The organism is Neorhizobium sp. 05N33, assembly GCF_056397445.1.
Genome location: NZ_JBFTNK010000007.1, coordinates 1 through 55029 on the forward strand (window position 1 = coordinate 1; position 55029 = coordinate 55029).

The window sequence follows — 55029 nt, forward strand, 5'->3', positions numbered from 1 at the left end:
CTCGTCGCCGCCGGCGGCAAACCCAGGATCGTCGCCATCGTCGCCACCATGCGAAAGCTCCTCACAATCCTCAACGCCATCATCCGGGACAATAAACCATGGCAAAGCGCTTGACGCACAAGACAGTCGCTCTGCCCTGCCGGGCATCTCCCACAAGGGGGGAGATCGACTCGTGGCGACGTTTCGCCCTTCTCGGTCGTTGAGGAGGAGGGAAGCCGGCGCGCCCAGCCAATCTCCCCACCTGTGGGGGAGATGTCCGGCAGGACAGAGGGGGCGAGCTTGCTCAGTGCCGGATGTCGGCCACACAATTCGGCCGACGGCCTCATGCCCCGTCAGCCGACGCTCACCTCACCCGTTGCTGGCCAGAACCGAAACCTTGCGGCCCATCGTCTCGCCGTCCTTGTCGAGCAGGCGGGTGGGATAGTCGCCGGTGAAATAGTGATCGGTGAATTGCGGGCGGGCGTTGTTGCGGTCTTCGCCGCCGACGGCGCGGTAGAGGCCGTTGATCGACAGGAACTCCAGCGAGTCCGCGCCGATATACCGGCACATGGCTTCCAGGCTGTCGTACTGGTTGGCGAGCAGCTTGTCGCGGTCCGGCGTGTCGATGCCGTAGAAGTCCGGATAATAGATCATCGGGCTGGCGACGCGCAGATGCACTTCCTTGGCGCCGGCATCGCGGATCATCCGGACGATCTTCAGCGACGTCGTGCCGCGCACCACCGAATCGTCGACCAGCACGACACGCTTGCCCTCGATCATCGCCCGGTTGGCGGAATGCTTGAGCTTGACGCCGAAAGCGCGGATCTGCTGGGTCGGCTCGATGAAGGTGCGGCCGACATAGTGGTTGCGGATGATCCCGTATTCGAAGGGGATGCCGCTTTCCTGGGCGTAACCGAGAGCAGCCGGCGTGCCACCATCCGGCACAGGCACGACGACATCGGCCTCGACCGGGGCTTCTTTCGCGAGGTTGATGCCCATGTTCTTGCGGGCGACATAGACGCTGCGGCCGCCAACGACGGAATCGGGGCGGGCGAAATAGACGTATTCGAACAGGCAGAGCCGCTCCGGCTGGCCGTTGCCGGCCTTGCGGGCGTCGATCGAGATCGAACCGTCCGGCTGAATCTCGCAGATGATGACTTCGCCATTCTCCACGTCGCGGACGAACTTGGCGCCGATGATGTCGAGCGCGCAGGTCTCTGACGCGAAGATTGGCTTGCCGTCGAGTTCGCCCATGACCAGCGGGCGAATGCCGGTGGGATCGCGCGCGGCGATCAGCTTGGTGCGGGTGACGGCGAGCATCGAATAGCCGCCTTCCATCTGCCGGATCGCATCAATGAACCGGTCGGCGGTCGACGAATAGCGGGAGCGGGCGATGAGATGCAGGACGACTTCGGTATCGGAGGTCGACTGACAGATGGCGCCGCCGGCGATCAATTGCCGGCGCAGCGTCAGGCCGTTGGTGAAATTGCCGTTATGGGCAACCGCGATGCCGCCGACTTCGAGTTCGGCAAACAGCGGCTGGACATTGCGCAGCGCCACCTCGCCGGTGGTCGAATAACGGTTGTGGCCGATGGCAATATTGCCGGGGAGACGGGCAAGTGTCACAGGGTCGGTATAATGGTCGCCGACGAGGCCCATGCGGCGTTCCGAATGGAAGCGCAACCCGTCGAAGGAGACGATGCCGGCTGCTTCCTGGCCACGGTGTTGCAGGGCGTGCAGCCCGAGCGCCGTCAGCGTCGCGGCCTCGGGATGGCCGAGAATGCCGAACACGCCGCATTCCTCATGCAGCGTATCGCCATCCCATTCGTTGACGCTGTCCTCGGCGAATGTCTCGGAAACCGGCTGTGTCATCTTGGCCCCTTATCCCTGTGGACAACCTGTCCCTGTCGGAAAAATGGAAAGGCCGGCCGGGGGAGAAGCTCCCCGGAAACCAGCCTGTTTTTCACTTAGATGCGAATGATACCACAAATGGTGACGTTTTGCGCTGCATCAAGCGCAAGATCACGTCAATTATTTGTCGCAGGCGCGTCATCTGCCGCCGGCTGATCCTGAGCCGGAGCGCCATCGGCAGGCGCTGCTTCCTTGCCGAGGATGCGCGCGCGGATCTGCGGCTCAATATCGGCGGGCAGTACGGCTTCGAGGCGGGCGACCAGCGTATCGAGGAATGGCTTCGATTTCGCCTGCGTCACCCAGGTCGGCTGGGCATTGGCGGCTACCAGCCAGTTCCAGAATGCGACAGCGACGACGAGCAGCAGGATGCCGCGAGCGGCGCCGAACAGGAAACCAAGCGTCCGGTCGAGCGCGCCGATGCGGCTGTCGATGATGAAATCGGCGATCCGCGTGGTGATGAACGAGATGACGATCAGCGCGATCAGGAAGATGGCGCCCGCGGACGCGGCGATCGCGATGCGCTCGTCACTCAGGTGAGGTTTCACATAGGGCAGAACCAGGGGATAGAGGTAATAAGCGGCGGCGATTGAGCCGGCCCAGCTTGCTATCGACAGCACCTCTCGCGAAAAGCCGCGAACCATGGCGAGAACGGCGGAAAACAGCGTCACAGCGATGACGATACCATCGAAAATCGTGATGGGCATATATGATCTACTCCAGACTTGCCGACTTCAAGACTTGCCGGCTTTTAGCCCGGCGCCCCGCCTTACCGCAGCCGTCATACATCAGCGGGCTTGTTAACGGAAGATCAATCATCTTCCGGCGTTTGTCTCAGCTTGGCGGCGGAACCGGCAATGCGCGATACCAGATCCGGCAGGTCCTCGATCGTCACCCAGCGTCCGTTGGCACCCTTCGGCACCTCGGCGGAGGTGGCCGGCAGCATCGCCCCTGAAAAACCAAGTTTCTCAGCTTCCTTAATGCGTTGAGCGGTCTGAGACACAGGTCGCACAGCGCCCGAGAGGCTGATTTCGCCGAAATAGACGCAATCGGCCGGCAGGGCAAGGCCGGCAAGCGACGAGACCAGTGCGGAAGCGACCGCAAGATCGGCCGCCGGTTCGGTGATGCGGTAGCCGCCCGCGACGTTCAGATAGACGTCGTGCTGGCCGAGCTTGACGCCGCAATGGGCCTCCAGCACCGCGAGAATCATCGACAGGCGTGACGAATCCCAGCCGACCACGGCACGCCTGGGCGTGCCGAGCGAGGTGGGCGCCACCAGCGCCTGCACCTCGACCAGGACCGGCCGCGTGCCCTCCATGCCGGCGAAGACCGCAGCACCTGGTGATTTCGAGTTGCGCTCGCCGAGGAAAAGTTCGGACGGGTTGGTGACCTCGCGCAGGCCCTTGTCGGACATTTCGAAGACGCCGATCTCGTCGGTCGGCCCGAATCGGTTCTTGACGGTGCGCAGGATGCGGTAGTGGTGACCGCGATCGCCCTCGAAATAGAGGACCGCATCGACCATGTGCTCGACGACGCGCGGGCCGGCGATCTGGCCTTCCTTGGTGACGTGGCCGACGAGAACCATGGCCGCACCCGTCTGCTTGGCAAACCGGATCATCGCCTGCACGCCGGTGCGCACCTGGGTGACGGTGCCCGGCGCCGAATCGGCGGTGTCGCTCCACAGCGTCTGGATCGAATCGATGATGACGAGGTCGGGACGCTTACCCTCGCCGATGGTGGCGAGGATGTCTTCGACATTGGTTTCGGCGGCCAGCAGCACCTCGGTATCGGCGGCATCCAGGCGCTGGGCGCGCAGGCGCACCTGCGCCACCGCCTCTTCGCCCGAGACATAGATGATCCGGTGGCCGCGGCGGGAGAGGGCGGCGGCGGCCTGCATCAGAAGCGTCGATTTGCCGATGCCCGGATCGCCGCCGACCAGCACCGCCGAGCCGCGCACGAAGCCACCGCCGGTCGCCCGGTCGAGCTCGGAAATGCCCGTGAAGATGCGCGGCGCTTCCTCGGTCTCGCCCGACAGGGTGGTGAGCGCCACCGCGCGGCCCTTCTTCGGCACCTTGCCTGGACCGGAGCCGATGCCGCCCATCATGTCGTCTTCGATAATCGTGTTCCACTCGCCGCAGCCGTCACACTTGCCGGCCCAGCGGTTATGCACCGTGCCGCAGTTCTGGCACACGAATTGGTTTTTGGATTTTGCCATGGGATCAGTTGCCGCCTTCGATATTCACAAAATTCCACCGTGAACAAAAGCGGAACTTTTCTTGTCTAATCCGAAAATGCAGGTGATGGCAAGGAGGAAGGGAGTTATTCGGCCTCGATGTACCGCCGCTCATAGCGCAGGCCGAGGCTGGTGAGCAGCTCGTAGCCGATCGTGCCGGCGGCGCGGGCGGCGTCGTCGAGAGCGACGTTCGGGCCGAACAGTTCGACATAGTCGCCGGCCTGGATGTCTGATGCCGGGATGTCGGTGACGTCAAAGATCGTCAGGTCCATGGTGATGCGGCCGATGACCGGAACCTTGCGTCCGGCGACGAAGCCGAAGCCGCCCTGACCTATGGTCTGGCGCAGCGGCACGCCGGAGCCGGAGAGTGCGCGTTTGTAGCCGTCCGCGTAACCCGCAGAGACGATCGCCAGCCGGCTGTCGCGGGAGAGCTGATAAGTGCCGCCGTAGCTCACCGTCTCGCCCTTTTTGCCGTCGCGGATCTGGATGATGCGGGCTTCCGCCTTGGCGACCGGCTTCATCGGGTTCGGCACTCCGACCACCGCTTCGCCGCCATAAAGCGCGATGCCGGGGCGGGTGAGATCGAAATGATAGTCCGGCCCCAGAAAGATCCCGGCGGAAGCCGAAAGACTCGTCTCGATGCCTTCGAAAGCCTCCGCGACCTTCTGGAAAGCCGAAAGCTGTTTCTGGTTGAGCGGGGAGGAGGGGGTATCGCCGCTATGGAGATGCGAGAGTACCAAGACCGGCGAGAAGCTGGCCGGACGCGACACGTCGTCGGCAAAGGCGACGGCGTCCTCGAGCGGCAGGCCGAGCCGATTGAAGCCGGTGTCCACCTGCAGCGCGCAGGGGTGGTCGCCGTATTCTGCCGTCACCGACATCCAGAAGGCCAGCTGTTCCTCAGAGGCCAGAACGGGCACCAGATCGTGTTCAAAGAACATCCGCTCCTGACCGGGCCAGATGCCGGAGAGTACGTAGATCCGGGCGTCGGGCGCATAGGTGCGCAGCGTCATGCCTTCCTGCACCACCGCCACGAAGAAATCCCGGGCGCCGGCCTCGTAAAGCGTGATGCCGCAATCCTCCAGCCCGAGCCCGTAGGCATCGGCCTTGACAACGGCCGCCGCCCGCGCCGTTCCCGAGCGCCGCGCCATCTCCCGCCAGTTGTCGCCAAGCGCACCCAGATCGACGGTCAGCCGGACCGGCGCGATATCGAAATCGTCGGGATAGGAAAGCTCGCTGTCGAAATCGGTCATGTCGGCTCGTAAGGCATGAGGATCGGGGGGATGAGAACGGTTGCAGCGATCCTACCGGTTTCGAAGGCAGGAAAAAGACCATGCCTGCAAAATCCTTCGCGCTGCACAATCTTTTGGGTCGTGGATGCCGCAGACCTGTCACAAGCGCTGGAATATGCCCGCCCCCCTCTGGCCTGCCGGCCATCTCCCCCTCAGGTGGGGAGATTACCCGCGGCACGACCTTCGCTTCCCAATAAACCTCAGGCGGGACAGCGCTCGGATCGGAGAAGCCTGACGTGAGACTGTGGGCAGGCGCCCAGCGGATCTCCCCACCTGAGGGGGAGATGGCCGGCAGGCCAGAGGGGGGCGGGCTGGCTCAAATATTGACGATGAAAACCCCAATCCCGCTGAGACGATCCGAAACTTGCCATCGGCCGAAAAATGATATCGGCGACCGCCCTGATCAATGCTCTTCGTATTGCGTGAAGCTCGGGTCGGCCAAATCGGCGAAGCGGGTGTATTCGGACTGGAAGGCGAGCTTGACGGTGCCGGTCGGTCCGTGGCGCTGCTTGGCGATGATCACGTCGGCGGTGCCCTTGACCTTGTCCATCAGCGTTTCCCATTCGGGATATTTCGGGTCGGCGATGTCGCGGGGTTCCATGTTCTTCACGTAATATTCCTCGCGGAACACGAACAGCACCACGTCGGCGTCCTGTTCGATTGAGCCTGATTCGCGAAGGTCGGAGAGCTGCGGGCGTTTGTCGTCGCGGCTTTCCACCTGGCGCGAGAGCTGCGAGAGCGCGATGATCGGCACGTTGAGTTCCTTGCCGAGCGCTTTCAGGCCGGTGGTGATCTGGGTGATTTCCTGAACGCGGTTCTCGCCGGATTTACCCGAGCCGGTCATCAGCTGGATATAGTCGACCACCAGGCAATCGAGGCCGCGCTGGCGCTTCAGGCGGCGGGCGCGAGCGGAAAGCTGGGCGATCGAGATACCGCCGGTCTGGTCGATGAACAGCGGCACCTTCTGCATCATTTGGCTGCAGGCGACGAGCTTTTCGAAATCCGCCTCGGTGATGTCGCCGCGGCGGATCTTTGACGAGGAGACTTCCGTTTGCTCGGAGATGATACGGGTGGCGAGCTGTTCGGCCGACATTTCGAGCGAATAGAAGCCGACGACGCCGCCGTTCTTGGCCTTGTACGAACCGTCCGGCTGGACTTCCGGCTCGTAGGAGGCGGCAATGTTATAGGCGATGTTGGTGGCAAGCGAGGTCTTGCCCATGCCGGGGCGTCCCGCAAGCACGATCAAGTCGGAGCGCTGAAGCCCGCCCATCTTGCTGTCGAGCGACATGATGCCGGTCGAGACACCGGAAAGATGGCCGTCTCGCTCGAAGGCCTGGCCGGCCATGTCGATCGCAAGCGCCACCGCATCGTTGAACGACTGGAAACCGCCGTCGTAACGGCCGTTTTCGGCGAGCTCGAACAGCCGGCGTTCGGTATCCTCGATCTGCGTCTGCGGCGGCATGTCGAGCGGCGCGTCGAAGGCGATGTTGACCATGTCCTCGCCGATGGTGATCAGCGCGCGGCGTAGCGCCAGGTCGTAGATCGCCCTTCCGTAGTCCTCCGCATTGATGATCGACACGGCTTCGGAGGCGAGGCGGGCGAGATATTGCGCCACCGTCAGGTCGCCGACCTTGTCGTCGGCGGGCAGGAAGGTCTTGATCGTCACCGGGTTGGCGGTCTTGCCCATCCGGATGATGTCGCCGGCGACCTCGAAGATCTTGCGGTGCAGGGGCTCGTAAAGATGGACGGGCTTCAGGAAATCGGAGACGCGGTAATAGGCGTCATTATTGACCAGGATCGCGCCGAGAAGCGCCTGTTCGGCCTCGATATTGTTCGGGGCTTCGCGGTAATGCGGCTCTGCCGGCTGGATGTTGGCGAGCTTGCGTACTGCGTCGTTCATGGTCTTCTGTCCGTTCTGTCCTGCTGCCAAGCCGTCGGTTCTAACGGGTTGCGAGGCGTCCTGAAATGATTCAGTTCGCTACACACAGTGATTCACAGGCCAACCATAAAATTGCGGAGGACGGCACGAATCCGGTTGACTGTGGCAATCGGCGAATCGCTGGTGCGACGCTTCATTCTACACGTTGAAAAGAGACAAAAAAACGCCCGGACCTTCCGGGCCGGGCGTTCTTTGAAATGCTTTGGAAAAGACGATTATTCGTCTTCGCCGGCGCCGTCGGCTTCCGGATCGAAGAAGTCTTCCGGACGCAGCGCATCTTCGTCGACGCCGTAGATGGCGTCGGCCGAGGTGAGGCTTTCGCCCTGGGACTGGCGTTCAGCTTCTTCCGTCGAGCGGGCGACGTTCAGCTGGACCGAAACTTCGACTTCCGCATGCAGGTGCAGGGAGACCTTGTGCAGGCCGATTTCCTTGATCGGCGTGTTGAGGTCGACCTGGTTGCGGCCGATGGTGAAGCCTTCGGCAGCGAGCGCTTCGACGATGTCGCGGGCAGCAACCGAGCCGTAGAGCTGGCCGGTTTCGCCGGCGGCGCGCACGACGACGAAGGACTTGCCATCGAGAACTTCGGCAACCTTCAGGGCTTCGCCCTTGCGCTCGAGGTTGCGGGCTTCGAGCGTGGCGCGCTCGGATTCGAAGCGCTTCTTGTTGGCTTCGTTGGAGCGGAGAGCCTTGCCGAGCGGCAGCAGGTAGTTACGGGCAAAGCCGTCGCGAACCTTGACGGTTTCGCCCATCTGGCCAAGCTTCGGTACGCGTTCAAGCAGAATGACTTGCATGGTTAGATTTCCTTTCGATCAGTCGGTTCTTGTTTTTCAGTTCTTGTTTTCGGTGGTCTTATTGTCGGGGCTCGCGCCGGTCTTGAGCGGAGTGAGCGCGATCGTTCGCCTCGTATCGGAAAGCCCCAGGATGAGGATCGCGATCGCCGGCAGGACGAGCATGGAAGAGAGGTAGCAGAGGACGAGGACCGGGATGCGCCAGTCCTTGCCGAGGCTGCGGAAATGCAGGGAAGCGAAACCGGCCATCAGGAAGCCGGCGCCAAACGTGCCGCAGATGGTCGCGCCGATCATCGCCGGGACGCCGCCGAGGAAGGAGAGTACGATGCCGCCGAGGAAGATGAAGATCGCATGCCGGTTCATCCGGAGCGCCGACGGCATGTCCTCGCGCGGACGCAAGGCCCGGCCGGAGCGCGACACGATGCGCACGGCGATGTAGAAGGCGGCGAACAGCAACGTCACCCAGACGCCGCCCTGAACGAGCGGCAACATCAACACCAGCAGCGACTTGGTCTGCGCCATGCCCGCCGGTTCCGGCGTAAAGGCCGGCTCCTGGGCCTTGAGGGCCGCGGTCATCGCATCGACCATCTGGCCGGTAAGTTCCGGGCCGTAGCCGATCGCAACGCCCAGCGCGATGACGGCGATTGTCACCAGGCCGCAGAGATGCAGGAGGATATCCGAGATCGGGTACCAGGCCATCAGGTTGTCCGGGCCGCCGAGTTCGGAGGCGGGACGCGCCAGATTGGCGAGATGCGACAGCCAGCCCGCCGGGATCAGCGTGAACACCGCCATGGCGACGGCAAACATCGGCGAGACGAGGATGGCGCCGAGGGTTCCGGCCGTCACGATGCCGATGACGGCGGCGCGATTGCCCCAGCCGAGGCCGGCGATGAAGATCGGAAGCGAGGAGGCGGCGTAAAGCAAGGACGCAAACGACAGTTGCGCATTCGCACCCAGCACGAGCAGGGTGGCGGCAATGCCGGCAAGAATGCCGGTGGGCAGCACTGTCTGTATCTTGTTCGTCACGGTCTCGCTGTCCTGCTTTTTGAAGCAGTTAGGGGATCACACCTGAATCACTGTCTCAGGTACTTCATCCCCAACATGGGATTTGGAAGGTTCCGATCCGCGCCCATCGCGGAAGGGATAGACCCGCTGACTCTTAATCAGCGGGTCCGGTATTCGTAATTACGCTACGACGTAGGGCAGCAGGCCGAGGAAGCGGGCGCGCTTGATCGCCTGGGCGAGTTCGCGCTGCTTCTTCTGGGAAACGGCCGTGATGCGCGACGGAACGATCTTGCCACGCTCGGAAATGTAGCGCTGCAGGAGGCGTACGTCCTTGTAGTCGATCTTCGGCGCATTGGCACCCGAGAACGGGCAGGTCTTGCGGCGGCGATGGAACGGACGGCGTGCCTGGGAGGAGGATGATGATACGTCAGCCATGGTCTTTTCTCCTTAGCCTCTATTACGCACGGTCTTCGCGCGGACGGCGCTCGAAGCCGCCTTCACGCGGACCACGGTCCGGACGGTCGCCGAAGCCGCCTTCGCGGCGCGGAGGACGGTCGCCGAATTCGCGGCGCGGGCCGCGGTCGTCGCCATCGCGGCGCGGACGGTCGTCACGGTCGCGCTTCTGCATCATCGCCGACGGACCTTCTTCATGCTTCTCGACGGCGATCGTCATGTAGCGAAGAACGTCTTCGTTGATGCGCATCTGGCGTTCCATCTCGTGCACGGCGGGAGCCGGTGCGTCGATGTCCATCAGGGCGTAATGAGCCTTGCGGTTCTTGTTGATGCGGTAGGTGAGGGACTTGAGGCCCCAGTTTTCAATGCGCCCGACTTTGCCGCCGTTAGCTTCGATGACGCCCTTGTACTGTTCGACGAGGGCATCAACCTGCTGAGCGGACATATCCTGCCGGGCAAGGAATACGTGTTCATAAAGAGCCATGTAAGCTTTGCCTTTTCTTGCGGTTGTCTACCCGGACCTCGGCGGCTAAGCCTCAACGACTGCTCCTGAACGGGAAAACCCCAGGCAAGAAAAGTGTTGTTATCGAGACGGTCGAGAGCGGAGACACGGGAGGCTTGGACCCTATGGTCCCTGCGGCTTGCCTTGCGGCGAACCTGCCCTCCGTTCAGCCACCAGCCAGAAGACCGGGTGTTGCGAACAGCGCGCTTATACGGATTTTTGGAGAGAAGGCAAGGGCGGTTCCTCAAACTTCCGTCCGTCATCTGCCTTGTACGCTTGCTGATCGATGTAGCGCCGCTCTCGCCCGGAGGCTTCGTTCGAAAATCACGCGTGCTCAGCCTGGCATGGTGGCAAGCGTCAGCACGAAGAATTCGCGGTAGCAGAAGCCGGGATCGTCAAGCAGCCTCTCAGGATTGGCGGCAACGCCCTGCCAGGCGGCGAAATCCTCGGACGGCAGCGGGTATTGCGGCGCGACCGTCGCGAAATAGGAAAGCAGGTTGCGGACATAGGCCTTGGTGTCCGCACCGCAATCGGCCCAGCGCTCCACCAGGAAGCCGCGCGCGGTGATGTCCGTCAGCCCGGTTGCGCGAAGGCGCGAGGCGATGCCGGTTCCCGAGCCGGTGCCGAGTACGCCTTTGGTGGCGAAGGTCGCCAGCCGGATATTCATGAAGCGCGAAAAGGCACCGCTATCCATCGGCAGGACCTGGAGGATATGCGAGTCGAATTCCTTGATCGCCAGCAGGCCGCCGGGTTTGAGGACGCGCCGCGCTTCGGCGACGGCGGTCTCGAATTCGGCCGGCGTCAGGTATTGCGCGACATTGGCGATCCAGACGCAGTCGAACGCCGCGTCCGGAAAGGGAAGATCAAGGAGGCTGCCGACCTTGGTGACGATACCGGAGGGGAGGCGGCCTTCCCGGGCAAGCGTTTCCACCCTGGCGATGTTTTCGGGTGCCAGGTCAAGGGCGGTGATCGCCCCCTCCGTTCCGACGAACTCGGCAAGCAGCGGAAGGAAGTCGCCCCCGCCGCAGCCGGCGTCGAGCACCGACCATCCGGTTTTTATTCCGACGCTCGAGAGCGCGTGCTCGTACTCCGCCCGCGACGAACGGTAATGAAGATCGAGCCAGGAAGCGTCGCTCGCCTCGTGGCCCGTCGATGTTGTCCTGGCTCGTGACATGGCTTTGCTCCCCCCGAATGCATGCCCTATCTTACAGCGGCATCGGATATTGGCGATGGACCTTGGCGATGTCCGCGAACACCTCGTCAGACAGTGTCACGTCGGCCGCCGCCATGTCATGTTTCAGCTGGGCCATCGACGTCGCGCCGATAATGGCCGACGTCATGAAGGGGCGCGACAGGCAGAAGGCGAGCGCCATCTGGGCGAGGTGGAGGCCGTGCTTTTCGGCGACCTCGATATAAGCCTTCACCGCCGGTTCCTGATAGGGCGTCAGGCGGCCGCCGAGATCCTTGTTGATCGTGGCGCGCGAGCTTTCCGGCCTTGCGCCGTTCTGATACTTGCCGGTGAGGATGCCGGCGGCGAGCGGCGAATAGGCCATCAGCCCGACGCCCTCGTGGTGCGCGACCTCGGCGAGGTCGAGATCGAAGTGCCGGTAGAGGAGATTGTATTCGTTCTGCAGCGAGGCGATGCGCGGCAGGGCCTTTTTCTCCGACAGCCGCAGGTATTTCATCGCGCCCCAGGCGCTTTCGTTGGAAAGGCCGACGGCACGCAGCTTGCCTTCCTTCACCAGGTCGCCGAGCGTTTCGAGAATCTCGGCGATTTCGGCCGCCGCCTTGTCGCGGTCCTGCTGCGCGACGTCGAAGGTCCAGGAGTTGCGGAAATGGAAAGTGCCGCGGTTCGGCCAGTGGATCTGGTAGAGGTCGAGATAATCGGTCTGCAGGCGGGTCAGGCTGGCATCGACCGCCTCGCGGATCGTGGCGGATTCGATGTCGCGTCCGTCGCGGATATGCGGACGGCCGCTGCCGGCGATCTTCGTGGCGAGGACGAGGTCCTTGCGCTTGCCGCTCTTTTTCAGCCAGGTACCGATATATTCTTCGGTGCGGCCATAGGTGGCGGCGCTGACCGGCGTGGTCGGATAGAGTTCGGCAGTATCGAAGAAGTTGACGCCGTTCTCGAAAGCGTGGTCCATCTGCTCATGGGCTTCGGCTTCCGAATTCTGGGTGCCCCAGGTCATGGTGCCAAGGCAGATTTCCGACACGGACAAGTCCGTGCGGCCGAGTTTTTTATACTTCATGGAAATGAGATCCCGTTCTCAAAAAGTCGGCGGCACTCTAAGCCGGATTTGATGAAGCGCAAGGGGACAACAGGTTGTAAAAGGGCTCGAAAACCGCGCTGCCCTTGACTCTCCGGGCCGGAATGTGAATGGAGAGGCAAAACATAAGGGAAGGAAATCATCCCCATGAGCACGATCGCATTCACGTTCCCCGGCCAGGGCAGCCAGGCTGTCGGCATGGGCAAGGATCTGGCGGAGGCTTTTCCCGAAGCCCGCGCCGTCTTCGATGAAGTCGACGAGGCGCTCGGCCAGAAGCTTTCCGACATCATGTGGAACGGTCCGGAAGAAACGCTGACGCTGACCGCCAATGCGCAGCCGGCGCTGATGGCGGTCTCTGTCGCAGCGATCCGGGTGATGGAAGTGCGCGGCCTGAAGCTCGCCGACAAGGTTGCCTTCGTCGCCGGCCATTCGCTCGGCGAATATTCGGCGCTGTGTGCCGCCGGCACCTTCTCGCTGGCTGACACGGCGCGGCTGCTGCGCATTCGCGGCGATGCCATGCAATCGGCGGTCCCGGTCGGGCAGGGTGCCATGGCGGCGATCATCGGCCTTGAACACAGCGACGTCGACGCGATCTGCGCTGCGGCCCGCGATGCCGGCGTCTGCCAGATTGCCAACGACAATGGTGGCGGCCAGCTCGTCATCTCCGGCTCCAAGGCGGCCGTCGAGAAGGCGGCCGGGCTTGCGACCGAAAAGGGCGCCAAGCGCGCCATCATGCTGCCGGTCTCCGCACCCTTCCACAGCGACCTGATGGCGCCGGCCGCCGACGCCATGCGTCACGCGCTCGACAAAGTGGAGAAGCATAATCCGGTCGTGCCGGTAATCGCCAACGTGCGCGCCGTGCCGGTCTACGATGCCGACGAGGTCGCCACGCTGCTGGTCACCCAGGTGACGGGCCAGGTCCGCTGGCGCGAGACCGTGGAATGGTTCGGCGCCAACGGCGTGACGACCCTATATGAGATCGGTTCGGGAAAAGTGCTGACCGGCCTTGCCCGCCGCATCGACAAGAATATCTCCGGCATTGCCGTCAACACGCCGGCCGATATCGAAGCCGCGCTCACAGCCATCATGGGCTGAAACCAGAGACACGCGAAGGAACACGATCATGTTTGATTTGACCGGCCGCAAGGCATTGGTGACGGGCGCAACCGGCGGGCTCGGCGAGGAGATCGCCCGGATGCTGCATAGCCGAGGCGCCACCGTCGGCCTGCATGGCACCCGCGTCGAAAAGCTCGAAGCTCTGGCCTCCGAACTCGGCGAGCGCGTCAAGATCTTCCCGGCAAATCTCTCCGACCGCGCCGAAGTGAAGGCGCTCGGTGAGAAGGCCGAGGCCGAGCTCGAAGGCGTCGACATCCTCGTCAACAATGCCGGCATCACCAAGGATGGCCTGTTCGTGCGCATGAGCGACGACGACTGGGACAAGGTCCTGGAAGTCAACCTGACGGCGGTCTTCCGCCTGACCCGCGAACTCACCCATCCGATGATGCGCCGCCGTTATGGCCGCATCATCAACATCACCTCCGTGGTCGGCGTCACCGGCAATCCGGGCCAGACCAATTACTGCGCCTCCAAGGCCGGCATGATCGGCTTCTCAAAGTCGCTCGCCCAGGAGATCGCCACCCGCAACGTGACGGTCAACTGCGTGGCGCCGGGCTTCATCGACAGCGCGATGACCGGAAAGCTCAACGACAAGCAGAAAGAGGCGATCCTCGGCGCCATTCCGATGAAGCGCATGGGCGCCGGTTCGGACATCGCGTCTGCGGTTCTTTATCTCGCCTCCAGCGAGGCGGGTTACGTCACCGGCCAGACCCTGCATGTCAACGGCGGCATGGCGATGATCTGATAGAGTGCCGCCTTCAAGAAAACACGTTGCAAACGGTTGTTGGCGGCTGTGCAATGGAACAAATTCTGGCTTTGCTGAACACGGAAACCATGTTAAGCGGGCCATGACTGTGAATGGTCACCCTGATATGCAGGCCGTCATATTGCGTGAGCGCGATAGGATTGGAACCTGAAAAGGGGAGAACGGGTTTGCCCGCATCGGCGCTGAACAAGCGGCGGTCGCAGGTTTTTAACAGGGTGCGGATGCCGATCGGGCATTCGATAAAGACAAAGGTCGAGGAAACCGACATGAGCGATATCGCAGAACGCGTGAAGAAAATTGTTATTGACCACCTCGGCGTCGACGCCGACAAAGTCGTCGAAGGCGCAAGCTTCATCGACGATCTCGGTGCGGACTCGCTCGACACCGTCGAACTGGTCATGGCTTTCGAGGAAGAATTCGGCGTTGAAATCCCCGACGATGCTGCCGATTCCATCCTGACCGTCGGCGACGCTGTGAAGTTCATCGAGAAGGCTCAGGCCTGATCGACCCGACATAGAGGGGATGACGCCGCAAGGCAGATCCCGAAAACGGCCCGCTTGTTCGGGCCGTTTCAGCAATTGGGGCTTGGGCCCTGAAAAATCGAGAAAAATTATAGGGTAGGGCACTGGCGATGAGACGGGTCGTTATCACCGGTACCGGCATGGTATCTCCTCTCGGATGCGGAACGGAAGTCAGCTGGTCGCGGCTGCTTGCCGGCGGCAATGCCGCCCGCGTCGTCACTGAATTCGAGGTCGAAGACCTTCCCGCAAAAATCGCCTGCCGCATTCCTGTCGGCGACGGCTCCGATGGCACGTTCAACGTCGACCAGTGGATGGAGCCGAAGGAACAGCGCAAGGTCGATCCCTTCATCATCTATGGCGTGGCCGCCGCCGAAATGGCGCTTGAAGATGCCGGCTGGCATCCGAAGACCGACGAGGACCAGATCGCCACCGGCGTGCTGATCGGCTCGGGCATCGGCGGCCTCGAAGGCATTGTCGAGGCAGGCTATACGTTGCGCGACAAAGGTCCGCGCCGCATCTCGCCGTTCTTCATTCCCGGCCGGCTGATCAATCTGGTCTCCGGCCAGGTGTCGATCCGCCACAAGCTGCGCGGTCCGAACCACGCCGTCGTCACTGCCTGTTCCACCGGCGCGCACGCCATCGGCGATGCGGCCCGGATGATCGCCTTCGGCGATGCCGAGGTGATGGTCGCCGGCGGTGCGGAATCGCCTATCTGCCGCATTTCGCTGGCCGGTTTTGCCGCCTGCAAGGCGCTTTCGACCCAACACAACGACGATCCGCAGAAGGCTTCGCGCCCCTATGACCGCGATCGCGATGGTTTCGTCATGGGCGAGGGTGCCGGCATCGTGGTTCTGGAAGAGCTGGAACATGCCAAGGCCCGCGGCGCCAAGATCTACGCGGAAGTGGTCGGCTACGGCATGTCCGGGGACGCCTTCCACATCACCGCGCCGTCGGAAGACGGCGACGGCGCGTTCCGCTGCATGACTGCGGCGCTGAAGCGTGCGGGTATTTCGGCGTCGGACGTTGACTACATCAACGCCCATGGCACCTCGACCATGGCCGACACGATCGAGCTTGGCGCGGTCGAGCGTCTGGTCGGCAATGCGGCCTCGAAGATCTCGATGTCGTCGACCAAGTCGGCGATCGGCCATCTTCTCGGTGCTGCCGGTGCGGTCGAGGCGATCTTCTCGGCGCTCGCCATCCGCGACAATATCGCGCCGCCGACGCTCAACCTCGACAATCCCGATGTCGAGACGGCGATCGACCTGGTGCCGCACAAGGCGCGCAAGCGCGAGATCAATGTGGCGCTGTCGAACTCCTTCGGTTTCGGCGGCACCAACGCATCTCTCGTGCTGCGCCGCTACGAGGCCTGATCTTTCGGGCCTGATCTCTGGCGCCTCGATCTTTGGGCCGAACTTTTCGGGCATGGATCGTTTCGGCCCCTGAAACATATGCCGGCTGGACTCGCGAGCCGGCTCGTATCATCTTCTGGACCTGTTTTTCGCCGCATTGGTTGGCCAAACAGCGGGTTGCAAGTCTTTGAGTCTGTAGGGGGCGTTAACCCCGGGGGGCGCGGTTGAACGATACGAATCATGTCAGTGAACTGCCGCCCGGCAATGGCAGGGGGCCGATTATTCCGAAATCGCCGAACGAGGCCCTGAAGCCCGAACGTGTTCCGGAACCGCCCCGCCGTTCCAAGAAGGCGCGCAGCCAGGTCGTCATCTTCCTGAATTTCGTGATGACCATGGTCGTCGTTCTCTGCGTGATCGGGATTGCCGGCTTCTACTACATGATCTCGGCGTTCCAGCAGCCGGGCCCGCTCGAAGCCAACACCCATTTCATGGTCCGCCCCGGCAACAGCAACTCTGAAATTGCCAGCAATCTGGAGCGCAACGGCATCATTTCCGATGCGCGCATCTTCCGCTACATGACTGCCACCTATCTCCGCAACGGCGAGACGCTGAAGGCCGGCGAATACGAGATCAAGGCACGCGCCTCCATGAAGGACGTCATGGGCGTGCTGGAAGGTGGCAAGTCGATCCTCTATTCCGTTGTTTTTCCTGAAGGCCTGACCGTCAGGCAGATGATGCTGCGGCTTGCCGAGGACCCGGCTCTCGAAGGCGACCTGCCGGCCGAACTGCCGCAGGAAGGCAGCCTGCGCCCCGACACGTACAAGTTCACGCGCGGCAATAAGCGGGCCGACATCATCCAGCAGATGCGCGTCGCACAGCAGAAGCTGGTCGATCAGATCTGGGAGCGCCGCGATCCCGGCCTGCCGATCAAGACCAAGGAAGAATTCGTCGTGCTCGCTTCGATCGTCGAGAAGGAGACCGGCAAGGAAGACGAGCGCGCCCATGTGGCCTCCGTCTTCATCAACCGTCTGCAGCGCGGCATGCGCCTGCAATCCGACCCGACGATCGTCTACGGCATCTTCGGCGGCGAGGGAAAACCTTCCGACCGGCCGATCTTCAAGTCGGACCTTGCCAGGCAGACGCCCTACAACACCTACCAGATCAAGGGCCTGCCGCCGACGCCGATCTCCAATCCCGGGCGCGCCGCGCTGCAGGCCGTGGCCAATCCCTGGCGGACCAAGGACCTCTATTTCGTGGCTGACGGCACCGGCGGACATGTGTTCGCCGCGACGCTCGAGGAACACAATGCCAACGTCCGCCGTTGGCGTAGAATGGAATCCGAGCGCGCCGCCAACCCGGAAGTGGTGGACGGCCAGCCGGATGGCGACGAAGCGGAAAAGCCGCCGAAGAGCAACTGACCGCTTCCTTTAAAGCATGATCTGGAGACACCGATGACATTGCAGTCCATGACCGGTTTTGCCCGCAGCGAAGGCACGAGCGGGCGCAACCGTTACGCATGGGAACTGCGCTCGGTGAACGGCAAGGGCCTCGATATAAGGCTGCGTCTGCCGCCCGGCCTCGAACGCCTGGAGCCGGACGTCCGCCGGCTGATCACGGAGAAATTTTCGCGCGGCAATCTGCAGGCGACCCTCACCCTCACCGTTGCCGAAACCAAGGTGGAGGCGGTGCTGAACCGCGATGCGCTGGCTGCCGTGCTGGCGCTGCGTGCCGAACTCGGAGATCTCGTCGATCCGTCGCCGCTCAGGCTCGACACGCTGATGGGCATTCGCGGCCTGGTCGACATCCGCGAGGCGGAAGAAGACGAGGAGACGGTCGCGGCCCGCGATGCTGCGATCCTCACGAGTCTCGACGAGGCGATCGGCCATCTGCAGCGGATGCGCGAAGGCGAGGGCACGGCGCTTGCGGCTGTGCTGAAGAGCCAGGTCGCCCGCATCGCCGAGCTCGCCCAAGTCGTCGAGGCAGATCCTTCCCGCACGCCGGAGGAGATCGCCCGCAAGCTCTCCTTCCAGCTCGCAGCGCTTCTCCAGGAGGCGCCGACCCTCGACCGCGACCGGCTGCATGCGGAGGCGGCGCTGCTTGCTACCAAGGCCGATCTGCGCGAAGAGATCGACCGGCTGAAGGCCCATGTGGCGGCTGCCAACGAACTTATAGACAAGGGCGGCCCGGTCGGCCGGCGGCTTGATTTCCTTGCACAGGAATTTAACCGGGAATCGAATACTATCTGTTCGAAGTCCAATTCGGCCGCGGTCACCTCCGCCGGAATCGAGTTGAAAGTCGTCATCGACCAGTTCCGCGAACAGGTCCAGAATCTGGAGTAAGACATGAGCCCGGCCCCATCGTCCCAGGGCAAGCCGTCCTCGCCCGTGAAGATCGCCCGGCGCGGGCTGATGCTGGTTCTTTCCTCGCCGTCGGGCGCCGGCAAGTCGACGATCGCCCGCAATCTCCTGGATGCGGATCGCAGCCTCGAAATCTCGATCAGCGTCACAACGCGGCCCAAGCGGCCGAGCGAGATCGCCGACAAGCACTATCATTTCATCACCGTGCAGCAATTCGAGAAGATGCGCGACGCCGGCGACCTGCTTGAATGGGCCGAGGTGCATGGCAATTTCTACGGCACCCCGCGTGAGCCGGTGGAACTGGCGATGAGCGAGGGCCGTGACATGCTGTTCGACATCGACTGGCAGGGCGCCCGCCAGCTGCAGGAAAAGATGGCGGCCGACGTCGTCTCCATCTTCGTGCTGCCGCCGACCATGACCGAACTGCAGTCGCGCCTGCACCGCCGCGCCGAGGACTCGGAAGAAGTGATCCGCACGCGGCTCCTGAATTCCCGCGCCGAGATCGAGCATTGGCGTGAATACGACTACGTCATCGTCAACGACGATCTCGACGAGGCTTTCGGGCATGTCAGCTGCATCGTCAACGCCGAACGCATTCGCCGCGACCGCCGCCATGGCCTGTTCGATTTCGTCAGCGAACTGCTGACGGAAGAGCCGAAGCTTTAAGTTATTCGAGGGTCACGTTGCAGAGGAGCTCTTAGTAGGACGGCTTCCAGCAAAGCGTGGACAATGTAACAAAGCAGACGGCCAGGAAGGCGATCACCGTGTTCGCCGCATGGGAGTATTCCCATTGCTGTCTCAGCGCTTGCCAATTTGCAGGAGCAACGGTCCAATTCTGTGTCGCCTGATTGGCCGGAAACGTCCAATGATAAAAGATGATAATCATCGCGGAAAAACAAGCGACGGCGGCCACGGAAAATCCGAGGGACCGCGCCTGCGAGCGGACAAGAAATGCGAGCGCCATGTTCAGGATCAACGCAAGTGCCCATAACGCCCCGAGAGCGGCCCACCCTCGGTAGATCCCCTGCACGGTGAAATACTCGGCCTGCGGCAAGTCAATCTTGTTGGGCAGAGCGGCAAGATGCGCTCCCGCCGGAATCAGCGTAAGCGCAGAGACGATGATTGTCAGAAACTGAACAGTTCTAATCACCATGCCAGGCGTCCTCAGCTCTTAAATTCGAACGAGACGGAACACCAAAGGTTCCCGGCAGGCTGAAACGCGGCTGCCCATTCTAGATCCAAAGCGGAGAAAGATGCGGTGGTGGCCAGCCCGGGGGACTTCAAAGATGGCCGTTGATGGAAGTGGTGGCAAAAAAGAGCCTTGTCGAATTTAGTCGTCGGGTGTAACTGGCAAATATCGCGAAAAGCGACTGCTTCCCTTGATCCGCTCAGTGGCGGAGTAAACAGGTGGACGAATTGTCGTCCAGGTGGTCAAGCACACGCCATCCATGCCCTTTCGAGCGTGGATCGGCCAGCGTTCCCCAGAAAAGAACGCCTGACGTCCGTCAGGCCTAATCGCGAGCGATGGCGCCTGGCGGCGCTTGTATGCTCGCGTCCACCGGAGCGTGCCATGAACAGATCCCTCATCGTTATTTTCACTGCCATCGTCCTTGATGCCGTTGGCATTGGCCTCATCTTTCCGATCCTGCCCTCGCTGCTGCAGGACGTCACCCACACCGAAAACGTGGCTCCCTATATCGGCATCATGACTGCCCTCTACGCGGTGATGCAGTTCATCTTCGCACCGGTGCTCGGTTCGCTGAGCGACCGGCTCGGGCGACGCCCGGTGCTTCTGATCTCGCTTGCCGGCGCGGCCATCAATTACCTGTTCCTCGCCTTTGCGCCCAGCCTCTGGATGTTGCTGCTCGGTCGCGCCATTGCCGGGTTGACCAGTGCCAACACCTCGGTGGCGGCCGCTTACATCACCGACATTTCTCCCGAGGATAAGCGCGCCCGCCGCTTTGGCCTGTTCAACGCCATGTTCGGCATCGGTTTCATCGTCGGCCCCATTCTTGGCGGCGCCCTTGGTGATTATTGGCTGCGGCTGCCCTTCATGGCGGCGGCCATGCTCAATGCCTGCAATCTTCTGCTGGCGTTCTTCATCCTGCCGGAGTCGCGCACACCCAAACGGGAGAAAATCGACCTCGGAGCACTCAACCCGCTGTCGCCGCTGCGCTGGGTGTTCTCGGTGAAGAGCCTGCTGCCGCTCATCTTCATCTTTTTCGTCTTCAGCGCCACCGGCGAGGCCTATGGCACCTCCTGGGCCCTCTGGGGGAGCGACGCTTTCCGGTGGAACGGGCTTTGGATCGGTCTTTCGCTCGGCACATTCGGTGTCTGCCAGACGCTCGCCCAGGCGTTCCTTCCGGGACCGGCGGTGAAGCTGCTCGGCGAGCGAACTGCCATTCTGACGGGTGTTGCCAGCGCCTGCATTGCATTGACCGTCATGGCCTTTGCGACCGAGAGCTGGATGATCTTCGCGATCATGCCGGTTTTCGCCCTCGGCGGCATCGGCGTTCCAGCACTGCAGTCTCTGGCGACCCGGCAGGTCGACGAGAGCCAGCAGGGCCAGTTCCAGGGCGTGCTGGCCTCGGCCGTGAGCCTGGCCTCGATCGTGGGACCGTTGGCTTTTTCCAGCTTCTATTTCGTCGTGCGGGAGCAATGGCCAGGTGCGATCTGGCTATCGGTGGTCGCTGTCTACGCCGCCAGCGTCCCGCTGGTTCTCGGTTTACGTCTCAAGAAACCGGCAACGGCCCTGGTGGCGTAGAGGACTGCTCAAAGACAGTTCGCCAGCCTAGCGAATTCTTCGACCCCGCTCGCATCAGGGCCATTCGCCGATTTCTTGGCTAGCTGACTGATGGGTTTGCCGGTCAGGCGGCACGCTCTAGTGCAGCCCGGATCTGGGCTTCGGTGGAGGCGATCGCAGCCTTGGCAGCGTCCGGGCTGACGAGTGTCCCTTCCACGCAGACCACTTCGATATCCGTCAGTCCTATAAAACCGAGAAGATGCACGAGATAGGTGGTCTGGAAGTCCAACGGGGCGTTCCTGCCTTCCGAAAAGACGCCGCCAGTTGCGGTCACGAGATAGACTTTCTTGGCGGGCAACAATCCCATCACACCGGTTGCGTCGTAGCGAAAGGTGACGCCAGGCCAAGTGATGTAGTCAAACCAAGCCTTGAGCTGCGTCGGCGGGCCGAAGTTGATCATGCCCGAGCCAACGACAATTACGTCGGCAGCCTGAACCTCATCAACGAGGCTTTGAGCGAGATCGACGGCTTCGACCTGTTCGGGTGTACGTGTCTCGGGCGGCGCAACGCGGCCGTCGATATAGGCTGCTGTGATATGCGGGAGCGGTGCCGCCCCGAGATCACGTTCGACAATTGTGCCGGCAGAACGGGCGCTGAGGCTTTCAGCGATGTCACGGGAAAATCGGGTGGAAAAGCTCTGAGGACCGCGTGGGCTGGAGGTAACGAGGAGGATGTTGGTCATTGGTGGCTCCTGGGAGAATAGAGTAGTATCAAATTGTGACCAACCCTATTAAGATAACTATTTGACCGTCCGCAAGAAGGCACATTGATGACACTCAGTGACATAGAGTTTCCTACCCCAAGCGAAGACGCCGACTGCCGTCCCGTTCGGGAGATCCTCGATCGCATTGCCGATAAGTGGAGTCTTTACATCTTCGTGGCTCTGAAGGATGGGCCGGTCCGCTTCAATGCATTGCGACGGCAGATCGACGGGATCTCGCAGCGGATGCTCACGATTACGCTTCGGCAATTGGAACGCGATGGGCTAATCAGTCGCACCCACTTTCCGACGATCCCTCCGCGCGTGGATTACGAACTGACTGCGGTCGGCAGGTCGCTTCTCGCCCCAGTCATGGCCTTGATGACCTGGGCAGATTCAAACCGGGATGTGATCGAGCAGGCGCGCTGGCAATATGACCAAACTAGATGAACCTGAGCGGAGCTGGCGCTTGTCGCTCATCTGTCGCTAAAAGACTGCGAATCCGCCGCAATGCGGAAGGGCAAAGCCGCTCGTCTACGCCAAGATCGCCAACTGCAGATTCGGGCCGAAAGCGGTCTTGGCCGGAGCTCAGAGACAGTTCGCCAACCGAACGAACTCTTCGACCGACAGCGTTTCCGCCCGCCGTGCTGGGTCGATGCCGGCTTTCACCAATAGCGCCTCGCCACCGAGTGATTTGACGCTCTGGCGCAGCATCTTGCGGCGCTGGCCGAAGGCGGCGTGGGTGACGCGTTCGAGTTTGGTGACGTCGCAGGGCAGGGGATTTGTCCGGGGCGTCAGGTGCACCACCGTTGAGGTGACCTTTGGCGGCGGCGTGAAGGCCTGCGGCGGCACGTCGAAGACCATGTGCGCATCGGTGCGCCAACCGGCGAGCACGCCGAGGCGGCCATAATGGTCATCGTCCTCGTCGGCGACGATCCGCTGGCCGACTTCCTTCTGAAACATCAGCGTCAGGCTTTCCCAGAAGGGCGGCCATCGGTCCGGCGCGGGCAGCAGCCAGTTGATGAGCAACTGGGTGCCGACATTGTAGGGCAGGTTGGCGATGATCTTCATCGGGCCTTCAGGCGCGAGTGCCGCGAAGTCGGTCTTCAGCGCGTCACCTTCGATCACCTCCAGCCGGCCGGGATAGTGGTCGCCGATTTCGGCGAGAGCAGGAAGACAGCGGCTGTCCCGTTCGATGGCGATCACCTTTTTGGCGCCGAGCGACAGGATGGCTCGGGTCAGGCCGCCGGGGCCGGGGCCGACCTCGAAGACGGTCGCATCCTGTAGCGGCCCGGCGCTGCGGGCGATCTTCTGTGTGAGGTTGAGGTCGAGAAGGAAATTCTGGCCGAGCGCCTTTTTGGCATCGAGCCCGTGACGCTGGATCACGTCCCGCAGCGGCGGCAAGCCGTCCAGAGTGGCCATCAGGCGGCTTTCGAAGTGAGAGCGAGATTGCCGGCCAGCTTGATCGCCTCGACGAGGCTGGTTTCGCGGGCCACACCCTGGCCTGCGATACCGAATGCCGTGCCATGGTCCGGCGAGGTGCGGATGAACGGCAGGCCGAGCGTGACGTTGACGGAGGTGTCGAAGCCGAGCGCCTTGGCGGGGATCAGCGCCTGGTCGTGATACATGCAGATCGCCACGTCGTAGCGAGCGCGCGCCTCGTCGTGGAACATCGTATCGGCCGGCAGTGGCCCGAAGACATGCAGGCCCTCGGCCCGCAGCTTGAAGATCGCCGGATGGATAATGTCCTGGTCCTCGCGGCCGATCGCGCCATCCTCACCCGCATGCGGGTTGAGGCCGGCAACCGCAAGCCGCGGCTTGTCGATGCCGAAACGGGTCTTGAGATCGTGATGGGCGATACGGCAGGTCTCGGCGATCAGGTCCGCATTGAGGGCCGCCGGGACTTGGCTGATCGGGATATGGATGGTGACGGGGATCGCCCTAAGCTTCGGCCCCGCCAGCATCATCACCGGCAGGATCTTCTTGCCCGTGGCGCGCTCGGCAAGGTCGGCGAGAAATTCCGTGTGGCCGGGGAAACCGAAGCCGGCCTGGTAGAGAATGGATTTGGCGATCGGATTGGTGACCGTGCCGGCGGCCTTGCCTTCGAGCGAGAGCGAAACGGCGGTCTGGATTGCCTGGATCGTCCCCTTGGCGGTTGCCACATGCGGTTCGCCGGCGGCGATTTCTGCGCCGGCGGCAATTGGCAGCACGGGCAGGGCATCCTGAAAGATCGACATCGCGCTGTCGCTATCCGCCTCCCGAATCGGCACGTCGAGGCCAAGCAGCACGGCGCGGGCCCTGAGCACGGCCGGATCGCCGAGGAAGAGGAAAGGCGGCAGGTCGTATTTCTGACGCGAGGCCCAGGCGACAAGCGTGATATCGGGGCCGATGCCGGCAGGATCGCCCTGGGTCAACGCAAGCGGACGGTCGAGAGGCATTACGGCTCCGGGAATGACTTAAGTGTCGAGGTCAGCGATATTCTTAGCGATACTCGATCTGTGCCTTGCTGCGCAGGTCATCGAGATATTTCTTGTCGTTGGGGTCGGGAGCGCCCTTCTTCTCCTTGCCGAGGTCCTCGGCGCGGAACACGACTTCCGCCGCAAGATCGTCCGATACCTGGCGCTGCTTGCAGATGGCCAGAAACTCGACGCCACGTTCGGTGACGCGGGTGCCCGTCGTGCCGCCATCGGCTGTCTTCTCGATCAGCGGCTTCCAGTCGGCCGGCAGTTCGGGGGCGAGAACGCGGCCGAGGTCGCGGATCGACACGTCCAGCATGGTCGCCGCGAAATCCTTCGACTGCTCGCAGCCCGGGAATTTGGAGCGTGCGGCGTTCGCTTCCTTCTGGCGTTTGGCGAGAATGGCATTGCGCTTGGCCGGGGGCACGACGAAGATTACCTGTTGCAGGAAATATTCGGTGGTGACCGGCTTTTCCTTGTTCTCCATCATGCGCTTGACGAGTTCCTGGCTCGACATACGGCCGCGCGAGCCGCCGTAACGGGCATTGACCAGCCGCGGCCAGCTCATCTGCACGGCGATGTAACTCTTGAAATGCTCGACGCCGACGCCGGCTTTCTCGAGGATCTGGCTCATCTGCGCCACGCTCAGCTTGTTGCCGGCGGCAAACCGCTCGAAGGCCTTGTCGACGTCCTCGGTGCTGACCGACATTTTCACGCGGGAGATTTCCTGGCGCTTCAGCGCCTCATCCACCAGTACCTCGCGCGCCGTCTTGGCATCGGCCTTCTGACGCTGAAGGCGCAGGAAGGCGACGCGCTTGGCGACATCGCTGCTGGTGATCGCCGTCCTGTTGACGACGGCTGAGACTTCGCTTGCGGCCTGCGCCTGCTGGACGCCGGGCTGGATGACGACCGAGGCGGCCAAAGCGGCCGCGGCCAGCATCAGCTTGCGCGTTGCGGTCATTGCGAACATGATACCAATCCCTTTTCCCGCCCCGGTGGGTACTTGAACCCGCCCAGCCTCGCCTTTCATACTCTATCCGCGACCGCTTGCACAATTCTTGCGGCGAAACGATGACGCTTCACCGAGCGGACGAACCGCCACATCAGTTGCGGTAGTCCTGGTCGAATCCTGTGGTAGAGCCGACGCTGATATCGCCAAGTGTGCGGAAACTCAAGCGTGCGCTGACGGTCCAGTCGTTGGCAGCCGTGTCCGACGGCTTGTCCGTGTAGGCAAGCGTAAAGATCGTGCACTCGTCCGCATAGCTGATGCCAATGCCGCGCCGGATCAATTGCTTGTCCACAAGGTCCCAGGTCGCGGTGCCGGCAAGCGCCCAGTTTTCGTTGATCCGGAAGCTCATCGAGTGCTTCAGCACGTCCCTCGCGTCGTCCGAACCGTATTCCGGCTGAGCATCGACCTGCGTGTAGACCAGCGTGCCGCTTACCCGCGGCGTCGTGTAGCCGAGCGAGGCATCGGTGCGCTTGATCGCAAACGTCTTTTCGTCGAAGCGGGCATTTGCCCCGATCGTGAAGCCCTGTGGCAGATCGATGGCTGCCATCGCGACATAATCGGACCGCCGCGTTTCGAGACCAGAATCGGCGCCTGCATGAACCAGGTCCTCGGTGGCGAACGAGTTCTGGCCGGCAATCTGATAGGACTGGCCGACAACGCTGCGCACGCCGATGCCGTTTGCGAACGTACCGGTATAACGAAGGCCGACATTGGCGCGCGTGCCGCCTTCGACACGGTCGAAGCCCGAAAACTTGTCACGCTCGAAAAGGCTGGTGGCGTCGAAGACGAAGCTCTGCGCATCCTCGTTCGGCAACCCGCCCGCCATCTGCTCGTCGGGACGCGCGAAAATCTGCGCAATCGGCTCGATGATATGGCTGCTGTTTTCGGTGGTCAGCAGGATCGGATAACGCGCTTCGAGACCGGCCGTGAGCATATAGCGGCCATTGCCGCCTTCCGGCTCCATATCGCCGAAATAGGCACCCGGAGTGCCGGAACCGGTATGGCGGATGCCGTCGCCGCGGGCGGCGAGGATCGGCGTCAGCAGCAGGCCGTCGAGCGTGTTGAAGGTGCGCTTCCATTCGGCTTCCACGGTCAAGCGGCTGTAGCTGCCTTCAAGACCCGGGAAACGATTAGTCGTGCCTTCCCTGTACCAGTCGTCTTCGCGACGGGACAGGTTGGTAATGTTGGAGGTGACCGAAAGCTCGCCGCCGAGGATCGGTTCCGGCGCATAGTAGGTGTAGTCGAGCGAAGGATAGACGATCGCCTGCTTCTGTTCGGCCGTGTTGCTATAGGTGTCGTCCTGGATGTTGAAATAATAGTTGTGCAGGTCGAAATAGTTCCGCGTCCCCAACCCGGTGAGATAGATGTCGTTGGTGAACGTGCTGCTCCCGACGCCGGTCAACTTGTAGGTCCGTGAAAAATTGTTGTCGCTCTGGGTCATGACATTCCAGCCGAACGTCCAGCGCGGATTGATCCTGAATTCACCCTTGGAGGCGGCCATGAAGCGGTTGTCCGCGGCACTGTCGCTGGTATTCGGTTTGAAGGCCCCCGGATCGTTCTGGTGGATGCCGGCGAAGCGGAACGTGTGCTCGCCTGTCTCGAACTTGTTGCGAATCTCGCCCTGGAGCAGCAGCCCCTGATTGGAAAAATAGGTGGGGCTGAGCGTCGCATCCATGCTCGGCGAGAACACGTGATAGTAGGGCACGGTCACGCCGAAGCCGAGATTGTCGCTCGCGCTGTATTGCGGGAAGAGAAGGCCTGACTTGCGCTCGACCGTTTCGTCCGGAACCTCGATCGCAAACGGCAGACGGCCGATCGGCAGGCCGAACAGTTCGAACTGGGCGTTTTCCAGGCGAATCGTATGGGTCTGGCCGTTGCGGACGATACGCTGCGCCTTGACCTGCCAGAGCGGAGCTTTGCCGGGCGTCTGGGTGCACGGAAGACAGGCGGTGTAGACGCTGTTGTTGAGCACCATCAGGTCGCCGGGCTGGCGCTCGGCGCTCTCGGCGGCAAGGCGGGTATTGTCGGTGGTCTCGACGCGAAGCGCGTTGATGAAACCTTCGCTGAAACTGTCGGTGACGTCGAGCTGCTCGGCGTAGACGCGGCTGCCGCCCGGCTCGATCAGCTCGATATTGCCGGTCGCCATGACGCGGCCGCTCTTCTGATCGTACTGAACGCGCTGCGCCACCATCTTGTAGCGATTGTAATAGATCTGCACGCCACCGGTTGCGGTGACCAGCTTGGCATCCTGATTATAGACGAGCTCATTGGCGCGCAGCAGCATCTTGGCGCCGTCCGCTGCCTGAGGCACCAGAGCTTGCGCCTGCACAACCGTTGCGGATACGCCGAATACGCATACAGACACACCTGTCAGCAGGGCGGCGGCGAGCCGTCTTATATGTTTGCGGTCACTTACCGCCACTAGCCATCCTCCTGATGAAGCAGAATTGTCGTCCCCAGCGCCGTCGCAACGATCACTGGAATCCAGACCGCCACGAAGGGAGGAATTGCCCCACTGCTCCCGAATGCTTTCACAAGCACAGTGACGACATAAAGCACGAAGCCAGAAACTATTCCACCCAGAATCACGGAGCGGGACTGGGCGAACCGACTGAATTTTAATGAAACTGTCGCTGCAATGAGAGTCATTGCCACGAGCAGGATCGGCAGGGAGAGCAGCGAGTGGTACTGCGTCTCGAGCGCCTTTGTGGGAATGCCGAACGATTTGCTGACCTCAATTTTTCTGGAAAGATCAAAAAACGCAACAGTATCAGGCTGCGCCAGACTCTCTTGAATGTATTCCTGCTTCAACTTGGTGCGAACCTGTGCTGTCTCGCGACGCACCGGAATTTCGCCCGGCCGGTTTTCCAGAACCTCTTTAAGCAGCCAGTAACCATTTTCCAATTTTGCGGTCTTGGCATCCTGCCGCAAGGCCACGCGGCCGTCCTTGTCGAACTGGAAAACCACCACGTCGACGAGCAGCGTTCCCTTCTCCTGATAGCTCTTGGCGCCGATGATCGTATCGTCGTCGCCGCTGATCTGGCGGATCCAGGGGATGAAGGCGGACGCTCGCGACCGGTTGCTCGCCTCGCGCCAGCTAGCCTCCATGGAAGCCGATTCGCGCTGGCCCCACGCGGCGAGCGGATTGACCACGAACAAGGTGGCGAGCCCGATCAGAAACGCTCCGATGACGAAGGGCGAGACGAACTGCCAGACCGAAATGCCGGCCGCACGCGTCACCACCAGTTCATAGCGGCGGTTCAGCGCGATCAGCACCGTCATGCCGATGAAGAGGCTGAGCGTCGGGATGATCTGCTGCAGGATGAGCGGCAAGCGCATGGAGGTCATCAGCAGCCCGGCCGAAACCGTATAGCCGGTAAAGCCCGACATCCGGCGGCTGGTTTCGCTGAAGTCGGCAAGGAAGATGATGGCGCTGACGCCGAGCAGGAACCACAGCGCGGTGACGATATAGCGGCGGAAGAAATACCGGCCGAGCGTCGTGAAGATCATGCAGCACCTCCGCCCGAAGTCCGCGAGGCGGGCATCCGGCGCTGCAGGCTGCTGGCCACGCGCGACATACCGCGGGTGATGAAGCGCGGCGCCGAGAACTGTCGGTTGGTGGCAAGCATGAAGATTGCGATCAGCGAGAAGACGACCGGCACGACGTAGGGAAGCGGAGTGTAGAGCGAATGGCGTTCGACCATGTTGGTGGCCGAGAAACCGAGCCAGCGCACGCCGAACGCAAGGAACAGCGCAAATACCATCGGATGGACCCGGGTCTGCCGGTGCGAACGAGTGCTGCCGGCGATGACCAGCGAGATCAGCGCGAAGCAGATCGGGAAAAGCCAGTCGGACAAGCGTCTGTGCAGTTCCGACCGATAGGCATTCGGCGACTTCTGATAGAGCGGATCGTTCGGATCCGGGTTCAGGAGAAAGGCCAGGCTGCGGTCGGACGAATATTGCGGCAGCCCGCCTTCCGCCTTCGCCATCGCCGACAGGTCGAAGGCGTAGGAGACGAACTTGATGATCGAGATGCGACCGTCGGCGGCTTTGCGATGGACCTCGCCGTCGCGCATGGTGAGCGAGGTGCCGCTTTCGTCGATCGATCCCTCACGGGCATAATAGATGAGGTCGAAATTCGGGTCGCGATAATCGACGACGAACAGGCCCTTGAGCACGCGGCCGGAATGACGCTCCGAGATCTGCACGTAGAGACCCGGCTCGATGCTGCGGAAGGTCTTCTCCTCGATGACCGAGGAGAGCAGGTCCGCATAGGCCGCGGCGACCATCTGGCGAGCTGCGACGCGCGAAGGCGGCTCGACGAAATTCGTCACCAGGAAGGAGAACATGCTGAGCGCGATCCCGAGTATCAGCACCGGCCGGTAGATGATGTTGCGCGATGCTCCGGCCGCGTCGATGACCGGCAACTCCGAATCGTTGTTCATCGCCGTCAGCGTCTGGGTGATGCCGATGACGAGCGCGAAAGGCAGCACGACGGGGATGATGGTGGGCAGGATGAAGGTAGCAAGAGTCGCGAACGAGCCCATCGACTGGCCGGTATCGGTGACCAGGTTGATGCGTCCCAGCACCTGGATGGTCCAGATGATGGTGAGCACCGGCAGGAGCGTCACCAGGAACATCTGAAAAATCCGGCGCAATATGTAGACTTCGAGAAGCTTCATTCCAGCCTGGATACCCTGCACAACGTCACCCGGGGAATGGTGACAGCTTGTTGCCCCGAGATGACGGTCGCGCCTATCTAAGCGATTGATATCAGCATTGCGACAGGGGTCGCGTCACAAATTTGTTTGCGAATTCCGTTTTCTTGCTCGCTGTGACATTTCGAAACACGCGGCCACCCCCGCATAGACCACCAGCGACGACAGCCAGCCGAGCGTCACGTCGGAAAAGTAGTGGCCCCCGAAGGAAGTCCTCAGCGCCGGCGAGATCAGCGAGATGGCGATCAGCGGCGGGCCGAGCACCGGACGCAGCGGTTTAGGCAGCAAAACGATGAGGCAGGCCAGCCACCCGGCGCCGGCCGCCTCGCCGGAAATGAAGGAACAGTTGCCGACGCAGGCGCCGCCGAAATCGCCGGCCGGCGTGAACACGTCCCTGCCGCCGAAAAAGTCGGTCTCGTAGGGGCGGGGACGGTTGGAGACCTGCTTCAGGATCAGGTTGACCAGCACGTAGGGGCCGATCAGGAAGGAAATCAGGGCAATGGAATAATTTCGCGTCTTGCGCGGGCTGTAGGTCGTGCCATGGTGCTGCAGGTTGGCGATCAGCCGGTAGAGGATCCAGATCGCGACCAGCGCCGGCAGGTAGAAGAGAATGCGCCGGATCAGTATGAAGAGCGTTTCGGCGCCATAGGGGAAACTGCCGCAGACGCGGCCACGTTCGATAGCCTCGCCGCAGGCGGCTTGTTCGAAGAAGGCGCGCGCCACCGCAAGATCGATCTGCGGCACCAGATAGAAGACCGCCAGCAGCACCCACCAGAGCGCCATCAGCACGATGAACAATCCCCTCGGCGTGGCAAGGAATCGCCGCATGGCGGCCAGCCATTCGGGGACGGTTTGGGAGGGCGAGGTCATGCGAACTTATCCATTGGTCGTCGGGCGGCGCGACCCTAGAGCAAGACGCGCCGGATTTGAACAGGGCCGGCGACCGATAGAAGGGCAGCGGACCGATAGAAGGGAATGCCCGCTCCCGAAATCGGGCTTTTTGACGCGTCGGAGAGCGAACCGGCCTGCGGGCTGAGACGGTAGCGACATCTCGCCCTTGCGCTCGCGGCCGAAACGGCGATGATCGCCGCTTTCTTTCGAAAGCCTCCTGGAGTCGCAATGTCCGTGAAATTCGATATCTCTTTCGCCAAGTCCGCCAAGATCGACGGCGGCCTTGCCATCCAGCTCAAGCTCGCCGGCGAAGGGCCAGCGGCGGGTGCCGCCGATGCCGATCCTGCCGGCATCGTGAGCCGAGCGGCCGAGATCGCGAAGTTTTCCGGCAAGCCGATGTCGACGCTGGACCTCATCGCGCCGCAAGGGTCGCCGGCTGATCGGCTGGTCGTATTGGGTCTCGGCAAGGCCGAGACGCTGACCGCCTACGACTGGCTGAAGGCGGGCGGCGTCGCGGCTTCGACGGTCAAGTCGATGACCAAGGTTGCGATCTTCGCCGACGCGCCGGGCATTGCCGTCGGTGCTGCCGAACTGGCCGGGTTCGCGCTCGGCATGCTGCTGCGCGCCTACAGCTTCGACACCTACAAGACCAAGAAGGGCGAGGACGACGACAAGGCGCCGAAGACCGTCAAAGTGACGATCGTCACCGCCGCGCATGCCGCCGCCAAGAAGGCCTTTTCCGATTCCGAAGCGATCGCCGGCGGCGTGCTTCTTGCCCGCGAACTCGTCAACCTGCCGCCGAACGTGCTCGGGCCGGTCGAATTCGCCGACAAGGCCAAGGAACTGGAGAGGCTCGGCGTCGAGGTGGAAATCCTCACCGAGAAGGAGATGAAGAAGCTAGGCATGGGTGCGCTGCTCGGCGTGGCGCAAGGTTCGGTCCGCCCGCCGCGGCTCGCCGTCATGCAATGGAAGGGCGGCAAGCCGAAGGAGGCGCCGGTCGCCTTCATCGGCAAGGGCGTCGTTTTCGATACCGGCGGCATTTCCATCAAGCCGGGTGCCGGCATGGAAGACATGAAGGGCGACATGGGCGGCGCCGCAGCGGTGATCGGCCTCATGCATACGCTTGGCGCCCGCAAGGCCAAGGTCAACGCGATCGGCATTCTTGGCCTCGTCGAGAACATGCCTGACGGCAACGCCCAGCGGCCGGGCGATATCGTCACCACCATGTCGGGCCAGACGATCGAGATCATCAATACCGATGCGGAAGGCCGGCTGGTGCTTGCCGATGCGCTTCACTATTGCAACGACCGTTTTAAACCGAGGTTCATGATCAATCTCGCCACCCTCACCGGCGCAATCCTGGTGGCACTTGGAAACCTGCAGGCGGGCCTCTTCTCCAACGACGACACGCTGGCCAGCCAGTTGACCGGTGTCGGCGATGTGACCGGGGAGCGCCTGTGGCGCATGCCGCTCGGCAAGGAATACGACAAGCTCATCGATTCGAAATTCGCAGACATGAAGAATACCGGCGGGCGCAACGCAGGGTCGATTACCGCGGCGCAACTCTTGAAGCGCTTCGTCGGCGAAACGCCCTGGGCACATCTCGACATCGCCGGCACCGCGATGAATTCACCGTCGAGCGAGATTAACCAGTCCTGGGGATCCGGCTACGGCGTCCGGCTGCTGGACGAACTCGTCCGGGCGCATTACGAGAGCTAATGACCGAAGTCCTGTTCTATCATCTGACCGAATCGAAGCTCGAGGATGCGCTGCCGGCGCTTCTCGAAAAGAGCGTCGAGCGCGGCTGGAAGGTGGCGGTGCAGACGAGCGGCGATGTGCGGCGGGATTTTCTCGACGCGCATCTCTGGACATTTCGCGAGGACAGTTTTCTGCCGCATGGCACCGACGCCTCGCCGATGGCCGAGACGCAGCCGGTGCTTCTGACATCCGCTGCCGAAAATGGCAATGGCGCGACGGTTCGCTTTCTGGTGGATGGTGCCGAGCCGCCGCCGATCGCAGACTACGACCGTATCGTCTTCATGTTCGACGGCTATGATGCCGTCCAGCTCGACAATGCCCGCGCCCAGTGGAAAAAGTTGAAGGGCGAGGGGCATGCGCTGACCTATTGGCAGCAATCGGAAGAGGGGCGCTGGGTCAAGAAGGCCTGACCCGAGGTCCTCGGGCGGATGCCTCTCAGTCGAAGAGCGAAGCCAGCATCATCGATGAGTTGCTGTGGCGCAGCCTGACCACTTTGTAGCCTTCCGCCTGCAACTGCGTCAGCAGCGCCGGCAGCATGGCGGCGGTGCGGGCATGGATGTCGTGCAGCAGGATGATGCCCTTGCCGTTTGCCCTCAGCGAATTCATCGTCCGGGTCGCGACGGCGGCGGGAGAGACGCCGAAATAATCCTTGGAGTCGATCTGCACGTCCAGCACGACCATGCCGTTCGAGGCCACCCATTGGCGCAGGCGCCTGGTATCTGCAAGGTAGGGGAAGCGGAAGAAGCCGGCATCCTCGTGGGTGACGCTGATCACCGCATCGCGCCCCTTTTCGATCTCGGCAATGGCCGCATCGAAGGAAAGGTGCTGCAGATCGGCATGGCGATAGGTATGGCTGCCAATCGCGTGCCCGGCATCGACGACCTTGCGGGCGATTTCCGGATGGGCCTTGGCCATCTGCCCGACCATCAGGAAAGTCGCCTTGACGTTGTATTCGTCGAGGATGGAGAGGATCTTCTCCGTCTTCTTCGGCATCGGACCATCGTCGAAAGTCAGAATGACCTCCTTGTTGGCGAGCTTGATGTCGGAAAGCGACGAGACGGTGAGGGTGCGGCCGGAAAGGCTGCCCGGATTGTTGAAACGCCCCCAGGCGACCGGCGTCAGCGCCACCGGCGAATCCGCTTCGGCCTTCCTGACCGGGCTGGTCGAGGAAATCGCCTTGGCGGGCGCAAACGAGGTGGCAAGCGAGCCGCCCTCGGTTTGGTTGCGACCGGCGCAGGAGGAAAGAAGGCACGCGGCGGCAGCGGCGACGCAAAGGACGCGGACAAACATGGGAGCGACTCGGCTAAAAAGTGACTAAGGAGTTGAAGTGAAGTCACATTCGCCGATTATGGTTAACGACTGGTTAGCTGTCTACGAACGCAGATCCCGAAAGCCGATCGTCTTCATGACCAGCCGATGTTGTTTGCAGAGCAGGGTGAAGGCGGGTGCTCAATACGACCACGGCTTCATAGATAACGCCGGGCCTAATTACCGCTGCGATGCAGCGTCGATCTGCCGAAGGAGATCGTCGCCAATTCCGCGTCGAGAATGATCTTAGCGACAGCCAAGCTCTCGGTGAACATCATTCTCTCCCCGCTTGTCGTCCAGGAGGTCTTTTCGTTCAAGGGAGGAAGGGACAAAGTCACCCCGCCATCGCCTCTTCGTATTCCGACGACAGCATCAGCCATTCCTCTTCGGCGGCCGAGAGTTTGGCGGCGGCTTCGCCGCGTTCCTTTGCCTTCTGGGCCGCCTTGGCGGGAGCTTTTTCGTAGAGCGCGGGATCCGCAAGCTCTTTATCAAGAACCTTGATCAGTTTCTCGAGCTTGGCTGTCACGGCCTCGATTTCATTGATCTTTTTCTTGAGCGGTGCCAGCGAGGCGCGTTTTTCTGCATTCGCCTTGCGCTGGTCCGCCTTCGAGGACAGATCTTCTGTCAGTTCAATTTTTTCTTCTTTTTTTTTACCGGAGCTGACGATCAGGTTGCGGTATTCCTCCATGTCGCCTTCGAAATTCGACACGGTGCCGTTGTTGACCAGCCACAGGCGGTCTACGGTGGCCTCGATCAGGTGGCGGTCGTGGCTGATCAGGATGACGGCGCCTTCATAGTCGTTGAGCGCCTCGATCAGCGCCCGGCGGCTGTCGATGTCGAGATGGTTGGTCGGTTCGTCGAGGATCAGCAGGTTCGGCGCATGGAAGGCGGCAAGGCCCATCAGCAGGCGCGCCTTTTCGCCGCCGGACAGGTCTTTGGCGGCCGTCGCCATCTTTTCCGTCGCAAGCCCCATCTGCGCCACGCGGGCGCGAACCTTGGCCTCGGGCGCATCCGGCATCAGCCGGCGCACATGGGCAACCGGCGAATCCGCCGGCACCAGATCGTCGAGCTGATGCTGGGCGAAGAAGCCGATCTTCAGGTTCGGCGCCAGGCGAATATCGCCGCTTTCCGCCTTGAGGCGGCTGGCGATGAACTTGGCGAAGGTCGACTTGCCGTTGCCGTTTGAGCCGAGCAGGGCGATGCGGTCGTCATTGTCGATGCGCAGCGTGATGTTCTTGAGGATCGGCTTGCCGGGTTCATAGCCGACGGCGCCGTTCTGGATCGCAACGATCGGCGAGGCGGGCTGTTTTTCCGGCTCGGGAAAGGTGATTGGCTGCACGTGGTCCTCGATCACCGCGGCGACGGTGCCCATGCGCTCCAGCGCCTTGACGCGGCTCTGCGCCTGCCGGGCCTTGGTGGCCTTGGCCTTGAAGCGGTCGATGAAGCTCTGCAGGTGCTTGCGGGCCGCCTCGTTCTTGGCCTTCGCCTTGGTCTGCAATTCGTCGGCCTCGGCCTTCTGCCGCTCGAACTGGTCGTAGCCGCCGCGGTAGAAGGTCAGTTTCTTCTGGTCGAGATGCACGATCGCGTTGACCGCGTTGTTGAGGAGGTCGCGGTCATGGCTGATGATGATGACCGTGTGCGGATAACGCCGGATATAGTCCTCCAGCCATAACGTGCCCTCGAGATCGAGATAGTTGGTCGGTTCGTCGAGCAGCAGCAGGTCGGGCTCCGCAAACAGGACGGAGGCGAGTGCCACCCGCATACGCCAGCCGCCCGAAAACGACGAGGCGGGACGCGACTGGGCTTCCTGGGAGAAACCGAGACCGGCGAGAATGCTGGCTGCGCGCGCCTCTGCCGAATGCGCATCGATATCGACGAGCCGCATCTGGATGTCGGCGATACGATGCGGATCGGTGGCGGTCTCCGCCTCCGCCAGCAGTGCAGCGCGCTCCTTGTCGGCGGAAAGCACGATTTCGATCAACGAATCCTCCGTGCCCGGCGCTTCCTGCGCCACCTGGCCAAGCCGGGCGCTCTTTGGATAGGAGACCGAACCGGTTTCCGAGCCCAGCTCACCGGTGATGACCTTGAACAGCGTGGATTTGCCGGCGCCGTTGCGGCCGACGAGCCCGGCCTTGGTGCCCGCCGGAAGCGTCACGCTGGCATTGTCGAGAAGGAGACGTCCGGCAATGCGGGCGGAAAGTTCGGTAATCGTGATCATGGCGGCGGTTTTGGCCGAAACCCTGTTTGTTGGCAAGGGCGCCGATGGGCCGGTATTTCGCTGTGCCGAGGGAAACAGAAGAGAATTGCACGCTCTGGTAGATCGTTGAGGCGGCGCCGCCGCCGGTCGCGATGATGCGACCGAACTTCGATCGGGAGAGCGAATGTCATGAGAGTAACGAGATTGACTTGGTCGATGCTGCTGTCGGCATCCGCGCTGATGATGCCACTCAGCGCCGGGGCGGTGGAGTTTACCTGCTGGAGCCCTGGCGGTGCCCTGTTGGCGAGCGCCGCCGGCGGCTACTGGACTGCGGAACGGATCGCCAACGCGATTCCGTTCGGGGAGACGATTGGCCGGGGCGAGGGTGGTCTCTCCGAACAACGTCGCGGCCTCAAGGATACCGAGGCGGAGCGAGCGCCGATCAATGACGCGCCCTATAAGTTCGGAGGCAAGCTGCTGTTTACGCTCGGCGGCGCGGATTACACGGCCAGCGCTCAGTTTGTCGCGGATGATCGGATCGTCATGAGTGCCGCCCATGCCGCCTGGGGCAACGGCAACCAGGCCACCAATATCCGCTTTTATCAAGGCTATGCGGGCGGTGGCGGAACTCTCTACCAAATCGACCGGGTGGCGGTGCTGTTGCGCTGGACCGAGGTGTCCGGGAACCCACCGAGCATGGCGCGGTCGCAGTTCGACTATTCGGTGATGCGCACCACCGCGGCATCCGCGGTCGGCAAATATGAACTCGGCATTGACGGCGCCCATGTCGATGACAATGTGACGATCACCGGCTACCCCGGGCGGCTTGATGGCGGCGAATACATGTATCGGGAAACGGCCCGCATCACCGTGCAGGCCGGCACCGCCTATGACGCCGGCCCACATCCCATGTATGGCGGCGGCGCAAGCGGCGGGGCGTGGTTCGTGACCGCCAACAACGTCCACAAGGCGGTCAGCGTCGTCTCCAGCGGCGCGCCGGACGGCGTCTACGGGCCGAGTTTCACCCAGGATACCGCCGATCTGATCGCCATCGTCAAGAACGGTTGCCCATGAATAGCAGCATACGGGCCGGCGGTCTCGCCGCATCGGCCTGGCGTCCGCAGAGGCATCCGCGCTGTTCAGGCGGCAGGGTCTGAATGGCGCGAGATGATCTGCAGCGATCTCTTGTTGAAAATGACGATGCGGTGCTGCCGCACGCCGATCAGCCGCTCGCTCTTCCAGGCCTGGAGCTGCGCATTGATGCGTGGCCGGCTGGCATTGATGAGCTGGCCCATGCGGCTCTGGGATATCGATTTTTCGATGAGGATGCCGTCGCTGGTCGACCGTCCGTGCGAGGCGCCGAGATTGAGCAGGAGACGCGCAAGGCGAGTCTCCAGCGGGTAAAGCGCCATCCCTTCCGCGAACATAATGGTGCGGTGGAGCTTCCGGGCGATCGTCCGCATCAGATACGAAGACACCTGCGGGATCGTCGAGAGCTCGTTGAAGGTTTTCCGATCGATTTCGAGCAGCCGCGTCGTTCCGCAGATCGCCGCGTTCGAGGAATGCCGGTAGTTCAGAGCGAACTCGATCTCGCCGACTGCGTCCCCCGGTTGAAGGTCGGAGAAAATCACCTCATTGCCTTCCTCGGATATAAAATAAAGATAGATGCCTCCGGATAGTATAATATAAAGTGTATCGCAAGGATCGCCGCTCAGAAACAGGGTCTGTTGATCTTTGTATACATTTATATTTGTCTTTTTTGCAAATGTAGAAATAACGGCGTCATCCGCGGCGCTAAATAATTCCATCTTTCTTATTTCGTCCGAAATCGTCGGATTCTTCATCGTTTTCATCTGCTCGTGACCACCCTGAAGTCGGAAACATGGCTGCCGTGTGTAGGGGCGATATTTAGCAAAAATGCAAATCAGGGTTGTTACCTGTGTGACATATTTTCAGATTTAAATATCCTAGGTTGTGCTTGTGCAAATGATGCTCCGCGGAAGCCGGTGCCGTGAGCACAGATGCCGTCACCGCATGGTGTGGTGGCGGCAACCCAAATGAGGAGATGTATTATGACCATTTATATGGGGCAGCACGCGATCAAAGCCTTCAGCGCACAGGCGGCGGCGGGCCAGCCCTACAGCATCACGGTTCTCAACGAAAACGCGAAATGGCAGCAGTTTGCTGTGTTCCAGACGATCCCGCAGATTATCGGGCCGTCGGTCGACCCCCTGTCGCTGGCATGGATGGTCGGCGGCGCCGCTGCCGGTACCCCCGACCAGCCGAGCACGTCTTCCTTCAACTGGACGATCGACTATTCCGTGACGGTTGGCTACGTTCAGCAACAGGGCACGCCCGGCTCGCCGCGTTCCTTCCAGACGGCGAGCTCGGTCGCCGTGATGATCAACAATCAGAATCAGGTGCCGGTGACCTATCAGGGACCGTTTCCCTATGGCGCCCCCGGTTTTCCGGAGGGGCCATCCGACGCGACGAAAGGCCTTATCCTCGCCAAGGCGGACGACACCATTCCGACCGTGCCGGTGCAGGCCAGCAAGAGCGTCTACCTGAATGTCGGCATCGCCATGGCCGGCAAGCCGACGATCGCGGTCCAGCTCGAGCCCGGCCTCTTGTATCAGTTCACGCCGAAACCGAAATATTACATTCTCGCCGGCTCTTTCGTTCAGGGACAGGTGATCGACACCGCGACGTCTTCGGCCGCCTACGAGGTGAGCTTTGGCGGTGTCACGGACGTCTCCGTTCGGTTCACGCAGAAGAACCAGTTCGTCCCGGCATAATTCCGCCGGCCTGCTGGTAGGACAAGAGGGCGGCCGTCGGACGTATCGTTATCGGCCGCCGATCTTCGTTCGCAAAACAGAAAGGCCGTGGGAAACCGCGGCCTTTCTGTTTTGGAAACCCTACCCCTCGGAGGATGATCGTTTAGGCGCTCCGCCGTGAAGCGCGACGATCAGGCGCGGATTGGCTTTGGCCGCTTCAAGCGCCGCGCCGGCCTGCAGGCGCAGTTCCTGCGGTGAAAAGGCGTCTGCGGTCAGCGCCGCACCGACCGAAAGACCGATCCCGCTCGTACCATCGGAGGCGGCGAAGACGAGATTGTCGGTGATCGAGGCGATCAGCCGTTCGGCGATCGGCTGCACGCTGTCGCGGCCGACGTCGCGGAAGACGAAAGCGAAATCGCCTTTGCCGATGCGCGCCAGGAAATCGTTCTTCTTGATCGCCTTGCGGAAGATCGAGGCGGCCTTCTTGACGATCCGGTTGACGGTGGGATCGCCGTAGGTACGGGCGAAATGCGGCAGGTCGGTGATCGTCACCAGGAACAGCGCGGTATCGCGGCTGTCGGCATCGACGCCGTAGAGGGCCTCCAGCCGTTCGGCAAGCGCCGCATGATTCGGCAGCGAGGTCAGCCTGTCGCGCAGGGTCACCGAGCGGGCAACCGACGCTTCGCGTTCGGCCTTGACGAGACGATCGGCACCGGAGCGAAGAATGGCTTCCAGTTCGGTTTCGGCGACCACGGCATCGGAGAGCGAAACGCTTAAGTATTCGATTTCGGCCAGAATATCCTCAGGTCCCGCGGTGCTGTCCTGGCGCAAGCTGCGGGCGACGGTTTCCAGCACCCGGCTGAAACCCTTTTTCTGGGCAACGCCGCTTGCCATCTTGTCCCGGAGTTCCAGCAGCAGCTTTATTTCCTGATCGCGACCTCTGACCGGCATGAGTGCCACGAAGGCCGGAAGCTGATGACGCAGCCCCATCTCGTCGAGCACMGTCTGCGAAGGACCGGCCGTGAGCGCCAGCACTTCGCGCGAAAGGGCGGGGTCGCCGCCCAGGAGCGCCTCGTGGAAGAGTTCGTAATTGCGCGGCAGGCCGCTCACGTCCAGCTTCGCCATCAGCTGGACGATAGCCTGCGGGCTGCGATCCTGTGCCATTCTGCTCACTTCGCCCGCCATCTCTCGTCTCCACAGGTGTTCTATAGTGCGACAAGGAATGTGGGACCGGCTTTAACATTTGCTGAAAAGGGCCGGATCGTCGGGAGTTACGGTTAAGGGACCGTCGAAACGGTCGATCGAATGCGATCCATGAAATTTCCTGATTGGATTCAAAAGGCAATTTGCTTTCAATATCGCCAGCCGAATGTCTAGATCAGGAGCCTGCCGTGACCCGTATTCTCTATTCGCTCTGCGGCGCCGACGAGAGCCGCCCGTTTTCACCGCATTGCTGGAAAGTCGTGCAGGCGCTTGCTCACAAGGGCCTCGATTTCATCGAGAAGCCGACGCCGTTTACCGAGATACCCAGCCTCGAAGGCGGGTTTTCGAAGACGGTACCGATCCTGAGGGACGGCAACGAACTGATCCGCGACAGTTTCGAGATCGCGCTCTATCTGGAAGAGGCCTACCCGGACCGGCCGACGCTGTTCGGCGGCCCGGCAGGCAAGGCGCTCGCCCGTTTCGTCGAGGGTTTTTCCCAGATGGTGGTGCATACCGCGATCACCAAGATCGCGGTCAAGAACATCCATGACATGCTCGGAGAGACCGATCAGATCTATTTCCGCACCAGCCGCGAGGCCCGGCTCGGCAGGACGCTCGAAGAGATCGACGCGAGCCGCCAGGCGGAGATCGACGGTTTCGCGCCAAAACTGGAGCCGATCCGCCACGCCCTGAAATATCATGACTTCATCGGCGGCGACGGCCCGCTTTTCGTCGACTACATCCTGTTCGGGGCGCTGCAGTGGATGCGCGTCACCGCCGGCGCCAAGGTGTTTTCCGATGACGACCCGGTCGGGTTGTGGTTCGAACGCTGCCTCGACCTGCATAATGGCGTCGGGCGCAGTGTGACAGCGGCGTGAAATTGCCCGAACCCCCTTGTTTCCAGCGAAAGGGGCGGGTAAAGACCGCCCACTTTCCCCCTTAATCACGGGGCCACAGGAAACGAAGGATAGAACGATGGCGATTGAACGCACGTTTTCGATGATCAAGCCGGATGCCACCAAGCGTAACCTCACGGGCGCCATCACCAAGGTGTTTGAAGACAATGGCCTGCGCGTCATCGCTTCCAAGCGCGTCTGGATGAGCAAGCGCGAAGCGGAAGGCTTCTATGCCGTTCACAAGGAACGTCCGTTCTTCGGCGAGCTGGTCGAAGGCATGATCTCCGGTCCGACCATCGTTCAGGTTCTGGAAGGCGAAAACGCCATCCTGAAGAACCGCGAGATCATGGGCGCCACCAACCCGGCCAATGCCGACGAAGGCACCATCCGCAAGACCTTCGCGCTGTCGATCGGCGAGAACTCGGTTCACGGTTCCGACGCTCCGGAAACCGCCGCCCAGGAAATCGCCTACTGGTTCTCCGAAACCGAGATTGTCGGCTGATCTAAGCCCGTCTCGACGGACGATTTTGATGAAACCGGGGCTCTGGCCCCGGTTTTTTCGTTCTGGGATATTCGGCTTCCGTCTGTCACGTCACGCCGGGCAGTCGTCGGGCTGGGCGTAGTCGAGCGTCCCATCCGGCTTGAAGACTTCCGGGTTCCGCTCATAACCGGCTCCGAGCACCAGCGGCTTGCTGGGAAGCACCGACTGGTCGACGTCCGAGACGAGCTGGGTCTTCAATTCCTGCAATGTCCGGCCGCCCGCATCCACCAGCCGGATATCCACGGAATAGGGTTTGTCCTTGCGCACGCAGCGGACATTGGGGCTCTGCAGGGTGATCTTGTTCCATGCGGGGAAGATCTTTTCGTTGATGACGATCGGATCGCCGCCGGCGGGGTCGTCGAATTTGGCGATTGCCACGGTTCCGTCCGGGATCGGCCCGGTCTTGTTGAGCGTCACGAGATAGGTGGCGCTGGCGACCCGGTAATTGAACACGAAGATATGCCCGCTCACCTCCACCAGCTTTTCGGTTTCCCGCTGGCATGCGGAAAGGGCAAGGGCTGCAAGGCTGAGAACCATAAACCGGCGCATCATGACGCGGCCTCCTTCTTCCTGCGATGATAATGGCGGCTGGCTTTGACGCGGTTGCCGCACACCGCCATGTCGCACCAGGTGCGGCTGCGGTTGCGGCTTCGGTCGAGGAACAGCCAGCCGCAACTGCCGCAGATCTTCATCCGCGAAATCTCTTCGTCGGCAAGCAGCCTGAGCGCCGAATGGGCGGTCGCCGCCTCCAGCGAATTCCTCTCCGCACGGCGAAGGATCGCCGCCGTCGCTTCGAGGAAATCGGCAAGCAATGTCTGCCCATCGTCGCCGAGAACCCGGGCGCGAAAATAGCGGTCGATCGCTTCGCGTAGCGTGAGAAACGGCGTGTGGTTCTCAGCTCGGACGGGCGCAAGATCGCCGAACAGCGTCCGTTCGGCCGAGAACTTTTCGGCGGCTTCCGGAAAGGCGTGCATCTGCTGCGGTTCCGCAAACCGGTCGATGCTACGTGTCGGATCGGAGCGCAGGATGACGCTGTTGGCAACATCCAGCGCCAGCGCGCCGCCGGCAAAACGATGCGGGGTCCAGGAAAAGTTCATGCAATATTATAACTGGTAAAATGAGATTGACCAGTTATATTCGTCATCGCTATCGGAGTGCCCATGGCCTATCTCTTGCAGCAACTGGCGAACGCGGTTCCGCTGGCGGCGCTCTATGCGACGCTCGCCTTCGGGTATGCGATCGCCTTTGCCGTGACGAAACGGGCCGACATCACCTATGGCGCGATCTTCGCCTTTTCCGGCCATCTCTATCTGCTCTTCGCCCATTTCAGCTGGAACCGGCTGTGGCTGATCCTGCCGGCCGCATTGGGGCTCGGTGCTGCGGCCGGGATCGCCGGCGGCATAGGGGCAGGGGTAACGATCGGGCAATTCGTCATGCGCCCGCTTGCAAAGATCTCGCCGAATGCCGTGATCGTCGCCTCGCTCGGCGTGCTGATGGTGCTGATGGAGGGTGCCCGCATCGCTGCCGATACCCGCGAACTCTGGCTGCCGCCCTTCCTCAACGATGCGGTCGTCTTCTGGCACGCAGACGGCTTTCCGGTGACCCTGACGCTGATCCAGCTCGCCAACGTTGCCATCATGCTGGCGGCCATCGGCGCGGGCTATCTGATCTTGACGCGCACCCATTGGGGCCGCATGTGGCGGGCAGTCTCAGACGATCCGCTGGCGGCGGAACTCTCCGGCACCAATTCCGCGCGGGTCTTCGTCGTGGCCTACGCGGCGGCAGCGCTCTATGCCTCGATCTGCGGCGTGCTCGCGACCTCCCACTTCGGCACGATGGATTTTGGCGCCGGCCTGCTGTTCGGCTTGAAAGTGGTACTGATCGCTGCGGCCGGCGGCCATTCCAACCCGCTGCGTGCCGCCGCCGGCGCCGCTGTCATAGGTTTTGCCGAAACGCTCTGGAGCGGCTACGGCCCGATCGTCTGGCGCGACCTTTTTGTAGTCGCAGCACTGGTCATGGTGCTGGTGATGAGCCGGCGGGAGCGGGTGGTGCCTTGAGCGGATACGCGAACAGGATGCGCTTCGTGAGAAATTGGGATATCCTAGCGGAACAACGCGAGGCATGTCATGCAATTCACGATCGACGCAGCAAAGGATAATTTTTCGAAGCTCATCGATCTGGCGAGGGCCGGCGAGGATGTAGAGATTGTCGGAGGGAATACGCCGATCGCGAAGATCGTTCCGATGCCGCGGCGGAAATTTGCAATCGGGCTGCTGAAGGGCAAGGTCGAACGTGGCGGACCTGATTTCTTCTAGCTGACACGGTTCCCGGCTTAACCCGCCTGTGGTGACGAGCAGGGTATCGCCGTAGTCACCGCCACTTGTCCCGCGCAGTGTCGTCCGCGTCCTTGGCGGCGATCCAGTCGCCTTGACTGCCGTCGGCGGCGTGTTCCTTCTTCCAGAACGGGGCCGAGGTCTTCAAAAAATCCATGACGAAATTGGCGCCGTCGAAGGCAGCCTGCCGGTGTGGGGCGGCGGCGATGACCAGCACGATGTTTTCGCCGGGCATGATCTTGCCGAAACGGTGGATGGCGGTGAGGCCGAGCAGCGAAAAGCGATCGATCGCCAGCTCGCCGATGCGAAACATTTCAGCCTCCGCCATGCCTGGATAGTGTTCGAGTTCGAGTGCCGACAATGCACCCTGTTCGTCGCGGCAGAGGCCGGTGAAGGTGACGACGGCGCCGACGTTCTTGCGGCCGGCGGTCAATGCTGAGATTTCGGCTTGCAGGTCGAAGTCGGTCGACTGGACGCGGATGGTGGGAGCGGTCATCGGTAACCCCTTCCTCTCCGCGCTGGGGAGAAGTGGGATGTTCCGCAACTGGCGCCGGCCCCAGCCATTATCACCCGCCCGTCATCGGTGGAAAAATGCCGATCTCCCGCGCGCCGGCGATCGGTTCGTCGTGTTCGGCATGTTCCTGGTTGATGGCCACCCGGATGACCTCCGGGAACTGCAGGGCGTTCTCGTATTCCTCGCCAAGCGTCGTCAGATGGGCGAGCAAATCACGCACGGTGACGACGCTTGCCGGCAGGTCGAGGTCTTCCTCTTGCCTGCCGATCCGTTCGCGCACCCAGGCGAAATAGACAAGTTTGACGGTCATTCTTCGTCCACCAGATGTTTGACGCCGGCCTTGAAATAATCATAGCCGGTATAGAAGGTCAGGAACGCGGCGATCCACAGAAGCGCGATGCCCATCTGGGTCGTGTAGGGCACGATCTTGTCGCCGGCAGGCCCTGCCAGCAGGAAGGCGATCGCCACCATCTGGATCGTCGTTTTCCACTTGGCGATGCGCGTCACCGGCACGGAGACCTTCAGAGCGGCAAGATATTCGCGCAGGCCCGAGACGAGGATTTCGCGGCAGAGAATGGTGATTGCCGCCCAGAGCGACCATCCCGCGATCGTCTGGTCGGCGGCGAGCAGCAGCAGCACCGCAGCGACCAGCAGCTTGTCGGCGATCGGGTCGAGCATGCGGCCGATATTCGACGTTTGGTTCCAGATGCGGGCGAGGTACCCGTCGAGATAGTCGGTGATCGAGGCGACGGCAAACAGAACCAGCGCCGTCCAGCGCGCCACATCGGAGCTTTCAAGCTGCCCCTCGATGAAGAAGCAGCCGACGATGATCGGCACGGCCACGATGCGCGCATAGGTCAGAAGATTGGGGATATTGTATGCGCGCGACGCCATGGGGAGCCTTCCGGATGTTTGCTCCTAGTTGATGTGTTGAGGCCAAGGCGTCAACAGGGTTTCGCGGCTTTTTTGCAGCCGATGGCGTCATGCCGATTTAGCCAGCCCGGTTCTCGTGGAAATGGTTGTAGATCTGTTTGGCGACAGCCTCGGAAATGCCCTCGACCGCCATGAGGTCGGTCAGACCCGCGCGCGACACCGCCTTCGCCGTGCCGAAGTGCTGCAAAAGCTTGCGCTTGCGGCCGGGTCCGATCCCTGAAATCTCGTCGAGCGGGTTCTTGACCATCTCCTTCTTGCGCCTTGCCCGATGCGAGCCGATCGCAAAACGATGCGCTTCATCGCGCATACGCTGGATGAAATAGAGGACCGGATCACGCGGTGGCAGCGAGAAGTCGGATCGGCCGTCGGCGAAGAACCGCTCGCGGCCGGCATCCCGGTCGACGCCCTTGGCGACACCGATCGCGGTCACCACGTCGCGGATGCCGAGTTCGTCGAGAATGGCGCGTACCGCGCTCATCTGCCCTTGGCCGCCGTCGATCAGGATCACGTCCGGCCAGGCTGGAAAGGCGGCATCGGCCGCATCCTCGGCGCTGGCGCCGGCAGCAGCGGTGCGGTCGGGAATGCCCTCTTCCTTGAGGAGGCGCGAGAAGCGGCGGGTCATTACCTCGCGCATCATGCCGAAGTCGTCGCCGGGGGTGATGTCGGTCGATTTGATGTTGAACTTGCGGTACTGGCTCTTCACGAACCCTTCCGGCCCCGCGACAACCATGCCGCCGACGGCATTGGTGCCCATGATATGCGAGTTGTCGTAGATCTCGATGCGGCGCGGCACGGAGGACAGGCTGAAGGTCTCCGCGAGCCCCTGCAGCAGGCGGGCCTGCGACGAGGTTTCGGCAAGCCGGCGGCCATGCGCCTCGCGGGCATTGGCCAGCACGTGGTCGGTCAGGTCCTTCTTCTCGCCGCGCTGGGGCACGGAGATCGTCACCTTGTGGCCGGCCTTCTCAGAAAAAGCCTGGGCGAGCAGATCCTGTTCGTCGACGGTTTCCGAGAGCAGGATCTGCTTCGGCACCGGCTTGTCGTCATAGAACTGCGCGAGGAAGGCGTTGAGCACTTCCGGGCCGGAAAGCTGCGGGTCGGCCTTGGGGAAATAGGCGCGGTTGCCCCAGTTCTGGCCGGTCCTGAAGAAGAACACCTGGATGCAGGACATGCCGCCCTCGTTGTAGATGGCGAAGACATCCGCCTCCTCGACGCCGGCCGGGTTGATGCCCTGGTGGCTCTGGACGTGGCTGAGCGCCGCCAACCGGTCGCGATAGATCGCGGCGCGCTCGAAATCCAGGTCCTCGGAGGCTTCCGTCATCTGGCGGGCGATCGCCGACTTGACGTTCTGGCTCTTGCCGGAAAGGAAATCCTTGGCTTCCTCGACCAGCGCCGCATAACCCTCGTCGCTGATCTCGCGGGTGCAGGGGCCCGAACAGCGCTTGATCTGGAACAGCAGGCACGGGCGGGTACGGGTCTCGAAGACGCTGTCGGTGCAGGTGCGAAGCAGGAAGGCGCGCTGCAGGGAATTGATGGTGCGACCGACGGCGGCCGCCGACGCGAAGGGGCCGAAATAATCGCCTTTGCGCGCCCGCGCGCCGCGATGCTTGAAGATCGCCGGAGCCCGGTGGTCGCCAGTGATCATGATATAGGGAAAGGATTTGTCGTCGCGCAGAAGAACGTTGAAGCGCGGCCGCAGGCGCTTGATGAGATTGGCCTCGAGCAGCAGCGCCTCGGTTTCCGTCCGCGTCGTGACGAATTCCATATGGGTGGTTTCGCGCACCATCTTGGCGATGCGGTTGGAATGGACGCGGCCCTGCGCATAATTGCCAACGCGTTTTTTGAGGCTGCGCGCCTTGCCGACGTAAAGCACGTCCTGCGCATCGTTGAACATCCGGTAGACGCCCGGCGCGTTCGGCAGGTGCTTGACGAATTCGGCGATCAGGTCTGCACCCTTCAGCCCGCTGTCGTTCTTCCAGCCTTCGTTCCAGTCGATCGACGCGGCAGGACCCTGGGCCGGCTCGGTGACCAGCACATCGTCGTCGTCTTCTTCCGTCTCGTCGTAGAGAACGCCGCCGTCGGGCAGCTTCGTTCCGTTCATTCCTAGTCTCCGCCGGATGTCGGCATCCGGCCATCACCGATTCGAACCATGCGTCCATGACATGTGCCGACGACGGCAGCTTGTCAAAATATTGCGCTGAAGCGGCCCGATTCCCTGCGCAAAGGCCGCTGCCGGAGAAATAGTGTCTCGGGGCAGATTTTGAAAGCGCTAGCAAAAATTCCGCCCATGCTCTTGACGAAGGCCGAAATGGCCGTTCCCGCGGTGGAATATTTAAGGCAGAAATCCGGCGGCCGACGCCGGCCGTCCGCCTGCGGAGAGGCGAAATACGTCCGTGTTTCTGCTAAAGTTTTGATTTCTACAAGCGGCCGATCCGGTTTTGCTGCGAATACAAGTCGAACTTGGCGAGTGGCGCCCGCGCTGGTTCGCGCTGACAAGTGTATTGACTGAGTTGTGCTTTGGATTTAAGAAGTAATTTATAAATGTAAAAATATTTATATTTAAAGTAAGCATTGCTTAAGGTTAATCAAACGTGTGTTGCGATACAGCAACATCAAATTTTGGCCTTCTGTGTGCCACAATCAATTCACATTTCGGCTCTTTCTATTCCTCAATTGCCCTCCACATTCCGTTTCAGCGGGCAGGGAACAAATGTGTCGCCAACCATGTTGTCGCGGCGAATTCCCGGCGCAGCAGTAAAAGGAGAAAATGTATGCGTACTCTCATCGCAACTCTGATGGCCTCGGCAGTCAGCTTCATCGCCATCTCCGCGGCCAATGCCGCTGATGCCGTCGAACAAATTCCGCAGGCCCCGGTTGCAACCGAAGAGCCGGCCCCGGCTGCCAGCTGGCAGGGTTTCTATCTCGGTGGTTATGGTCAGTATGACTGGGGTCGCTTCGGTAGCGGCGACCGCGACGGCCAGTTCGGCGGCGGTGCTTATACGGGCTACAACTTCCAGAGCGGCTCGATCGTTTACGGTGTCGAAGCAGACGTCGGTTACAACGGCACGAAGAGCACCACGGACGATGGCTTTGAAGGCAAGGCTGGCTGGAACGGCTCGGTTCGTGGCCGCGTCGGCTACGACCTCAACCCCTTCCTGATCTACGGTACGGCCGGTGTCGCTCTGCAGGACAACGAACTGCGTGACGCGACCTCGTCCGACAGCAAGACCGGCGTAGGTTACACGGTCGGTGCCGGTGCTGAAGCCTTCATCACCAACAACGTCACCGCTCGTGTCGAATACCGCTACACGGATTACGGTTCGGACAGCTACTCGCTCGATTCCGGTTCGGTCTCGAAGGGCTTCGACGACCACAGCGTCAAGGTCGGTATCGGCGTGAAGTTCTAAGTTCGATAGCCTTAACAGGCTGGGGAAAGCCCGGGCTTCGGTCCGGGCTTTTTTTGTTTCAGGCCGCCGATTTCATGGCGGTATAGGAGGCGAAGCGCTTGGTGAAGACGTCCGGCCAGGAGGCAAGTTCCGGCCGGCCCGCGGCCCATTGCCCGTTGAAGCGCAGATCGAGGTAACCGACCAACGCAGCCAGCGCGAAATGGCCGCCATGCAGTTTCTTGCCGGTTTTCGGCAGGTTATTCTCGAGGTGATCGAGCCCGCGCACGACCTTGCCCCACTGTTTGTCGATCCATGGCTGGTGGACCTTGTCCTCGTCGCGCGAGCGGCGCTCGTAGACGATTGCCAGAAGGCAATCCGTGATGCCGTCGCAGAGCGCTTCCAGCACTTCCGCCTCGGTGCGCTTGGCGTCCTTCTTCGGATAGAGCTTGCCGCCCGACTGACGATCGAGCCAGTGCATGATCGCGATGCTGTCGTAGATCGGCGGCTCGCCATCACGGAGCAGGACAGGGATCTTGCCGAGCGGGTTGTTGCTCACCAGTTCTGGCGGAGCCGCGTTGGTGTCGGTCTTCACCTCGGTGATCCCGATGCCGAGATGGCGCGCCGCCATGCGCACCTTGGCGGAATAGGGCGAGGCCGGGGAATAAAGCAGCTTCATGATCTTTCCTTCTCGACGAACTTCAGCGCGCCGTCATTTCGCGGGCGGCAGGATGATCTGGCTGACCTTGCAGCTGTCGCGGTCGACCTCGGCGCAATCACGGAATTGCAGATCCTTGGTGAAACAGATGCGCACCTCTTCCAGCTGACGGCCCTCGCAGCTCGTCGAGATGCCGCGGTGGCTCATGCCCGGATTGGCGGCAACGAATTTCTCTTCGATCTGGTCGGCCGACAGTGTCACGGCCGCGTCGCCGCGGGACAGATCGGCGGGCAGTTTGATCCGCGAAAAGGCCTCGCGGACCTTCTCGAAATAATCAGCCTGGCTGAGCCCGGTGCAGCTTCCGTGCTTGCGCCACTGGTGTCCGATCAGGCCCATCGACGGCATGATGTCGAAGAGCGGTTTGCCGAGCGACTGCGGCACACGGCCCGGCTCCTTCGTCTCGCAGAAATCCGGATAGCCCTTTTCGTATTGCGGCCACAGCCCGTGGACGATGAAACGGAAGTCCTTGTCCGTGCTGCATTGCTGGTCGTTTTTGCCGCCGCTCTGCGAAGCGCAGAAGGTTGGCGACCAGGAAAGCGACAGGACGTAGAAATCGAACTGTCCCGCGTGATCCTGCCGATTGTCCGATCGGCGCTCCTGGGCGGAGGCGGTGGATGCGAAAAGCGCGAGAAAAAGGAAAGCGATAAATCGGTTGGTCATCGGCCGGCCCCCTGCAATGCGCGGCACCATGGGCGGGAAGCCGCGCCCGGTCAAGACTCCGAATCGAGGTCGTTGTCGACGGTCTCGCCGGTCAGCCAGAAGGCTCGTTGCGAGGCGAACCGATCCTGCGCCAGGATGGTTTTCAACGTCGGCAGAAGCGTGTGCAACTCCTCCTTCAGCGTGAAGGGCGGGTTGACGATGATGAGGCCGGAGCCGGACAACCCGGTCGTCTCGCGGTCGCTTTGAACGGTCAACTCGGCGCACAGCATTTTCGGGATGTCCAGCGCCTTCAGCTCATCGTGAAAGGCCCTGAGCGGCGCGCCCTTCTTGATCGGATACCAGAGGCAGAAGGTGCCGCCTTGAAAGCGGCGCCAGCCGGTCGACAGGCCTTTCACCAGGCGCCTGTATTCGCCTTCTTCCTCGAAAGGCGGATCGACGAGCACAATTCCGCGCTTTTCCTTCGGCGGCAGATGCGCGCCGAGCGCCAGCCAGCCGTCGAGTTCGGTGGCGCGTACCTGGAAATCGCCCTCGAACAGATTGTGCAGGCGATTGAAGTCTTCCGGATGCAGTTCCATTGCCGACAACCGGTCCTGAGGGCGGAACAGCATGCGGGCAAGTTTCGGCGAGCCGGGATAAAGTTTCAGCGCGCCGGTCGGGTTCAGTTCCCTGACCGCCGTCAGATAGGGCTCCAGCAAGTCCGCGACCTTTGCCGGCAGTTCCGCGTCCATCAGCCGGCCGATGCCGTCGCGCCATTCGCCTGTCTTCTGCGCCTCGTCCGAGGAAAGGTCATAAAGCCCGATGCCGGCATGGGTATCCAGCAGACGAAAAGCCTTGTCCTTGTTCTGTGCATAGCGGATCAGCCGCGCCAGGATCGCGTGTTTGAGAACATCGGCAAAATTGCCCGCGTGATAGATGTGCCGGTAGTTCATCGTTGCTGGTGTCTCGCTTGAATTAAATTGATGCGCTGCAAATCACGCTTTTTGCGGACGTCAGCTTGCAATATAGAAAAGCCATGAACGTTGCGACCCCGATTACCGCGAAAACCCCAATCGCCCCCGAAAAGTCCGGCCACAATTCCGTCGGACACACCGTCTGTCCGCACGACTGTCCGTCGGCCTGCGCACTGGACATAGATCTCACCGCCGACGGCAAGATCGGCCGCGTGCGGGGTGCCGCCGACAACAGCTATACGGCCGGCGTCATCTGCGCCAAGGTCGCCCGATACTCCGAGCGGCTCTACCATCCCGGCCGGCTGATGCACCCGAAGCGCCGCTTGGGCGCCAAGGGCGAGGGGAACTGGCAGGAGCTGTCCTGGGAGGCCGCACTCGACGAGATCGCTAACGCCTTCGTCAAGGCGGAGGCGAGATACGGATCGGAAGCGATCTGGCCCTATTTTTATGCCGGCACCATGGGCCAGGTGCAGCGCGATTCGATCGAGCGGCTGCGGCATGCGAAAAAATACTCCGGCTTCTTCGGCACGATCTGCACCAACATGGCCTGGACCGGTTACGTGATGGGAACCGGCGCTCTGCGCGGTCCCGATCCGCGCGAGATGGCAAAGTCCGATTGCGTGGTGATCTGGGGCACCAACGCCGTCTCCACGCAGGTCAACGTCATGACCCACGCGGTGAAGGCGCGCAAGGAGCGCGGCGCCAAGATCGTCGTCATCGACATCTACGACAACCCGACGATGAAACAGGCCGATATGGCGCTGACCGTGCGCCCCGGCACCGATGCGGCGCTTGCCTGCGCCGTCATGCACGTCGCCTTTCGCGATGGATATGCAGACCGCGCCTATATGGCGCAATATGCCGACGACCCGGCCGGCCTCGAAGCGCATCTGAAGACGAAAACGCCGGAATGGGCCTCCGCCATCACCGGCCTGTCGGTCGAAGAGATCGAGACCTTCGCCCGCCTCGTCGGCACGACCCAGAAAACCTTCTTCCGGCTGGGCTACGGTTTTGCCCGCCAGAGGAACGGCACGGTCGCCATGCATGCGGCGCTGTCGATTTCGACCGTGCTCGGCTGCTGGCAGTACGAGGGCGGCGGCGCCTTCCACAACAACGGCGAAATTTTCCGGCTCAACAAGTCCGAGCTGATGGGCACGGCCTATGCCGATCCCGATATCCGCCAGCTCGACCAGTCGCAGATCGGCCGGGTGCTGACCGGCGATGCGGAAGCGCTGCGGAACGGCGGGCCGGTAACAGCGCTCTTGATCCAGAACACCAATCCGATGAACGTCGCCCCAGAACAGCGCCTCGTCCGCCAGGGCTTCTTGCGCGACGACCTGTTCGTTGCGGTGCACGAGCAGTTCATGACCGATACGGCCGAAGTCGCCGATATCGTCCTGCCAGCCACCATGTTCGTCGAGCATGACGATCTTTACCGCGCCGGTGGCCAGCAGCATATCCTGCTCGGGCCAAAGCTGGTCGAGCCGCCGTCCACGGTGCGCACCAACCTCTTCGTCATCGAAGAACTGGCCAAGCGACTCGGCGTCGATCATTTCCCCGGTTTCTGCCTTGACGAACGCCAGCATATCGACCGCATCCTGAAGGCCAGCCACTGGGGCGCCTACGAGGATCTGGCGCAGACCAAATGGATCGACGCCCAGCCGGATTTCGAAACCGCCCATTACATCAAGGGTTTCGGTTATCCCGATGGGAAATTCCGCTTTCGGCCGGATTGGGCGAACGGCCCGTCGCCGGACAAGCCGCCGAAAAATGTCGGGCCGCTGGGACCGATCGGCGAACTGCCGGTCTTCCCCGACCAGGTCGATGTCATCGAAGTGGCGGACGAGGCGCATCCCTTCCGGCTGGCGACTTCCCCGGCCCGCAGCTTCCTCAACTCCTCCTTCACCGAGACGAAAAGCTCCTATGAGCGGGAAGGGCGGCCGGAAGTGATGATCGAGCCGACCGATGCGGAGCGCCTCGGCATCGTTGACGGCGATATCGTCCGGCTCGGCAACACCCGCGGCGAAATCCGCCTGCATGCAAGGCTCGTGGCCGGCGCGAGGCCGGGCGTGCTGATCGCCGAGGGGCTGTGGCCGAACAGCAAACATCTCGACGGCGAGGGCATCAACGTGCTGACCGGCGCCGACGCCGTTGCGCCCTATGGCGGTGCGGCCTTCCACGACAACAAGGTATGGCTTCGCAAGGACGCAGCATGACCGGGCGGAATGATCGGGTGAAGCTCGTCAGCGAGAAGACGTTGTCGGATGGCTGGACGCGGCTTTCGAGCTACGAACTCGACTACGCCGATCGCAGCGGCGAAACCCACCGCCTGCATCGCGAAATCTACCATAAGTCCGAGGCCGCCTGCATCCTTCTCTACGATGCGAAGCGCGACATGGTCGTGCTGGTGAGGCAGTTCCGATTGCCCGCCTATCTGACCGGCAAGCCGGCATGGATGGTCGAAGTGCCGGCCGGGCTGCTCGACGAGGACCACCCGGAAGAGGCGATCCGGCGCGAAGCGATGGAGGAAACCGGCTACCGCCTGCGGGATGTGCGGTTTGTTTTCAAGGCATTCATGTCGCCGGGCGCGATCACCGAACTCGTGCATTTCTTCCATGCGCCGATCGATCTCTCCGACCGGGTGAACGGCGGCGGCGGGCTTGCCGAGGAGCACGAGGATATCGAGGTTCTCGAACTGCCGCTCGACGAGGCCTTCGCGATGATCGCCAACGGCGACATCATCGATGCGAAGACAATCATGATGCTGCAATGGGCGGTGATAAACCGGTCATCGTTCACCGTCTGATGTCCCGGCGGTGCCGCCGCGCAATGCTTGAGGCCCCGATAGACGCGTTCGCCTGTTGTTTCAGACGCCGTGCGAATGTGACTTGACCTTAAGCCGCCCGGATTTCACATGAATGTCACGAATGGCGGCTAAGCGCTGCGTCTTGATAATCATCCTTATATGGTCAGGAGAAAGCCATGTGGCTCGGCAATTTCACCCTCGTTCTGCCGAACGAGGTGGTGAACTCAGGTTCTGTGCGGATTGAAGATGGCGTGATCGCCGAGATTCGCCCCGAACCGGTCGCCGGCGCCGTGATCGACGGCGGCGGGCGACTGCTGATGCCGGGCTTCGTCGATCTGCATGGCGACATGATCGAGCGCGAGATCGCGCCGCGGCCGAACGCCCAGATGCCGATCGATTTCGGCATCCACGAACTAGACAAGAAGCTTGCCGCAGCCGGCGTCACCACGGCCTACGCAGCCGTTTCCTTTGCCACCGAAAGCGTCTACGGCCATGTCCGCTCGCTGGAAACGACCTCGGCCATCATCGAGGGCATCAACCGCCTGGGCGACAATCTGCTGATCGACCACCGCGTTCACGCCCGCTACGAGATCACCAATGTCGGCGCGGCGCCGGCTCTGGAACGGCTGCTGAAGGCCGATGAAATCGACATGGTATCGCTGACCGACCACACGCCAGGCCAGGGCCAGTACAACAACATCGCCGCCTACGTTGCCAGCATCTCGGAACGCCGGGCGATTTCCGAGGAAATGGCCGCCGAGATCGTTCAGAAGCGCATTGCCATGCGCAACGATCCGCAGATCGAGGTGAAGCTGAAGGAAATCGTTTCGCTCTCCTTGCAACACGGCCTGTCGCTCGCTTCCCATGACGACGACAGTATCGAGAAGGTGGCGGAGATGTTCGATCTCGGCGTCACGATCAGCGAATTCCCGGTAACCTTGCCGGCCGCCGAGGAGGCGCGCCGACGCGGGCTCTGGACGCTGATGGGCGCCCCGAACGCGCTGCG

55 protein-coding genes and 1 pseudogene (1 of these 56 only partly in view) are annotated in these 55029 nt (G+C 62.0%); 22 read left to right on the forward strand and 34 right to left on the reverse strand.

Going from position 1 to position 55029, the window contains the following annotated elements; translation table 11 throughout:
• Positions 1–114, forward strand: a pseudogene (locus tag AC1DLT_RS18415) (IS110 family transposase); the annotation flags it as partial.
• Positions 115–348: 234 nt separating this feature from the next.
• On the opposite strand, the gene purF reads toward AC1DLT_RS18415, so the two are convergent.
• From purF to AC1DLT_RS18470, 11 genes are all read right to left on the reverse strand, one after another.
• Positions 349–1851 (reverse strand): amidophosphoribosyltransferase, encoded by a 1503-nt coding sequence (gene purF / locus AC1DLT_RS18420; protein ID WP_477487709.1) that lies wholly within the window; start codon positions 1849–1851, stop codon positions 349–351.
• A 155-nt stretch (positions 1852–2006) separates the two neighbouring features.
• Positions 2007–2594 (reverse strand): CvpA family protein, encoded by a 588-nt coding sequence (locus AC1DLT_RS18425; protein ID WP_038541640.1) that lies wholly within the window; start codon positions 2592–2594, stop codon positions 2007–2009.
• 104 nt (positions 2595–2698) lie between these two features.
• Positions 2699–4102, reverse strand: a complete 1404-nt coding sequence (radA, locus tag AC1DLT_RS18430) for a DNA repair protein RadA (RefSeq protein ID WP_477487710.1) — start codon at positions 4100–4102, stop codon at positions 2699–2701.
• Between the two features lie 104 nt (positions 4103–4206).
• A complete protein-coding gene (gene alr, locus AC1DLT_RS18435) occupies positions 4207–5370 on the reverse strand; it encodes an alanine racemase (RefSeq protein WP_477487711.1) in 1164 nt (387 codons plus the stop codon).
• A gap of 442 nt (positions 5371–5812) precedes the next feature.
• Positions 5813–7309: a replicative DNA helicase gene (locus AC1DLT_RS18440; protein ID WP_477487712.1), complete on the reverse strand. Its 1497-nt coding sequence runs from the start codon at positions 7307–7309 to the stop codon at positions 5813–5815.
• A 254-nt stretch (positions 7310–7563) separates the two neighbouring features.
• Positions 7564–8139: a 50S ribosomal protein L9 gene (rplI, locus tag AC1DLT_RS18445; RefSeq protein WP_038541650.1), complete on the reverse strand. Its 576-nt coding sequence runs from the start codon at positions 8137–8139 to the stop codon at positions 7564–7566.
• Positions 8140–8175: 36 nt separating this feature from the next.
• Positions 8176–9162 carry a DUF2232 domain-containing protein gene (locus tag AC1DLT_RS18450; protein WP_477487713.1) on the reverse strand — a complete coding sequence of 329 codons (987 nt, stop codon included), beginning with the start codon at positions 9160–9162 and terminating at the stop codon, positions 8176–8178.
• 159 nt (positions 9163–9321) lie between these two features.
• Positions 9322–9576 carry a 30S ribosomal protein S18 gene (gene rpsR / locus AC1DLT_RS18455; protein WP_007771634.1) on the reverse strand — a complete coding sequence of 85 codons (255 nt, stop codon included), beginning with the start codon at positions 9574–9576 and terminating at the stop codon, positions 9322–9324.
• Between the two features lie 22 nt (positions 9577–9598).
• Entirely contained in the window at positions 9599–10078 is a 480-nt protein-coding gene (gene rpsF / locus AC1DLT_RS18460) for a 30S ribosomal protein S6 (RefSeq protein WP_038541657.1), read from the reverse strand.
• A gap of 352 nt (positions 10079–10430) precedes the next feature.
• The gene (locus AC1DLT_RS18465; RefSeq protein ID WP_477487714.1) at positions 10431–11270 is read right to left on the reverse strand and encodes a class I SAM-dependent methyltransferase; all 840 of its coding nucleotides are present in this window, start codon (positions 11268–11270) and stop codon (positions 10431–10433) included.
• Positions 11271–11301: 31 nt separating this feature from the next.
• A complete protein-coding gene (locus tag AC1DLT_RS18470; protein WP_477487715.1) occupies positions 11302–12345 on the reverse strand; it encodes an aldo/keto reductase in 1044 nt (347 codons plus the stop codon).
• A gap of 165 nt (positions 12346–12510) precedes the next feature.
• Here AC1DLT_RS18470 and fabD point away from each other — a divergent pair, with 165 nt between their 5' ends.
• Positions 12511–13458: an ACP S-malonyltransferase gene (gene fabD / locus AC1DLT_RS18475; RefSeq protein WP_477487716.1), complete on the forward strand. Its 948-nt coding sequence runs from the start codon at positions 12511–12513 to the stop codon at positions 13456–13458.
• Positions 13459–13486: 28 nt separating this feature from the next.
• The gene (gene fabG, locus AC1DLT_RS18480; protein WP_151041552.1) at positions 13487–14224 is read left to right on the forward strand and encodes a 3-oxoacyl-[acyl-carrier-protein] reductase; all 738 of its coding nucleotides are present in this window, start codon (positions 13487–13489) and stop codon (positions 14222–14224) included.
• Between the two features lie 13 nt (positions 14225–14237).
• Here the strand turns inward: fabG and AC1DLT_RS18485 are convergent, their stop codons facing one another.
• A complete protein-coding gene (locus AC1DLT_RS18485) occupies positions 14238–14513 on the reverse strand; it encodes a hypothetical protein (RefSeq protein WP_157885096.1) in 276 nt (91 codons plus the stop codon).
• Between AC1DLT_RS18485 and AC1DLT_RS18490 the strand changes: the two genes are divergently transcribed.
• The 5 genes from AC1DLT_RS18490 to gmk all read left to right on the forward strand — a co-directional run bounded on the left by AC1DLT_RS18490 (position 14512) and on the right by gmk (position 19141).
• On the forward strand, positions 14512–14748 hold the full coding sequence (locus AC1DLT_RS18490) for an acyl carrier protein (RefSeq protein WP_003502080.1): 237 nt from the start codon (positions 14512–14514) through the stop codon (positions 14746–14748). The genes AC1DLT_RS18485 and AC1DLT_RS18490 overlap by 2 nt on opposite strands.
• Positions 14749–14876: 128 nt before the next feature.
• Entirely contained in the window at positions 14877–16139 is a 1263-nt protein-coding gene (gene fabF / locus AC1DLT_RS18495; RefSeq protein ID WP_038541672.1) for a beta-ketoacyl-ACP synthase II, read from the forward strand.
• A gap of 203 nt (positions 16140–16342) precedes the next feature.
• Entirely contained in the window at positions 16343–17536 is a 1194-nt protein-coding gene (gene mltG, locus AC1DLT_RS18500; protein WP_038541675.1) for an endolytic transglycosylase MltG, read from the forward strand.
• A 33-nt stretch (positions 17537–17569) separates the two neighbouring features.
• Positions 17570–18457: a YicC/YloC family endoribonuclease gene (locus AC1DLT_RS18505; protein ID WP_477487717.1), complete on the forward strand. Its 888-nt coding sequence runs from the start codon at positions 17570–17572 to the stop codon at positions 18455–18457.
• Positions 18458–18460: 3 nt separating this feature from the next.
• The gene (gmk, locus tag AC1DLT_RS18510) at positions 18461–19141 is read left to right on the forward strand and encodes a guanylate kinase (protein ID WP_477487718.1); all 681 of its coding nucleotides are present in this window, start codon (positions 18461–18463) and stop codon (positions 19139–19141) included.
• 31 nt (positions 19142–19172) lie between these two features.
• On the opposite strand, the gene AC1DLT_RS18515 is transcribed toward gmk, so the two are convergent.
• Positions 19173–19628: a DUF1772 domain-containing protein gene (locus AC1DLT_RS18515; RefSeq protein WP_477487719.1), complete on the reverse strand. Its 456-nt coding sequence runs from the start codon at positions 19626–19628 to the stop codon at positions 19173–19175.
• Positions 19629–20045: 417 nt separating this feature from the next.
• Here AC1DLT_RS18515 and AC1DLT_RS18520 point away from each other — a divergent pair, with 417 nt between their 5' ends.
• A complete protein-coding gene (locus AC1DLT_RS18520; RefSeq protein ID WP_477487720.1) occupies positions 20046–21239 on the forward strand; it encodes a TCR/Tet family MFS transporter in 1194 nt (397 codons plus the stop codon).
• A 103-nt stretch (positions 21240–21342) separates the two neighbouring features.
• On the opposite strand, the gene AC1DLT_RS18525 is transcribed toward AC1DLT_RS18520, so the two are convergent.
• Positions 21343–21960: an FMN-dependent NADH-azoreductase gene (locus AC1DLT_RS18525; protein ID WP_477487721.1), complete on the reverse strand. Its 618-nt coding sequence runs from the start codon at positions 21958–21960 to the stop codon at positions 21343–21345.
• Between the two features lie 87 nt (positions 21961–22047).
• On the opposite strand from AC1DLT_RS18525, the gene AC1DLT_RS18530 reads away from it, so the two are divergent.
• Positions 22048–22428: a winged helix-turn-helix transcriptional regulator gene (locus tag AC1DLT_RS18530; RefSeq protein WP_477487722.1), complete on the forward strand. Its 381-nt coding sequence runs from the start codon at positions 22048–22050 to the stop codon at positions 22426–22428.
• Between the two features lie 138 nt (positions 22429–22566).
• On the opposite strand, the gene rsmA is transcribed toward AC1DLT_RS18530, so the two are convergent.
• The 7 genes from rsmA to AC1DLT_RS18565 all read right to left on the reverse strand — a co-directional run bounded on the left by rsmA (position 22567) and on the right by AC1DLT_RS18565 (position 31031).
• A complete protein-coding gene (rsmA, locus tag AC1DLT_RS18535) occupies positions 22567–23400 on the reverse strand; it encodes a 16S rRNA (adenine(1518)-N(6)/adenine(1519)-N(6))-dimethyltransferase RsmA (RefSeq protein ID WP_477487723.1) in 834 nt (277 codons plus the stop codon).
• Entirely contained in the window at positions 23400–24416 is a 1017-nt protein-coding gene (gene pdxA, locus AC1DLT_RS18540; RefSeq protein WP_247031998.1) for a 4-hydroxythreonine-4-phosphate dehydrogenase PdxA, read from the reverse strand. The genes rsmA and pdxA overlap by 1 nt, the downstream gene beginning before the upstream one ends.
• A 43-nt stretch (positions 24417–24459) precedes the next feature.
• Positions 24460–25374: a SurA N-terminal domain-containing protein gene (locus AC1DLT_RS18545; protein WP_244447512.1), complete on the reverse strand. Its 915-nt coding sequence runs from the start codon at positions 25372–25374 to the stop codon at positions 24460–24462.
• Positions 25375–25537: 163 nt separating this feature from the next.
• Positions 25538–27865: an LPS-assembly protein LptD gene (locus AC1DLT_RS18550; protein ID WP_477487724.1), complete on the reverse strand. Its 2328-nt coding sequence runs from the start codon at positions 27863–27865 to the stop codon at positions 25538–25540.
• A complete protein-coding gene (gene lptG, locus AC1DLT_RS18555) occupies positions 27865–28953 on the reverse strand; it encodes an LPS export ABC transporter permease LptG (RefSeq protein ID WP_247136537.1) in 1089 nt (362 codons plus the stop codon). Before lptG ends, AC1DLT_RS18550 begins: the two co-directional genes overlap by 1 nt.
• Positions 28950–30125, reverse strand: a complete 1176-nt coding sequence (lptF, locus tag AC1DLT_RS18560; RefSeq protein WP_477487725.1) for an LPS export ABC transporter permease LptF — start codon at positions 30123–30125, stop codon at positions 28950–28952. Before lptF ends, lptG begins: the two co-directional genes overlap by 4 nt.
• Positions 30126–30239: 114 nt before the next feature.
• On the reverse strand, positions 30240–31031 hold the full coding sequence (locus AC1DLT_RS18565) for a phosphatase PAP2 family protein (protein WP_477487726.1): 792 nt from the start codon (positions 31029–31031) through the stop codon (positions 30240–30242).
• 249 nt (positions 31032–31280) lie between these two features.
• On the opposite strand from AC1DLT_RS18565, the gene AC1DLT_RS18570 reads away from it, so the two are divergent.
• Positions 31281–32771 (forward strand): leucyl aminopeptidase, encoded by a 1491-nt coding sequence (locus AC1DLT_RS18570; RefSeq protein WP_477487727.1) that lies wholly within the window; start codon positions 31281–31283, stop codon positions 32769–32771.
• Complete coding sequence (locus AC1DLT_RS18575) at positions 32771–33220, forward strand: DNA polymerase III subunit chi (RefSeq protein WP_477487728.1); 450 nt, start codon at positions 32771–32773, stop codon at positions 33218–33220. The genes AC1DLT_RS18570 and AC1DLT_RS18575 overlap by 1 nt, the downstream gene beginning before the upstream one ends.
• A 25-nt stretch (positions 33221–33245) precedes the next feature.
• Here AC1DLT_RS18575 and AC1DLT_RS18580 read toward each other — a convergent pair whose 3' ends face one another.
• Entirely contained in the window at positions 33246–34100 is an 855-nt protein-coding gene (locus AC1DLT_RS18580) for a polysaccharide deacetylase family protein (RefSeq protein WP_477487729.1), read from the reverse strand.
• Positions 34101–34452: 352 nt separating this feature from the next.
• Positions 34453–36336, reverse strand: a complete 1884-nt coding sequence (locus tag AC1DLT_RS18585; RefSeq protein ID WP_247032012.1) for an ATP-binding cassette domain-containing protein — start codon at positions 36334–36336, stop codon at positions 34453–34455.
• A 168-nt stretch (positions 36337–36504) separates the two neighbouring features.
• On the opposite strand from AC1DLT_RS18585, the gene AC1DLT_RS18590 reads away from it, so the two are divergent.
• The gene (locus tag AC1DLT_RS18590; RefSeq protein WP_247136534.1) at positions 36505–37389 is read left to right on the forward strand and encodes a hypothetical protein; all 885 of its coding nucleotides are present in this window, start codon (positions 36505–36507) and stop codon (positions 37387–37389) included.
• Between the two features lie 65 nt (positions 37390–37454).
• Here the strand turns inward: AC1DLT_RS18590 and AC1DLT_RS18595 are convergent, their stop codons facing one another.
• On the reverse strand, positions 37455–38168 hold the full coding sequence (locus AC1DLT_RS18595) for a Crp/Fnr family transcriptional regulator (protein WP_477487730.1): 714 nt from the start codon (positions 38166–38168) through the stop codon (positions 37455–37457).
• 219 nt (positions 38169–38387) lie between these two features.
• Between AC1DLT_RS18595 and AC1DLT_RS18600 the strand changes: the two genes are divergently transcribed.
• A complete protein-coding gene (locus AC1DLT_RS18600; protein WP_477487731.1) occupies positions 38388–39110 on the forward strand; it encodes a hypothetical protein in 723 nt (240 codons plus the stop codon).
• Positions 39111–39230: 120 nt separating this feature from the next.
• Here the strand turns inward: AC1DLT_RS18600 and AC1DLT_RS18605 are convergent, their stop codons facing one another.
• A complete protein-coding gene (locus AC1DLT_RS18605; RefSeq protein WP_477487732.1) occupies positions 39231–40253 on the reverse strand; it encodes a diguanylate cyclase domain-containing protein in 1023 nt (340 codons plus the stop codon).
• 227 nt (positions 40254–40480) lie between these two features.
• Between AC1DLT_RS18605 and AC1DLT_RS18610 the strand changes: the two genes are divergently transcribed.
• Complete coding sequence (locus AC1DLT_RS18610) at positions 40481–41170, forward strand: glutathione S-transferase family protein (RefSeq protein WP_477487733.1); 690 nt, start codon at positions 40481–40483, stop codon at positions 41168–41170.
• Between the two features lie 97 nt (positions 41171–41267).
• On the forward strand, positions 41268–41690 hold the full coding sequence (ndk, locus tag AC1DLT_RS18615; protein ID WP_038541734.1) for a nucleoside-diphosphate kinase: 423 nt from the start codon (positions 41268–41270) through the stop codon (positions 41688–41690).
• 90 nt (positions 41691–41780) lie between these two features.
• Here ndk and AC1DLT_RS18620 read toward each other — a convergent pair whose 3' ends face one another.
• Together AC1DLT_RS18620 and AC1DLT_RS18625 are read right to left on the reverse strand one after the other, a co-directional pair.
• Positions 41781–42281 carry a hypothetical protein gene (locus AC1DLT_RS18620; RefSeq protein ID WP_038541736.1) on the reverse strand — a complete coding sequence of 167 codons (501 nt, stop codon included), beginning with the start codon at positions 42279–42281 and terminating at the stop codon, positions 41781–41783.
• On the reverse strand, positions 42278–42826 hold the full coding sequence (locus AC1DLT_RS18625) for a CGNR zinc finger domain-containing protein (protein ID WP_038541737.1): 549 nt from the start codon (positions 42824–42826) through the stop codon (positions 42278–42280). The genes AC1DLT_RS18620 and AC1DLT_RS18625 overlap by 4 nt, the downstream gene beginning before the upstream one ends.
• Before the next feature lie 63 nt (positions 42827–42889).
• Between AC1DLT_RS18625 and AC1DLT_RS18630 the strand changes: the two genes are divergently transcribed.
• Together AC1DLT_RS18630 and AC1DLT_RS18635 are read left to right on the forward strand one after the other, a co-directional pair.
• Entirely contained in the window at positions 42890–43786 is an 897-nt protein-coding gene (locus AC1DLT_RS18630; RefSeq protein ID WP_477487734.1) for a branched-chain amino acid ABC transporter permease, read from the forward strand.
• Between the two features lie 69 nt (positions 43787–43855).
• Positions 43856–44044, forward strand: a complete 189-nt coding sequence (locus tag AC1DLT_RS18635; protein WP_477487735.1) for a type II toxin-antitoxin system Phd/YefM family antitoxin — start codon at positions 43856–43858, stop codon at positions 44042–44044.
• A gap of 55 nt (positions 44045–44099) precedes the next feature.
• Here the strand turns inward: AC1DLT_RS18635 and AC1DLT_RS18640 are convergent, their stop codons facing one another.
• The 4 genes from AC1DLT_RS18640 to uvrC all read right to left on the reverse strand — a co-directional run bounded on the left by AC1DLT_RS18640 (position 44100) and on the right by uvrC (position 47607).
• Complete coding sequence (locus AC1DLT_RS18640) at positions 44100–44558, reverse strand: molybdenum cofactor biosynthesis protein MoaE (protein ID WP_247032030.1); 459 nt, start codon at positions 44556–44558, stop codon at positions 44100–44102.
• Positions 44559–44628: 70 nt separating this feature from the next.
• Entirely contained in the window at positions 44629–44886 is a 258-nt protein-coding gene (gene moaD / locus AC1DLT_RS18645) for a molybdopterin converting factor subunit 1 (RefSeq protein WP_477487736.1), read from the reverse strand.
• Positions 44883–45470 (reverse strand): CDP-diacylglycerol--glycerol-3-phosphate 3-phosphatidyltransferase, encoded by a 588-nt coding sequence (gene pgsA, locus AC1DLT_RS18650; RefSeq protein WP_038541747.1) that lies wholly within the window; start codon positions 45468–45470, stop codon positions 44883–44885. The genes moaD and pgsA overlap by 4 nt, the downstream gene beginning before the upstream one ends.
• 97 nt (positions 45471–45567) lie before the next feature.
• On the reverse strand, positions 45568–47607 hold the full coding sequence (uvrC, locus tag AC1DLT_RS18655; RefSeq protein ID WP_477487737.1) for an excinuclease ABC subunit UvrC: 2040 nt from the start codon (positions 47605–47607) through the stop codon (positions 45568–45570).
• A gap of 670 nt (positions 47608–48277) precedes the next feature.
• Here uvrC and AC1DLT_RS18660 point away from each other — a divergent pair.
• Positions 48278–48913 (forward strand): outer membrane protein, encoded by a 636-nt coding sequence (locus AC1DLT_RS18660; RefSeq protein WP_038541761.1) that lies wholly within the window; start codon positions 48278–48280, stop codon positions 48911–48913.
• A gap of 58 nt (positions 48914–48971) precedes the next feature.
• Here AC1DLT_RS18660 and AC1DLT_RS18665 read toward each other — a convergent pair whose 3' ends face one another.
• Genes AC1DLT_RS18665 through AC1DLT_RS18675 form a run of 3 tightly spaced genes read right to left on the reverse strand, consistent with a single transcriptional unit; the run spans position 48972 to position 51196 of the window.
• Positions 48972–49568, reverse strand: coding sequence for a glutathione S-transferase (locus AC1DLT_RS18665; RefSeq protein WP_477487738.1), 597 nt, complete (start codon positions 49566–49568; stop codon positions 48972–48974).
• A 33-nt stretch (positions 49569–49601) separates the two neighbouring features.
• Complete coding sequence (locus AC1DLT_RS18670) at positions 49602–50267, reverse strand: ribonuclease T2 family protein (RefSeq protein WP_477487739.1); 666 nt, start codon at positions 50265–50267, stop codon at positions 49602–49604.
• Positions 50268–50317: 50 nt separating this feature from the next.
• Positions 50318–51196: a 23S rRNA (adenine(2030)-N(6))-methyltransferase RlmJ gene (locus AC1DLT_RS18675; protein WP_477487740.1), complete on the reverse strand. Its 879-nt coding sequence runs from the start codon at positions 51194–51196 to the stop codon at positions 50318–50320.
• An 83-nt stretch (positions 51197–51279) separates the two neighbouring features.
• Here AC1DLT_RS18675 and AC1DLT_RS18680 point away from each other — a divergent pair, with 83 nt between their 5' ends.
• The 3 genes from AC1DLT_RS18680 to AC1DLT_RS18690 all read left to right on the forward strand — a co-directional run.
• Positions 51280–53433 carry a molybdopterin-containing oxidoreductase family protein gene (locus AC1DLT_RS18680; RefSeq protein ID WP_477487741.1) on the forward strand — a complete coding sequence of 718 codons (2154 nt, stop codon included), beginning with the start codon at positions 51280–51282 and terminating at the stop codon, positions 53431–53433.
• Complete coding sequence (locus tag AC1DLT_RS18685; protein ID WP_477487742.1) at positions 53430–54023, forward strand: NUDIX domain-containing protein; 594 nt, start codon at positions 53430–53432, stop codon at positions 54021–54023. Before AC1DLT_RS18680 ends, AC1DLT_RS18685 begins: the two co-directional genes overlap by 4 nt.
• Before the next feature lie 176 nt (positions 54024–54199).
• Positions 54200–55029, forward strand: the 5' portion of a protein-coding gene (locus tag AC1DLT_RS18690; RefSeq protein ID WP_477487743.1) for an alpha-D-ribose 1-methylphosphonate 5-triphosphate diphosphatase. It continues 340 nt past the right edge of the window; the window shows 830 of its 1170 coding nt (coding positions 1–830); it begins with the start codon at positions 54200–54202; its stop codon lies beyond the right edge, outside the window.

Coding starts and splice junctions, on each gene's coding strand:
- moaD (WP_477487736.1), bottom strand. CDS start 44,886: ATGACCGTCAAACTTGTCTATTTCGCCTGGGTGCGCGAACGGATCGGC.
- fabF (WP_038541672.1), top strand. CDS start 14,877: ATGAGACGGGTCGTTATCACCGGTACCGGCATGGTATCTCCTCTCGGA.
- AC1DLT_RS18575 (WP_477487728.1), top strand. CDS start 32,771: ATGACCGAAGTCCTGTTCTATCATCTGACCGAATCGAAGCTCGAGGAT.
- AC1DLT_RS18505 (WP_477487717.1), top strand. CDS start 17,570: ATGACATTGCAGTCCATGACCGGTTTTGCCCGCAGCGAAGGCACGAGC.
- AC1DLT_RS18625 (WP_038541737.1), bottom strand. CDS start 42,826: ATGAACTTTTCCTGGACCCCGCATCGTTTTGCCGGCGGCGCGCTGGCG.
- AC1DLT_RS18665 (WP_477487738.1), bottom strand. CDS start 49,568: ATGAAGCTGCTTTATTCCCCGGCCTCGCCCTATTCCGCCAAGGTGCGC.
- AC1DLT_RS18595 (WP_477487730.1), bottom strand. CDS start 38,168: ATGAAAACGATGAAGAATCCGACGATTTCGGACGAAATAAGAAAGATG.
- AC1DLT_RS18545 (WP_244447512.1), bottom strand. CDS start 25,374: ATGCTGGCCGCGGCCGCTTTGGCCGCCTCGGTCGTCATCCAGCCCGGC.
- alr (WP_477487711.1), bottom strand. CDS start 5,370: ATGACCGATTTCGACAGCGAGCTTTCCTATCCCGACGATTTCGATATC.
- ndk (WP_038541734.1), top strand. CDS start 41,268: ATGGCGATTGAACGCACGTTTTCGATGATCAAGCCGGATGCCACCAAG.
- uvrC (WP_477487737.1), bottom strand. CDS start 47,607: ATGAACGGAACGAAGCTGCCCGACGGCGGCGTTCTCTACGACGAGACG.
- AC1DLT_RS18640 (WP_247032030.1), bottom strand. CDS start 44,558: ATGACCGCTCCCACCATCCGCGTCCAGTCGACCGACTTCGACCTGCAA.
- rpsF (WP_038541657.1), bottom strand. CDS start 10,078: ATGGCTCTTTATGAACACGTATTCCTTGCCCGGCAGGATATGTCCGCT.
- AC1DLT_RS18570 (WP_477487727.1), top strand. CDS start 31,281: ATGTCCGTGAAATTCGATATCTCTTTCGCCAAGTCCGCCAAGATCGAC.
- AC1DLT_RS18530 (WP_477487722.1), top strand. CDS start 22,048: ATGACACTCAGTGACATAGAGTTTCCTACCCCAAGCGAAGACGCCGAC.
- AC1DLT_RS18635 (WP_477487735.1), top strand. CDS start 43,856: ATGCAATTCACGATCGACGCAGCAAAGGATAATTTTTCGAAGCTCATC.
- AC1DLT_RS18465 (WP_477487714.1), bottom strand. CDS start 11,270: ATGTCACGAGCCAGGACAACATCGACGGGCCACGAGGCGAGCGACGCT.
- AC1DLT_RS18630 (WP_477487734.1), top strand. CDS start 42,890: ATGGCCTATCTCTTGCAGCAACTGGCGAACGCGGTTCCGCTGGCGGCG.
- AC1DLT_RS18580 (WP_477487729.1), bottom strand. CDS start 34,100: ATGTTTGTCCGCGTCCTTTGCGTCGCCGCTGCCGCCGCGTGCCTTCTT.
- AC1DLT_RS18680 (WP_477487741.1), top strand. CDS start 51,280: ATGAACGTTGCGACCCCGATTACCGCGAAAACCCCAATCGCCCCCGAA.
- pdxA (WP_247031998.1), bottom strand. CDS start 24,416: ATGCCTCTCGACCGTCCGCTTGCGTTGACCCAGGGCGATCCTGCCGGC.
- gmk (WP_477487718.1), top strand. CDS start 18,461: ATGAGCCCGGCCCCATCGTCCCAGGGCAAGCCGTCCTCGCCCGTGAAG.
- rpsR (WP_007771634.1), bottom strand. CDS start 9,576: ATGGCTGACGTATCATCATCCTCCTCCCAGGCACGCCGTCCGTTCCAT.
- AC1DLT_RS18525 (WP_477487721.1), bottom strand. CDS start 21,960: ATGACCAACATCCTCCTCGTTACCTCCAGCCCACGCGGTCCTCAGAGC.
- lptG (WP_247136537.1), bottom strand. CDS start 28,953: ATGATCTTCACGACGCTCGGCCGGTATTTCTTCCGCCGCTATATCGTC.
- fabD (WP_477487716.1), top strand. CDS start 12,511: ATGAGCACGATCGCATTCACGTTCCCCGGCCAGGGCAGCCAGGCTGTC.
- AC1DLT_RS18425 (WP_038541640.1), bottom strand. CDS start 2,594: ATGCCCATCACGATTTTCGATGGTATCGTCATCGCTGTGACGCTGTTT.
- rsmA (WP_477487723.1), bottom strand. CDS start 23,400: ATGGCCACTCTGGACGGCTTGCCGCCGCTGCGGGACGTGATCCAGCGT.
- rplI (WP_038541650.1), bottom strand. CDS start 8,139: ATGCAAGTCATTCTGCTTGAACGCGTACCGAAGCTTGGCCAGATGGGC.
- fabG (WP_151041552.1), top strand. CDS start 13,487: ATGTTTGATTTGACCGGCCGCAAGGCATTGGTGACGGGCGCAACCGGC.
- AC1DLT_RS18600 (WP_477487731.1), top strand. CDS start 38,388: ATGACCATTTATATGGGGCAGCACGCGATCAAAGCCTTCAGCGCACAG.
- AC1DLT_RS18520 (WP_477487720.1), top strand. CDS start 20,046: ATGAACAGATCCCTCATCGTTATTTTCACTGCCATCGTCCTTGATGCC.
- AC1DLT_RS18675 (WP_477487740.1), bottom strand. CDS start 51,196: ATGAACTACCGGCACATCTATCACGCGGGCAATTTTGCCGATGTTCTC.
- AC1DLT_RS18660 (WP_038541761.1), top strand. CDS start 48,278: ATGCGTACTCTCATCGCAACTCTGATGGCCTCGGCAGTCAGCTTCATC.
- lptF (WP_477487725.1), bottom strand. CDS start 30,125: ATGAAGCTTCTCGAAGTCTACATATTGCGCCGGATTTTTCAGATGTTC.
- AC1DLT_RS18440 (WP_477487712.1), bottom strand. CDS start 7,309: ATGAACGACGCAGTACGCAAGCTCGCCAACATCCAGCCGGCAGAGCCG.
- AC1DLT_RS18490 (WP_003502080.1), top strand. CDS start 14,512: ATGAGCGATATCGCAGAACGCGTGAAGAAAATTGTTATTGACCACCTC.
- radA (WP_477487710.1), bottom strand. CDS start 4,102: ATGGCAAAATCCAAAAACCAATTCGTGTGCCAGAACTGCGGCACGGTG.
- AC1DLT_RS18565 (WP_477487726.1), bottom strand. CDS start 31,031: ATGACCTCGCCCTCCCAAACCGTCCCCGAATGGCTGGCCGCCATGCGG.
- AC1DLT_RS18515 (WP_477487719.1), bottom strand. CDS start 19,628: ATGGTGATTAGAACTGTTCAGTTTCTGACAATCATCGTCTCTGCGCTT.
- AC1DLT_RS18470 (WP_477487715.1), bottom strand. CDS start 12,345: ATGAAGTATAAAAAACTCGGCCGCACGGACTTGTCCGTGTCGGAAATC.
- pgsA (WP_038541747.1), bottom strand. CDS start 45,470: ATGGCGTCGCGCGCATACAATATCCCCAATCTTCTGACCTATGCGCGC.
- AC1DLT_RS18485 (WP_157885096.1), bottom strand. CDS start 14,513: ATGTCGGTTTCCTCGACCTTTGTCTTTATCGAATGCCCGATCGGCATC.
- AC1DLT_RS18585 (WP_247032012.1), bottom strand. CDS start 36,336: ATGATCACGATTACCGAACTTTCCGCCCGCATTGCCGGACGTCTCCTT.
- purF (WP_477487709.1), bottom strand. CDS start 1,851: ATGACACAGCCGGTTTCCGAGACATTCGCCGAGGACAGCGTCAACGAA.
- AC1DLT_RS18685 (WP_477487742.1), top strand. CDS start 53,430: ATGACCGGGCGGAATGATCGGGTGAAGCTCGTCAGCGAGAAGACGTTG.
- AC1DLT_RS18590 (WP_247136534.1), top strand. CDS start 36,505: ATGAGAGTAACGAGATTGACTTGGTCGATGCTGCTGTCGGCATCCGCG.
- AC1DLT_RS18670 (WP_477487739.1), bottom strand. CDS start 50,267: ATGACCAACCGATTTATCGCTTTCCTTTTTCTCGCGCTTTTCGCATCC.
- AC1DLT_RS18620 (WP_038541736.1), bottom strand. CDS start 42,281: ATGATGCGCCGGTTTATGGTTCTCAGCCTTGCAGCCCTTGCCCTTTCC.